General features: G+C 33.1%; 51 protein-coding genes and 1 tRNA gene (1 of these 52 only partly in view). 31 read left to right on the top strand and 21 right to left on the bottom strand.

What is annotated here, in order from left to right:
• The first annotated feature begins 427 nt into the window (after positions 1–427).
• The 8 genes from LF887_RS15085 (at position 428) to LF887_RS15050 (ending at position 5,620) form a co-directional block, all read left to right on the top strand.
• Positions 428–1,093, top strand: coding sequence for a hypothetical protein (locus LF887_RS15085; RefSeq protein ID WP_236855072.1), 666 nt, complete (start codon positions 428–430; stop codon positions 1,091–1,093).
• Between the two features lie 53 nt (positions 1,094–1,146).
• Entirely contained in the window at positions 1,147–1,434 is a 288-nt protein-coding gene (locus LF887_RS15080; RefSeq protein WP_236855071.1) for an OmpA family protein, read from the top strand.
• A 214-nt stretch (positions 1,435–1,648) separates the two neighbouring features.
• On the top strand, positions 1,649–1,879 hold the full coding sequence (locus LF887_RS15075; protein ID WP_236855070.1) for a hypothetical protein: 231 nt from the start codon (positions 1,649–1,651) through the stop codon (positions 1,877–1,879).
• Positions 1,880–1,917: 38 nt separating this feature from the next.
• Positions 1,918–2,691 (top strand): GLPGLI family protein, encoded by a 774-nt coding sequence (locus LF887_RS15070; protein WP_236855069.1) that lies wholly within the window; start codon positions 1,918–1,920, stop codon positions 2,689–2,691.
• A 24-nt stretch (positions 2,692–2,715) separates the two neighbouring features.
• Complete coding sequence (locus tag LF887_RS15065; protein WP_236855068.1) at positions 2,716–2,910, top strand: hypothetical protein; 195 nt, start codon at positions 2,716–2,718, stop codon at positions 2,908–2,910.
• A 62-nt stretch (positions 2,911–2,972) separates the two neighbouring features.
• On the top strand, positions 2,973–3,755 hold the full coding sequence (locus LF887_RS15060; RefSeq protein WP_236855067.1) for a GLPGLI family protein: 783 nt from the start codon (positions 2,973–2,975) through the stop codon (positions 3,753–3,755).
• Between the two features lie 280 nt (positions 3,756–4,035).
• The gene (locus tag LF887_RS15055; protein ID WP_236855066.1) at positions 4,036–4,422 is read left to right on the top strand and encodes a hypothetical protein; all 387 of its coding nucleotides are present in this window, start codon (positions 4,036–4,038) and stop codon (positions 4,420–4,422) included.
• Positions 4,423–4,498: 76 nt separating this feature from the next.
• On the top strand, positions 4,499–5,620 hold the full coding sequence (locus LF887_RS15050) for an aspartyl protease family protein (protein WP_236855065.1): 1,122 nt from the start codon (positions 4,499–4,501) through the stop codon (positions 5,618–5,620).
• Between the two features lie 951 nt (positions 5,621–6,571).
• On the opposite strand, the gene LF887_RS15045 is transcribed toward LF887_RS15050, so the two are convergent.
• The gene (locus LF887_RS15045) at positions 6,572–7,534 is read right to left on the bottom strand and encodes an alpha/beta fold hydrolase (RefSeq protein ID WP_236855064.1); all 963 of its coding nucleotides are present in this window, start codon (positions 7,532–7,534) and stop codon (positions 6,572–6,574) included.
• Positions 7,535–7,821: 287 nt separating this feature from the next.
• Between LF887_RS15045 and LF887_RS15040 the strand changes: the two genes are divergently transcribed.
• The 3 genes from LF887_RS15040 (at position 7,822) to LF887_RS15030 (ending at position 10,004) form a co-directional block, all read left to right on the top strand.
• Positions 7,822–7,992 (top strand): hypothetical protein, encoded by a 171-nt coding sequence (locus tag LF887_RS15040; protein WP_236855063.1) that lies wholly within the window; start codon positions 7,822–7,824, stop codon positions 7,990–7,992.
• 285 nt (positions 7,993–8,277) lie between these two features.
• A complete protein-coding gene (locus tag LF887_RS15035; RefSeq protein ID WP_236855062.1) occupies positions 8,278–8,823 on the top strand; it encodes a helix-turn-helix domain-containing protein in 546 nt (181 codons plus the stop codon).
• Positions 8,824–9,086: 263 nt separating this feature from the next.
• Positions 9,087–10,004: a hypothetical protein gene (locus LF887_RS15030; RefSeq protein ID WP_236855061.1), complete on the top strand. Its 918-nt coding sequence runs from the start codon at positions 9,087–9,089 to the stop codon at positions 10,002–10,004.
• A 227-nt stretch (positions 10,005–10,231) separates the two neighbouring features.
• On the opposite strand, the gene LF887_RS15025 is transcribed toward LF887_RS15030, so the two are convergent.
• The 5 genes from LF887_RS15025 to LF887_RS15005 all read right to left on the bottom strand — a co-directional run bounded on the left by LF887_RS15025 (position 10,232) and on the right by LF887_RS15005 (position 16,237).
• Positions 10,232–11,236, bottom strand: a complete 1,005-nt coding sequence (locus LF887_RS15025) for a transposase (protein ID WP_236855060.1) — start codon at positions 11,234–11,236, stop codon at positions 10,232–10,234.
• Positions 11,237–11,532: 296 nt separating this feature from the next.
• Positions 11,533–13,806 carry a DEAD/DEAH box helicase gene (locus LF887_RS15020; protein ID WP_236855059.1) on the bottom strand — a complete coding sequence of 758 codons (2,274 nt, stop codon included), beginning with the start codon at positions 13,804–13,806 and terminating at the stop codon, positions 11,533–11,535.
• Complete coding sequence (locus LF887_RS15015) at positions 13,803–14,741, bottom strand: DUF1837 domain-containing protein (protein WP_236855058.1); 939 nt, start codon at positions 14,739–14,741, stop codon at positions 13,803–13,805. The genes LF887_RS15020 and LF887_RS15015 overlap by 4 nt, the downstream gene beginning before the upstream one ends.
• A gap of 283 nt (positions 14,742–15,024) precedes the next feature.
• Complete coding sequence (locus LF887_RS15010) at positions 15,025–15,822, bottom strand: DUF2971 domain-containing protein (RefSeq protein ID WP_236855057.1); 798 nt, start codon at positions 15,820–15,822, stop codon at positions 15,025–15,027.
• Between the two features lie 181 nt (positions 15,823–16,003).
• On the bottom strand, positions 16,004–16,237 hold the full coding sequence (locus LF887_RS15005) for a helix-turn-helix domain-containing protein (RefSeq protein WP_236855056.1): 234 nt from the start codon (positions 16,235–16,237) through the stop codon (positions 16,004–16,006).
• A 656-nt stretch (positions 16,238–16,893) separates the two neighbouring features.
• Here LF887_RS15005 and LF887_RS15000 point away from each other — a divergent pair.
• On the top strand, positions 16,894–17,442 hold the full coding sequence (locus LF887_RS15000) for a hypothetical protein (protein WP_236855055.1): 549 nt from the start codon (positions 16,894–16,896) through the stop codon (positions 17,440–17,442).
• Between the two features lie 179 nt (positions 17,443–17,621).
• Here LF887_RS15000 and LF887_RS14995 read toward each other — a convergent pair whose 3' ends face one another.
• Both LF887_RS14995 and LF887_RS14990 read right to left on the bottom strand, forming a co-directional pair.
• On the bottom strand, positions 17,622–19,067 hold the full coding sequence (locus LF887_RS14995) for a serine hydrolase (protein WP_236855054.1): 1,446 nt from the start codon (positions 19,065–19,067) through the stop codon (positions 17,622–17,624).
• A 204-nt stretch (positions 19,068–19,271) separates the two neighbouring features.
• Entirely contained in the window at positions 19,272–20,408 is a 1,137-nt protein-coding gene (locus tag LF887_RS14990; protein WP_236855053.1) for a helix-turn-helix domain-containing protein, read from the bottom strand.
• A gap of 199 nt (positions 20,409–20,607) precedes the next feature.
• Here LF887_RS14990 and LF887_RS14985 point away from each other — a divergent pair, with 199 nt between their 5' ends.
• The 4 genes from LF887_RS14985 to LF887_RS14970 all read left to right on the top strand — a co-directional run bounded on the left by LF887_RS14985 (position 20,608) and on the right by LF887_RS14970 (position 26,319).
• Positions 20,608–21,279 (top strand): hypothetical protein, encoded by a 672-nt coding sequence (locus LF887_RS14985; RefSeq protein WP_236855052.1) that lies wholly within the window; start codon positions 20,608–20,610, stop codon positions 21,277–21,279.
• Positions 21,280–21,469: 190 nt separating this feature from the next.
• Positions 21,470–23,974 (top strand): PIG-L family deacetylase, encoded by a 2,505-nt coding sequence (locus LF887_RS14980; RefSeq protein WP_236855051.1) that lies wholly within the window; start codon positions 21,470–21,472, stop codon positions 23,972–23,974.
• 100 nt (positions 23,975–24,074) lie between these two features.
• Positions 24,075–25,766: a sodium:solute symporter gene (locus tag LF887_RS14975; protein WP_236855050.1), complete on the top strand. Its 1,692-nt coding sequence runs from the start codon at positions 24,075–24,077 to the stop codon at positions 25,764–25,766.
• A 34-nt stretch (positions 25,767–25,800) separates the two neighbouring features.
• Positions 25,801–26,319 (top strand): DUF2911 domain-containing protein, encoded by a 519-nt coding sequence (locus LF887_RS14970; RefSeq protein WP_236855049.1) that lies wholly within the window; start codon positions 25,801–25,803, stop codon positions 26,317–26,319.
• Positions 26,320–26,850: 531 nt separating this feature from the next.
• Here LF887_RS14970 and LF887_RS14965 read toward each other — a convergent pair.
• Both LF887_RS14965 and LF887_RS14960 read right to left on the bottom strand, forming a co-directional pair.
• Complete coding sequence (locus LF887_RS14965; protein WP_236855048.1) at positions 26,851–27,477, bottom strand: response regulator transcription factor; 627 nt, start codon at positions 27,475–27,477, stop codon at positions 26,851–26,853.
• Positions 27,478–27,481: 4 nt separating this feature from the next.
• Complete coding sequence (locus LF887_RS14960) at positions 27,482–29,470, bottom strand: sensor histidine kinase (RefSeq protein ID WP_236855047.1); 1,989 nt, start codon at positions 29,468–29,470, stop codon at positions 27,482–27,484.
• A gap of 133 nt (positions 29,471–29,603) precedes the next feature.
• Here LF887_RS14960 and LF887_RS14955 point away from each other — a divergent pair, with 133 nt between their 5' ends.
• A complete protein-coding gene (locus LF887_RS14955; protein WP_236855046.1) occupies positions 29,604–30,635 on the top strand; it encodes a LamG-like jellyroll fold domain-containing protein in 1,032 nt (343 codons plus the stop codon).
• A 292-nt stretch (positions 30,636–30,927) separates the two neighbouring features.
• Here LF887_RS14955 and LF887_RS14950 read toward each other — a convergent pair whose 3' ends face one another.
• The 5 genes from LF887_RS14950 to LF887_RS14935 all read right to left on the bottom strand — a co-directional run bounded on the left by LF887_RS14950 (position 30,928) and on the right by LF887_RS14935 (position 34,726).
• A complete protein-coding gene (locus tag LF887_RS14950) occupies positions 30,928–32,310 on the bottom strand; it encodes a helix-turn-helix domain-containing protein (protein ID WP_236855045.1) in 1,383 nt (460 codons plus the stop codon).
• A 332-nt stretch (positions 32,311–32,642) separates the two neighbouring features.
• Entirely contained in the window at positions 32,643–32,774 is a 132-nt protein-coding gene (locus LF887_RS24250) for a hypothetical protein (protein ID WP_262912474.1), read from the bottom strand.
• 309 nt (positions 32,775–33,083) lie between these two features.
• A complete protein-coding gene (locus tag LF887_RS14945) occupies positions 33,084–33,278 on the bottom strand; it encodes a DUF5808 domain-containing protein (protein ID WP_236855044.1) in 195 nt (64 codons plus the stop codon).
• Positions 33,265–34,155 (bottom strand): sporulation-delaying protein SdpB family protein, encoded by an 891-nt coding sequence (locus LF887_RS14940; protein ID WP_236855043.1) that lies wholly within the window; start codon positions 34,153–34,155, stop codon positions 33,265–33,267. Before LF887_RS14940 ends, LF887_RS14945 begins: the two co-directional genes overlap by 14 nt.
• A gap of 1 nt (position 34,156) precedes the next feature.
• Positions 34,157–34,726, bottom strand: a complete 570-nt coding sequence (locus LF887_RS14935; RefSeq protein WP_236855042.1) for an SdpA family antimicrobial peptide system protein — start codon at positions 34,724–34,726, stop codon at positions 34,157–34,159.
• 18 nt (positions 34,727–34,744) lie between these two features.
• Here LF887_RS14935 and LF887_RS14930 point away from each other — a divergent pair, with 18 nt between their 5' ends.
• From LF887_RS14930 to LF887_RS14885, 10 genes are all read left to right on the top strand, one after another.
• Positions 34,745–35,236 (top strand): transposase, encoded by a 492-nt coding sequence (locus LF887_RS14930; protein ID WP_236855041.1) that lies wholly within the window; start codon positions 34,745–34,747, stop codon positions 35,234–35,236.
• 701 nt (positions 35,237–35,937) lie between these two features.
• Positions 35,938–36,543 (top strand): RNA polymerase sigma factor, encoded by a 606-nt coding sequence (locus LF887_RS14925; protein ID WP_236855040.1) that lies wholly within the window; start codon positions 35,938–35,940, stop codon positions 36,541–36,543.
• Positions 36,540–36,977 (top strand): hypothetical protein, encoded by a 438-nt coding sequence (locus LF887_RS14920; RefSeq protein WP_236855039.1) that lies wholly within the window; start codon positions 36,540–36,542, stop codon positions 36,975–36,977. Before LF887_RS14925 ends, LF887_RS14920 begins: the two co-directional genes overlap by 4 nt.
• A 58-nt stretch (positions 36,978–37,035) precedes the next feature.
• Positions 37,036–37,461 (top strand): hypothetical protein, encoded by a 426-nt coding sequence (locus tag LF887_RS14915; RefSeq protein WP_236855038.1) that lies wholly within the window; start codon positions 37,036–37,038, stop codon positions 37,459–37,461.
• A gap of 263 nt (positions 37,462–37,724) precedes the next feature.
• Entirely contained in the window at positions 37,725–39,218 is a 1,494-nt protein-coding gene (locus LF887_RS14910) for a S41 family peptidase (protein WP_236855037.1), read from the top strand.
• Positions 39,219–39,638: 420 nt separating this feature from the next.
• Positions 39,639–39,908 (top strand): hypothetical protein, encoded by a 270-nt coding sequence (locus LF887_RS14905; protein ID WP_236855036.1) that lies wholly within the window; start codon positions 39,639–39,641, stop codon positions 39,906–39,908.
• 753 nt (positions 39,909–40,661) lie between these two features.
• Positions 40,662–41,744 carry a ComEC/Rec2 family competence protein gene (locus tag LF887_RS14900; protein WP_236855035.1) on the top strand — a complete coding sequence of 361 codons (1,083 nt, stop codon included), beginning with the start codon at positions 40,662–40,664 and terminating at the stop codon, positions 41,742–41,744.
• Positions 41,701–42,831, top strand: a complete 1,131-nt coding sequence (locus LF887_RS14895; RefSeq protein WP_236855034.1) for a hypothetical protein — start codon at positions 41,701–41,703, stop codon at positions 42,829–42,831. Before LF887_RS14900 ends, LF887_RS14895 begins: the two co-directional genes overlap by 44 nt.
• Positions 42,824–43,270 (top strand): hypothetical protein, encoded by a 447-nt coding sequence (locus LF887_RS14890; protein WP_236855033.1) that lies wholly within the window; start codon positions 42,824–42,826, stop codon positions 43,268–43,270. The genes LF887_RS14895 and LF887_RS14890 overlap by 8 nt, the downstream gene beginning before the upstream one ends.
• Position 43,271: 1 nt before the next feature.
• A complete protein-coding gene (locus tag LF887_RS14885) occupies positions 43,272–45,368 on the top strand; it encodes a hypothetical protein (RefSeq protein ID WP_236855032.1) in 2,097 nt (698 codons plus the stop codon).
• A gap of 61 nt (positions 45,369–45,429) precedes the next feature.
• Here the strand turns inward: LF887_RS14885 and LF887_RS14880 are convergent, their stop codons facing one another.
• The 5 genes from LF887_RS14880 to LF887_RS14860 all read right to left on the bottom strand — a co-directional run bounded on the left by LF887_RS14880 (position 45,430) and on the right by LF887_RS14860 (position 51,559).
• The gene (locus LF887_RS14880) at positions 45,430–46,359 is read right to left on the bottom strand and encodes a hypothetical protein (RefSeq protein ID WP_236855031.1); all 930 of its coding nucleotides are present in this window, start codon (positions 46,357–46,359) and stop codon (positions 45,430–45,432) included.
• Positions 46,328–48,853, bottom strand: coding sequence for a hypothetical protein (locus tag LF887_RS14875; protein WP_236855030.1), 2,526 nt, complete (start codon positions 48,851–48,853; stop codon positions 46,328–46,330). Before LF887_RS14875 ends, LF887_RS14880 begins: the two co-directional genes overlap by 32 nt.
• 83 nt (positions 48,854–48,936) lie before the next feature.
• Positions 48,937–49,509: a hypothetical protein gene (locus LF887_RS14870; protein WP_236855029.1), complete on the bottom strand. Its 573-nt coding sequence runs from the start codon at positions 49,507–49,509 to the stop codon at positions 48,937–48,939.
• The gene (locus tag LF887_RS14865) at positions 49,506–50,201 is read right to left on the bottom strand and encodes a condensin complex protein MksE (RefSeq protein ID WP_236855028.1); all 696 of its coding nucleotides are present in this window, start codon (positions 50,199–50,201) and stop codon (positions 49,506–49,508) included. The genes LF887_RS14870 and LF887_RS14865 overlap by 4 nt, the downstream gene beginning before the upstream one ends.
• Positions 50,171–51,559 (bottom strand): hypothetical protein, encoded by a 1,389-nt coding sequence (locus tag LF887_RS14860; RefSeq protein ID WP_236855027.1) that lies wholly within the window; start codon positions 51,557–51,559, stop codon positions 50,171–50,173. The genes LF887_RS14865 and LF887_RS14860 overlap by 31 nt, the downstream gene beginning before the upstream one ends.
• Positions 51,560–51,976: 417 nt before the next feature.
• Between LF887_RS14860 and LF887_RS14855 the strand changes: the two genes are divergently transcribed.
• Positions 51,977–53,545 carry a recombinase family protein gene (locus tag LF887_RS14855; RefSeq protein WP_236855026.1) on the top strand — a complete coding sequence of 523 codons (1,569 nt, stop codon included), beginning with the start codon at positions 51,977–51,979 and terminating at the stop codon, positions 53,543–53,545.
• Between the two features lie 267 nt (positions 53,546–53,812).
• Here the strand turns inward: LF887_RS14855 and LF887_RS14850 are convergent.
• A tRNA-Arg gene (locus LF887_RS14850) sits at positions 53,813–53,886 on the bottom strand.
• A gap of 260 nt (positions 53,887–54,146) precedes the next feature.
• Here LF887_RS14850 and LF887_RS14845 point away from each other — a divergent pair.
• The 3 genes in view from LF887_RS14845 to LF887_RS14835 are tightly spaced (at most 43 nt apart) and all read left to right on the top strand, a layout consistent with a single transcriptional unit that may run on beyond the window.
• Positions 54,147–54,992 (top strand): ABC transporter substrate-binding protein, encoded by an 846-nt coding sequence (locus tag LF887_RS14845; RefSeq protein ID WP_236855025.1) that lies wholly within the window; start codon positions 54,147–54,149, stop codon positions 54,990–54,992.
• A gap of 43 nt (positions 54,993–55,035) precedes the next feature.
• The gene (mtgA, locus tag LF887_RS14840) at positions 55,036–55,680 is read left to right on the top strand and encodes a monofunctional biosynthetic peptidoglycan transglycosylase (protein ID WP_236855024.1); all 645 of its coding nucleotides are present in this window, start codon (positions 55,036–55,038) and stop codon (positions 55,678–55,680) included.
• Between the two features lie 13 nt (positions 55,681–55,693).
• On the top strand, positions 55,694–57,671 hold the 5' portion of the coding sequence (locus LF887_RS14835) for a site-specific recombinase (protein ID WP_236855023.1). The gene runs 53 nt beyond the window's last position; 1,978 of the gene's 2,031 nt are visible here — the first part of the coding sequence; its start codon is at positions 55,694–55,696; the stop codon falls past the right edge of the window.

Genomic DNA, 57,671 nt, shown 5'->3' with positions numbered 1-57,671 from the left:
TATAGAGCTAGGGGAAACCTAATAGATCGTGTCTGAAATTTTTTTTAAATTAAAAAATTAGCGCAAAGTTGATGAATAATCCCGCTTTATTGTAAGTGGGCAAAGGGATGCAGCTTCGTCGCTGGTGAAGCGGTATGCTTACCCGTACGCTTCGACGAATCAACGAAGTTGATTTCAGCCTTTGCTCTCTGAAAATGCATAATGAAGCTAAAACTTTGCGCCAGAAAAACACGTCATTTGTACATTATCTTTTTAATCAAAAAATCCTTGGAGCTAAAGGATTCCATTCGCATTTTATTTGTAAGTTAGTGCCGCAAAAATAGTACAGTATAAAAATATACAGAACGATTCTGATGAAGAAAGATTTGTGTTGTTTTATCTTTCATTATTTAAAAAAATTATACACCAAAAAAATAAAACTATTAAAATGAAGAAGACACTGATTATTCTATCAATAGGCACTTTGCTTGCTGCTTGTAACAAAAAAGCTGAACAAAAAGCAAATGCTGCAAAAGATACTGTCGCCATAGAAAATACTACAGCTACAGAAAAATCTCCAGGAGGGACAGCTCAATTTGATATTAACTCTGTGCCGGTTTCCACGGCTGAGGTAGGTGATTTTCCCTTTTTCAGTTTACCCAAAGGACTGGAGTTCCAAAACAAACCGGTACAAAGAAGTTATGACATGCTTTTTGTTCCGCTTAACGGTTTAATGACGCCAATAGAAGGAAAAGTGTGGAAAACGTATGTGGAAAAAGAGAAAAGCAATAAAGAAGATTGGTCATTGCCGTATTTTTTGAAAAGCTATGATGACGCCATTACAAAATTAGGCGGTGTAAAAATATTTGATGGTAAAGTCTCTCAGCAAGAGCTTGACAGAATAAAACAGGAAGCCAAATACTTTGGCGAGGAAGGTTCTATAGATTATTGGAATGAACCCGTAAAAGTATATGTCATAAGAAGGCCAAATGGCGATGATATTTATATTCAGGTATCTGGAAATACGGGGGTTGGAGTAATACAAATTCTACAGAAAGCACCGTTTGAGCAAACGATTTCAATAGTAAAATCTGATGACATAAAAAAGAATTAGATGCAACAGGCAAGGCCGTATTGCATATTAATTTTGATACAGATAAAGCGAGTTTGAAGACAGATGGTAAAACAGCCGTAGATGAAATAACAAAAGTTCTGAAAAACGACAACAGTCTAAAACTTGCTATTAACGGATATACGGATAACAGCGGAAATGATGCCCATAATATCCAACTGTCAAAAGACCGTGCTGCAGCTGTATTGAATGCGATAACCACTTCAGGGATAGATAAATCAAGACTTTCAGCAGAAGGCTTCGGCAGCAAAAGCCCGATTGCAGATAATGGTTCTGAAGAAGGGAAGGCACAAAACCGTAGAGTAGAGCTGGTGAAAAAGTAAGATAAAACCTATAAGAACATAGGATTAGATATTCTTTTGCTTAAAAAAATCCCAACGAAAGCTGGGATTTTTTTGTTTTAATTTCTGTTGAATAGGTTGTGAGACTTTGAGCTGGTAAATAGGATTATTTCATTTAAACTTGCTCCAAAGTCAGGAGACTTCGGAGAGCAGGATTCTGTAAGGTAAAAAATAGCATGGATTTTAATTTTACTTCATGGATGAAATAGAAAAATTGATTATTAAGTATCTTCAAGAAGGTTTTTGTCAGAATGAAATATCCGAAAGATTAAAAAATGACGGTATTAAGCCAAGCAGTTTAAGCTCATTTGAAAAGCGTTTAAATAAAATTAAAGAATTTTATGAAGCTAAAACCCTTTTTCACCTTGCATGTATTCTACATAATAATAAAGTTTTAGTAAATACGAAATCCTATAATGGTGAATAAGTTTTATAGTGTATATTACATATAATAGAATTTTACAAATGAAAAGTATTTTATATTCATTTTGCTTAATACCTGGTTTTATTACGTTATCTGCTCAAAACAATAAAGCTGTGATGGAAGTTAATTATGAGACAAAAATGATATCTGATAGCCTAAGTAGAGATAAGGTAAATATTTATGCATCAACCTTATTATGCAATAATATGGAATCAGTTTATTTTAGTCGTGAGGCAAAATCATTTTATAACGGAACATCAAAAGAAACGATAAGTACAAATGCAGGTGCAATTCCTAAATACCCGAAATCAGTAGGAAGTGTTTATAAAACAAATGAAAAATTACTGGTATCTCTTCCGGTTGGAAAATATATATTTACCTATGAGGAACCCAAATTGCAATGGGAAATTTTAAAGGATACAAAGGATATAAAAGGGTTTAAAACCCGATTAGCAAAAGCAATAACAGACACAGGTGATATTTATTTTGCTTGGTTTACAAATGACATTGAAATTCCCGATGGACCATTTAGATTTAAAGGTCTTTCTGGATTGGTGCTTGAAGTCTATAATAAAAATAAGACAATAGAAATATACGCAACTGAAATTAAAAAATCTGATGAATTAATCGAACCATTAAATTATGGTAACGATGTAAAAACAAAATCTAAGCAACAGTTTTTAGAAGCGAGGAAAAATTATACCGAAAATCCGTCAATGTATAATGGAAATTTAAAAATCGTAGATTCTAACGGAAATGATAGGACAAAAATAATGTCTGATCGGTTAAAAAAAATGAATACATTTCTTGACTAAACTTTAATTTTAAATATTTCGATTATGAAAAAAACATTATTAGTAGGTGCTTTATTCATCGCTGGTATAGCAAGCGCATTTCCCTTCAGAACCTCGTGTGGTCAAATTTTAATGGTAAACGGAGCTTCTGGATCTTTGGCACATATTGAAAATATCTGTGAGTCTATTAATCTTGCAGTTTGTGGAACATTTGCCGATGTAGTTTTATATACCCATTAAACATTTAATCAATCTAAATTATAAATCCATAATTAATTTTATGGATTTATTACTCTTATATTATGAATAAACTTGCAATAGTCTTCATCCTGTTATCTGTTAAACTATTTTCACAAACAAGCTTTAATGTTATTTATGAGGCTGATTATAAATTACAGTATAAATTACTAAATATTCCGAATGCAAAAATTGAAGAAGCAGCATTTGCATTGTTAATAAATGAAAAAGAATCCTACTTTAAAAATATGAACAAATATATAGGAGATTCTTTAAGATATGAAAAAAAGCTGGACGATAATAATAGCAGTAATGGTAAATACTTTACTTTCTTTCGTGAAAATATTGGCACGACGGATGGAAAAATATATGTTACTGCTCCCATTGCAAATAAAAATTTTAAATACGAAGAAACCAATGATATAAATTGGAAATTAGTAAATGAATACAAAACAATCGGAAAGTATAAAACTCAAAAAGCTACTACAAAGAAATATGGTAGAACTTGGATAGCTTGGTTTGCTAAGGATATTCCTTTTCCATTTGGTCCATATAAATTCAACAAGTTACCTGGACTCATTTTAGAAGTATATGATGATAATAATGATTATCATTATACATTATATAAGTTTGGAAAAAGAAAGTATCTATGCAAATCAGCAAATATGAATACAGAAGGTGCAAAATTTGTTGAAAAAACTAAAATTTTTGATTATCAACGGAAAGAAATTGCTGATCAAAACCAATTCAATGACTATATTGAGGATAAAGAAACCTTGAATATGTTGAGAAAAAAATCTGCAGAAAGAGCAAAACAATATAATCCTATAGAATTGACAATTCATTAATGATAAAAGCATTCCCGCTGTGGCAAAGTCTCCCGACTTTGAGCTAGTAGTGAGAGGATTATTTCCTTTAAGTTTGCTCCAAAGTCAGGAGACTTCGGAGAGCGGGCTGTCTTCGAGACAGCCTTATTTTTTTCCTAAAAAACATCAAAAAACATCAATTAAATTTTAACACGACGAGTTCTGTCGCCATGCAAAACTATCTTTGTATCAGTAAGAAAAAGGATAAGAGCTCTTCCAATGTTAACCTAATTAATAACCAAATTAACCAAACCAAATCATTATGAAAAAATTTCCATTTACTCCGGAAGGAGTGCAGTCAAAACAAAAAGAGTTGAACGCATTATCAATCGACGAAAGATTAAAAGTTGCGGAATATGTTTCTAGCAACCCGGTTGAATTTATTTCTGAAAACTTCGAAATGTCTGAAGAGCAACAAGCTTATTTAAAAGAACTTGAACTTGTTGACATCAGAGTAACAGGATTCAGTTTGGCAATCGGATTCTTAGGACAGATTCCTGTTGAAATGCAGGATACAACGCCTCCTTCAGCTTTTGCCGCAAGAGGAAAAAAGAAAAAAGAAGTTTCAACGAATGTAAGTACAACAACGAACCCACAAACTGGTGCTACAACTGTAACAGGTTCTGTAGGAATCAAGTGGACTTGGTAATTTAATAAGAGGCTGCCTTCTTGGCAGTCTTTATTTTTTATTTCTATATTTGTTTGACATCAAAGATCAATATAAAATGAGAAATCTTCAAAAACATTTATTTTTATTTGCATCAATATTATTTCCTTTCTTTTTTAACGCAACTACAATACCTTTCGAACTGATTGATGGAAAAATTGTCGTTAGTGTAAATATTAAAAATACTCCTCATAATTTCATTTTTGATTCCGGAGCTTTTACTATTATTTCATCTGAATTAAAAGATCAATTAAATGAAAAGAAAAGCAAGACTATTTTTGAAGCAGTAGACGCCAACAATGCAAAGTCGAAGATGGAGGTTTTTTCAACGGATAAACTACAAATATCAGATTTAAATATAAAAAATTTAAATTTTTCATTTGCAGATATTAGCTGGATGAGTGGTCGCGCATGTAAGAAAATTAGTGGAATATTTGGAGCTAATATGATGAAACAAAAATTGTGGAGAATTGATTTTAAATCAAAAACTATTAATGTTTTTGAAAAATCTCAAGAGCAATCAAATATTATTGCAGCAATTCCTTTTTTAGAAGAAAATTTTACAAGTGTTCCAAAAATCAATGCTAAAATAAGAAATCAAAATATTGAGTTTATATTTGATACTGGCTCAGGAATGGGCTTTACAGTTAATCAGAAATCTTATGACAAAATAAAAGATAAAAATTTTTTAACTTTTGAAGGACTTTTGTCTCAATCTTTAAACAGTATTGTCAAAGGACAAAGACAAGTTGACCTGATGGAAGTTGAGTTCAATAACACAAAACTTGGTAATCAGATTATAGATAGCAGCTCAGATTCTCCTAATCTGATTGGTACAAGGTTTATAGAGAATTATTTAGTTGATCTTGATTTTATTAACAAAAAAATTATTCTTGCAAAAACCGAGAAAACCCCTGAATACCAAAGCTTCGGAGTAGCATTCGCTCCTATTGACAATAGTCTCATCATTGTAAACAAGCTTGAAATACCTCAATTATCTGATTTAAAATTGACGGATAAAATCGTGAAAATAAACAATACTGATGTTTCTAAAATGAATCCAGAAGATTTCTGTAAAATAAAGGAACTTCTCGAACAAAACACATCTATTACAATAGAAAATGAATCTCATAAAAAATTTACCTTAGAAAAGAAAGACATTTTAAAATATTTAAACTAGGACTAAAATCCCAATAATTATTGGGATTTTATTTTTTTATTTTTCTAAAAAACTCTTCTAAAGTAATTTCTTTCTTTCAACAAATTTTTGCTAGTGTTTTTATAGACATATTGTATTCGGTCTTTACTGTTCCTAAGGCAATATTTTTAATTTTCCTAACGGTGTTTTCTTCAATATCACATTTAGATGCAAAGTCTCCCGACTTTGTGCTAGTAAATATTACTTTTACACTTGCTCCAAAGTCAGGAGGCTTCAGAGAGCAGGGGTACTGTAGTATGGAAATCCATAATTGCACATCATATGCAATATGTACGCAATTGTGTACAATGTGTACATATTGTATAGTATCTCCCTGCACCCCGTTTCATAACCCCCTCCAGGGACTATGGTAAGGGGTGATAGCCTTTGCAGAACGGCCTGAAGCCCGTTGGGTAAGTGTCTCGAGCCCGTTATACAAGTGGTTCTAGCCCCTTAGGTAAGGGGGTATAGGCCGTTCCTTAAGGGGGTATAGCCCCTTGGGAAGACCCTCGAGGGGGTTAGGGAAGTACCTAGAGGGTCTTTGGAACGGCCTACGGCCTTTGTAGTGACGTTTTTAAGGAATTCTATGGTTCTTGTGAGAAGGTGAAATGAGTTTTAATTATTGGTTTGAAATAAAATCTCCAAAGTTGGGAGACGTCGGAGAGCGGGGTAATAAATAAAAAAGCGAACGCACAACTTCTAAAAAGAAATAAAATTTCAAAAATCTATATAAAAGCAATCTCGCTTTATAGACGAATAATTGTCAATCCAACTGAAGCAAAGTGGTTCATCAACGGTTTTACTCCAACTTATTGAAGGAAGGCTAGACTTGTTGGTGTAATAAAGCCAAACAGATTGTTTGGCCTGGTGGTTTTTCCCAACCATTGTTTCCAATCTGTCCGGCTTTGAGGACAATATCTTTTTACTTGCTTATTAATCGTTCTGTTGTTCTAACCATTTTAAAATTGTTTGGGTGGTTTCTTCCGGCTTTTCCTGTTGAATCCAATGGCCACAATCCAGACTCACAATATCCAGATCAGGAACAATATTTTTCAGGTTTTCGGATTTGGGAATCGTGTCCTGTTTACCATATATCATAAGAGTCGGCTGATGAATGATTGGGGGTATGTCTGCCATTAAGTACCAGTTTCTATCAAGGTTTCTGTACCAGTTTATACTTCCTGTAAACCCTGATGCTTCGAAAGCAGAAACAAATACAGACAATTCGCTGTCTTCCATTAAGGGTTCTCCCATTGGACTTTCTGCTCTTGCAAGATTGATCATCAGCATTCCGGGCTCCGGTGGTGCTGGAGGTACATTTTTGCGGAATAGGTTACGGAGGAACTGAGAGGTGTTTTCATTCATGATGGCATCTGCTACTCCTGGCTGTCGATTGAAGTGAACAAAATAGAAGTCTCCTCCAAATATAGCTTCCATCAACTCAATCCATGGTTGTTCTCCGCGCTCCTGATAAGGCAAAGCCAGATTTATTATTTTATTTACCCTCTTAGGATGCAGTAGTGCCAGGTTCCAAACAACATTGGCTCCCCAATCGTGACCAACAAAAGTGGCATCTTCATATCCAAAGTAATCCAGTAGTGCGACCAGGTCATCCGTCAGGTGTACAATATCATATTCAGTGACTTCGGTCGGACGGGATGAGTTGCCATACCCTCTCTGATTGGGAATGATCACGTGATACCCATTTGCAACCAATGCCTGCACCTGATGACGCCAGGAAAAAGCATGTTCCGGAAAGCCGTGGCAGAGTACAATAGGTTTTCCAGCATTCTCTTTACCTGCTTCAAAAACTTCCAGTTCTACACCATTCACTGAAATAAGAGTAGGGTTGGGAAAATGGGTTGGCTTCAATACTGAGTTAATTTCGTTTGTCATTGTTATTCTTTTAAAGATTAATTAATGATGCAAACTTACAGCAGCACCGTGACAGCAGTGTGTCAGCAGTTAAAAATAAATTAGATCTATTACCTTCTGCTGAGTGAAGTCTCCCGACTTTAAGCTAGTAAATTAGATTATTTTCTTTAAACTTGCTTCAAAGATTGGAGACTTAGAATAGCTGGTAATATATCTTCGCTGAAGTCGAGCAAGCTACCTGAAAAAGAAGTAACTTGTGATAAAGTTTACATATAATGTAAACTTTATTTTTGTATATTTGTTAAGCAATGTACGTATTAAATAAAATTACGGGTGAGAAACAGGCTGCAACAATAACTAAAATTGCTGCTGTTGAAATTTCGCAAATTAATAAAACCAAGCGATTTGATTTTAATTGGAACAAAGAAAAAAACTTTCATGTTTATAAATTAGCAGTAGAAGATAAAGAAGAACCATAGGGCTACTATCAATAGAGGAGCGGCCACAGGATTACGCTTTAGAAATCAGACTTCTGGCGGCCTCCAAAGAAAATGTTGGTAAATCGCAGAATTATAGCAGAATTGCGGGCTGTCTTATTGCATTTGTATGTAGAGAATCATTTAAAAAAGGATTTGGAGGGTATGTATGTTTAAAACCAAAAACAAAGCTTGAAAAACATTATATACAACAATATGGACTACAGTCAACCAAACTATATTTGATAACTGAAGGAGAAAATTCATTAAAATTAATTCAGGAATATTATGAAGACAAATAGAAAGGAAAGTAAGGAAACAGATTTTTCAAAGTTTACAGGTGAAGAACTTGCGGATGCTTTTGTCTTTCCGGCAGATCAAGTTTTGAATGCAAAAGAGAAAAAAGATGAGGAGGACTTTTGGGTAGCTCGACGGAACCAATTTGACAATCGCACTCACAGGCAAAAAATGTATTCAAGATTGTTACAGCTAAAGTTTCAATTGGAAGACTATATAGATAGCAGTCAATATTTGGAAGCTTTTAATTTTGGATTTTTTTTAAATGAGTATGTTAGCAGACAAGACAAAAAAGATAAGGACTTTGCTGTTGAGGTAGATGTTAAGCCAGCTGTGCTTAGCCAATATATTAATAATCATCGAAAGCCGACAGATGAGTTCATCATCAGGCTTGAATTACATTCCAACGGACTGATTCCCGCGATAAATTGGTTTAAAGTCATCCAAAAGGATAAAGAACATGAAATTATGACCAATCAGAAATTAAGAGATGAAGAAAGTAAGCATGTTAAAAACAGACTTGGATTTGCTTATTAGCTTTCATTTACTATAGCTTGTAGCTTTCAGATAAACCAAGACTCTCAGCTGTAGGCTTCGGCAGCAAAAACCCGATTACAGATAATAGTCCCGCTGGCAAAGTCTCCCGACTTTGATCTAGTAAGTAAGAGGATTATTTCCTTGAAGTTTGCTCCAAAGTCAGAAGACTTCGGAGAGCGGGGGATTTAGGAGAGCAAGTGTTTTCTTTTTATGAATCAAATATTTTTTGGGGATAAGCGTTATAACCACTAATAACCTATTTAATGATGCACATCAGATACTTTAGCCTTCTCCTGGGCCTGTTTTGTACTAACCTTTTTGGACAGACTCCTGAAAAAATCACTTTTAAAGATACTCAGAACCATTATTTGAAATTACTTCCGAAGGATAAACCTGAAGGAATACTTGTTATTTTACCGGGTGGAGGTGAAAATGGCGAAAAAGTAATGAATCAGATTAAGCTGGATGATCTGGCGTTGGAGAAGAATATTATCGTATTACTCCCAACCTGGGAAGATGGGGATTTTGGATTTCATATAGAGCAGAACTTTATAGACAGAATGGTAAAAGATACAGTGGAAAAGCATAAAATTTCCAAAGATAAAATATCAATGGGAGGACTTTCCGGCGGAGGAATGTTGGCTATTACCTATGCTGAAAGGGCAATCAGGGACAAAAACACCTATTTTATACCCAATTCTGTATTCGCTCTTGACACACCGTTAGATTACGAGAATATGTATTACAGATTGCAGAGAGAGATGGAAAGAGACTATTCTGATATTGGCACTAATGAAGCTAAATATTTAACTGCTGAAATGGTTGATGCTATGGGTACACCGGATAAAAACAGAGCCAATTACCTAAGAGAATCCATGTTTTCTTATCGTGAAAAAGATGGTGGCAATGCAAGATATCTTCTGAATATCCCTATTCTGATATATACAGAACCGGGGATTATATGGCAGATGGAAAACAGAGGAAGGGATATTTACGACCTTAATGTGGCAGATATTACAGCTATGATTAATCTATTAAGACTAAAAGGCCACAAAAACGCTGATCTTGTCATCACCAATGATCGTGGAATTCGTCCGGACGGTACAAGACATCCTCATTCCTGGAGTATTATGGATTCTAAAGAATGTTTAAACTGGATATTAAAACATATGGGGGCATAAAGTTGCCACAACTGATTGTATTTTTTACGGGTATTTACTAACGGATATACAGATAATAGTTATGAAAAAGGGAAGGCGCAAAACCGTAGAGTGGAGCCGGTTAAAAAATAATGTAAATCTTATAAGAATATAGGTTCAGATATTCTTATGCTTAAAAAATCCCAACGAATGCTTTTTAATTTCTGCTGTGCATTCTATGACAACAAGCAAATAAAAACCGTTAAAATTTATGACGCAAATTTGTAAGTGTTTATATACGGAGTTTGTCGATTAATCACTGCAAAAACCCTGCTTATAAGTTTACATCGTATATTATTTAAAATTAGCATGGAATTTTTGCCTTCTGCCTTTTTCTTATAATAGTATTCTTTTATCTGGGCATCATATTTCATCGAAGTCATAGCGCACATTTGTAACAGGGATTTCATTTTTTTGTCAGCCAGATGATTTACTTTGGTTCTTCCCTTAATACTTGAGCCGGAACTATACTCAAAAGGTGCAACGCCAGAATAGCAGGCAAACTTCCTCCAACTTGGGAAGGCTGTAAAACCTTTTGTAGCAATTATAAAATAAAGGCTTGTTTGATCACCAATTCCAGGTACTGATTTAATGAGTCTGTCCTGTTTCTGTAATTCTTCATTAGACTGAATAATCTGCTTTATTTTGCACTCTATCATCTTAATAGATTTTTTGATAGCGCAAACTAAGCTGCTATTGATCTTTGAAATCTGAGTGAGAATTTCTTTATTTACAAAATCAATATTCTCTTTAGAGGTTTGCATTATCAATAAAGATTTTAAGACCTTTTCTCTTTCAGTGTAAAGCATTTTCAACTTTAAAATATCTAGTTCCGCTAATGTGTATAATGCTAATTTATCAATATTTCTAAGACTATAGTAAGAAATATCTCTAGCATCGGTCTTATCATTTTTACCTCTGGAAATTCCTTTGGACCGCTTAATTTCCATGGCGGGAACTACCCATAGATCAAGTTTCAAATCTGTAGAGATTGTAATTAAATGATTAGTATAAATACCTGTGTTTTCGCAACAGAATAAGACATCGCAAATATCAATTTTTCGTTTTATGAGAGTCTTAATGAAAAGCTTGATGGACTTTACGTCGTTTTTCAAGACAAAGTGTTCAGATACAAGGGTTTGAATGTTTAATACATTTACATCCAATTTCAATTTTGAAACATCAATCCCAATGTGGAAGCAATAATTTTTCATAACTTTGGATTTAGGATAAACAAAATGTTGAACTTCTTTAGAGCCTTTATTAGACCTTAATGTCTATCATTCTATTTGAAGCTGTTCAACGGGGTTCAAAGAGAAGGCAGAGGACTAATGCGCAGCATGGTTCTTTACCAGCAAAGTCTAAAGTTCACCTCTGCTTTCCTTTGAATAAATTTAGTCATTTTTATAGAATTCAAAGTAAAGGCAAAGTCTCCCGACCTTAAGCTAGTAAATAGGATTGGTGCCTTTAAACTTGCTCTAAAGTCAGAGGACTTGGGAGAGCTGATTATTTATATTTCTTTTAATTTGTTCTTTTCATATTCAATAAAAGTATTGTGATCATACAATAACTTATTGTTTCTTATAATTTTTATCACTTCATCTTGTGATATATCACGTGAGATTAATTTTTCAAGCTTACGAATTGCGGAACTAGGTATTCCAAACTCTGATAAAATAGCTAAATTTTCCCTTAAAAATTCATTTTCTATTAAATTTGAATAATACGAATAATTTCCAGGTTTGAGGCCTTTTTCAGCACACACAAACTCTTGAATTGAATTTAACACAGATAGCCATTTAGGAATTTTATATTGAAACCAGTGTTTTTGAATTTGAAAATTCGTCATAATAGCCTCCTCCAAAATAGCTTGCTCAGATAATATAGAATATTTTTCTCCATAATTAAACATTTTCATGTTGATTTCTTCATTTTCAACGCTTTTATATTTTTCGTAATATTCAATTGATTTAATTATGTAGTCAATATCATTTGAAATTAATCTACCTAGGCTTTGGTGTAAACCGTAGTTAAAAGTTTTATTAACAAGTCTTTTTATACCTAATGATTTCGATTCGCCTTTTTTCATTAAGTACTTCCATCCTAAATCTAAGGAATATTTTAATTGTTCATAATCTGGCGTTCTACTCCAAGAGATTAAAGGATATTTACTAGATATATCATCTCTTATTGCGTTAAAAATGTTTAATTGACCATCAACTTGAACTCCATTTCTTTTGATAATCCCCTTTTCTTCATAAGGAATATTTTTTATTTTTTTGTATTGAGTTGAATCAATATCATTTATTTCATTTTCATCTAAATGTATCAAAATTTCATCCGAAATGGGGTTCTGTTCAAAGAATGGAATATCAATTACAACTTGTTTGTTAGGAGGAATGGGGTTGAAGTTGTAAATAGTCCCAGTATAATGAATCATTAAACGTCCAGCTCGTCCTTTTATATTTGAATAATCAAAATAATCTATTTTAGTATTTATCCCTTTTGTGCTATCAAAAAAAATAATATTTTTAGCACTAGTATTTACCCCTTCAATAATTGTAGTAGTACAGAAAAGAAAATTTATCTTTCCTTTATTAAAATAGTCAATTATTGTAGTTGTTATATGCTTTTGTAAGGCACCATCATGAATTCCAATACTGTTTTTTAATAAAGATATTAAACTCCAATTTTCAGATATATTTTGATTAATCCATTCGATTATATCCAAATCAGAATTTGTTCTCTTTATATTTTTACTAATTAGAAAATCACAAAATTTTTGAGATAAATATCTGACTCTATTGGGTGATGAACAATATATTATTGATTGTTCATCAGAATTTTCTAAAAGTAAGTCAAATAATTTTTTCTCTTTGAATAAAACTGCGTCTTTATAGCCTTCTTTATTATGGTGAGTTGTTTTATCAAATATTTCTTTATTTGCAGTATATAAATCAATCGTTTTAACATCAACAAGTGAGGATTGTGTTTTATAAAATATTGCATTATATTTTTCTTCAAAACCTTTAGAAATTCCATCGATGTTTGGTCCTAATAAATAAAATTTACTATTGAAAGTTTTTATAATATAGTGTAGTGCATTATTTAGAGAATCCGCTCTTTCATCATCCCTTTTAGAGCTTAGCTTATAAAACTCGTCAACAATAATTAATTCGATATTAATAAACTCTTTATACTCGTTTACTCTTTCTGCTGTAAAAAGGTAAATATTTCCTTTTTCTAATGATGTTTCTTGAGAAGTCCTTAAAATTAGTTTATAATATTCATCATATTTTTTCAATTTTCTACGTGTTTCATCAAGTAAAGCAAGAGTAGGCTGAATTATTACTATATTCTTAAACTTTTTTGAAGCAACAAATTCTTCAATTAATAAGCTTTTTCCAAAACTAGTAGGAGCACTAACAATGACATTTTTATCAGAATTCAAAAGAGATAATAAATGTTTTTGATCTTCATGTAAAAATTTATTCAAATTATCAGAATGATGATAGACTTGACGTATTAATGCATCAGTTGAATCTAATTTTAAATTTTCCTTTTCAAGATATGGGTAGAAGCCAACAGCTTCAATTAAATCAGTTAATATTAGATTTAAATTTGTGTCAAATTTATTTTTCTCAGCAAGAATGTTAACTACTAATTTTTGAGCAATAATTTCATCCTCAATAATTAACTCACTGCATTTTTTATAAAGATTGAATGTCTCTTCGTAATTGAAACTGTCCTTAGATTCTATTTCTGAAAGTAAATCTTCTATCATTCGCCTAATTGTTGTATTAATGAAAGTTTATTATGTAAACCTTTTACAAGTTCTACTTTATTTTGAACTGGAAATAAGACTAGTATTATGTTTAGTTTGGTTTTTAACGGGTGGTTGTTATTATCATCAAAATATTTCTTTAACAATCGCATTTCCTTGATGTATTCGTCTATAAATAATTGATTGTTCTCATCAGTGTGAGATGTAAATAAATCACAATGATATGTACATAATAGTGGAATATTAATCGTATTAAGTTGGTCAATTAATTTCTTTGATTTACTTATCAAATCTAACCAATAATCTTTATCTGGAATATTATCTATTTGCGTAAGTTTCTTTGATATAAGTAAAAATTCAGAAGTTAGATAATCACTTTTGAAATGTTCTTCAATATCTGTAATTAAAGCTTTTAAACCGGCTTTTCCACTTGTATATAATTTAGATTCTCCTAACCAAAGCGTTTTTGTAGTAGGCTCTATATGAACTGCGTCAAATCCATGTACTGCATGCCCTAAAGAATCTTTAAAATAAACTTTAGATAATAATGGAATTGTATTATGGAAATCCCTCAGTAACAAGTGTAAAATTAATTCTCCAAATTCTCCACGCCGCAAAAATTTATCTTCTACGTCATCTGTAATTGATCCATTATTTTCATAAAGGTCTTTAACTTTTTGAAATGCATCAATTTTATAAATGGATTGAGCTGCATCAATTAATTTAGAATATGTTTTTGTATTATCTGTCGAACCACCTTCATGAAAACCAAATGCAAACTCTTGAATTACATCACATAATTTTTGAATTAATGGTTTTAATCTATATTGAGAAATACCACTATCATCAATATCGAAACCGACAAGAAAAGTACTTAATCCTATTTCATTTATTTTATGTGTAATTATATTTTCTGAATTGAAAGGTGTTGCCATAATTTGGTTTAAAATGTCATATAATAGAATAACTACTGTCGTATTGTAGGCATTACAATAACTTTCCTGTTAGCAATCAAAACTAATCTAATATTTTTTCCTACAACAAATTACAAAGACTTTTTCATTATCATTTATGGTTTTCCGTAAATAACAAAAATAAAAATCATCATATAATTTCTGATCAGTATTTTTACTGAATTTATTGGGTAATTATAAAAAGTCTATTTACATTTCTAAAATAAGAATCTTAGTACTGGACTGTCTCAAAAAATATCTAATATTAAATAATACTATTATAATCAATAATTTGTACATGGTCTCCAATATTAGTGTTTACTGCATCTATAATTGCATGTCTATTTAGATCAGTTATATTTTTTCCTAATATTATACTATGAAATGCTTCTTTAGGGATTTCAATTTGCCTTTCACTTCTTGAAGCACCATTAAACCAAAACTTTTGCGTTCTATATTCCTTTTCAAACTCCCACTCTTTAAGTTTATGGTAAATCTGTTTATATCTTTGAGTATCTCTATCCATAATTGGATCAGGCATAATTATAGGCAGAGTGTCTACATATTCTACCTTTCCACCTCCGCCAAGTGATTCAAATAAGATTCGGGAATTATACCCAATGCAAAAGCCAGAATGATTATTTGCATATTTCACCCACATTTCTTCAAGTTTATTTTCTGCTGTTAGACATAGAATACCAATCCTTTTAAAATATTCTTCAAAATAAATTTTTTCATATTCTGAATTGAACTTTTTACTCTTATATTCTTTTGCTTTAACAAAATTTTTTAATTTTTTTCTTTTCTTTTGCCTGTTTAAAACTATCCCGGATTGTTCTTGTAATCTTTCATAGAAATCATATGCCTGCTTTTCGCTCATTAAATCGTATCGTATCGGAATCTTACAATCAAGCGTATCTTCAAACTGATCAGGAGAAGATAAATAAACTTCACGATTGAGTATAAATCTACGATTGTTTATGTTGTCCCAATCACGATATTTATATAAGATTTCAGGAAATTCAATATTATCTAATGTGCCTATATTAATGTTTGGTTTCATTGATTATTAATTTTTTATGATACTAAAATAATAATAATTAAGTATTTCACAATTACAAACAAATTAAGAGTTTGACTAACAAAAGGGAACTACAGAAGCGGAAGATTTTTTTTTAAAAATGTCCTGATCATTTGCTACCTAGGAATTTTGAGATAAAAAATCCCAACTTTCGTCAGGATTTCTAATCAATTTTAAAGTTCAATAAATCTTTAGGTGGTAGGTTTAGACCTCTAGCTAAATCTATTAGTGTAGTAAATGCAAAGTTCCTTTTTCCATTTTCTATATCACTTACGGTAGCTTTAGTAATTTTGGCACTATTTAGGACAACATCATCTTGAGTAAGTCCAGATTTAAGTCTTAATTCTTTGATGTGTTCCCCAAATTTTTTTAGTAATTCATCTTGCAAAACATCCATTAATGAGTATTTCTACAAAGGGCGGAAATTTTTTTACAAATTTTGTTACAAGAACTTGTAACAAAATTAAAATTTCTTATATTTGGAAAAGATTACTTATTAAAGTAATTTTGCGATACTTCAAAGAATATTAGAAGCTATTGCTTAGAACCTTGCTTTTGAAAACTGGTAATTTTTATGCACGCAAGATGATAAGCAGGAAGCTCACGACCTAGGCGTGGGTTCTCTTATCTGTGTGCAGGGTATACCAGTACCTCAAAAGCGGATATTGTAGAGTCCCATGCCGTTTTTATTTCATGCTGTTCTGCTTTTCTACAATCATATTTTCTAAGCCCGCTTTACGCCATTAAGTATCATGTATGTTACAATGGAGTGTACAATCCGTTGCGGCCTAAGGGCTTTCTGAAAAGCACAAATTCTATCATAAGTTTTTATTTTTTGTCTTGTAGGGCGGGAAGTCCGGCATTGGCAGGGCTTCCTTCCTTTTTACAACAGTAAAAATATTGTAATAGAAAACAATCATATTGAGCACAAAAGAATGACAATAAAGCTCATTCTGTATGGGGATCGTGAACTTTCATGGTGCATGAAGAACTGTGCTGAAACCAATACCATCCACGAATGTTGAACAGAAATTTATTACAAAATACAAACGCATGAAAAAGACCAGACCAGACTTTGAGTCCCCATATTGGGCAGTGCCTAAGAAGCAATCAGGATTACAGCTGATGGAAACGTTCTTTCAGTTCAATGAGCTGGATGTTTCCAAAGAAAGGCTTAGCAGCATTATGAATTATGCAGTAAAGCGGAATAGCCGGATCCATGAAGATCCTGCGGTGATCTTTCAGTTTCACCAGTCGATGCGGTCATTGATTTGGGCAGGATATCTCATTATGCTCAAGGAAAGGAAATGGACAGTCAATACACGGTCGGAAAAGATTTCCCCGTTGGTTCTTGGTTTGCTTTCGGAGAAGGAATACCGGAATCCTCTGCTGGTTTTCAAAAAGGCATTCAGGGAGTACACCCTCAAAGAATTTGATTATTTTCTGTCGGGAATCGTCTATTTCTCAATGGGCGTCTATGACAACCTACCGGAAAGGAATATCGTTATGCCTTATATTCATACGGTTAAAATGCTGGATGCCGCGCACCTTATTCTTCAAAGAAAGGGAGAAAAGAAGATGGCTGATACCAATCCGGAATAAGAAGGTTATGCGCAAATAAAAAGTAGGAGTTTTACATCAGTCTCAAAGCTTGATAAGAAATAAAAGTTTTAATTCATCTGAATAGAAAAAATGATTTTATAAATTTCAATAAGTCCAATACAGACAAATCGATCTGGAATGAAAAAAGCACCACTTTTTAAAGTAGTGCTTTTTAATTGTTATTTTTTAGAAGATAAAAGTGGGTTGATTTTCAAAATCATTTCCTTCGCATTTTGATTGGTGGGGTCCAGCTCTAATGATTTCTGATAATCGTCTTTTGATAATTGATATTCTTTTTTATTGAAATAGGCTTCACCGCGACTGTCATAAACGTTGGCTGATGTGGGAAATTCAGAAACATTAAGACTGAAAATTTTAATGGCTGAATCTACATTTCCACCTCTTAATAGTTCATATCCTAGTTTATTAAGCTCGCCTGGGTTCTCGAAGCTATATTCATTTTTAGAATTTTCTTTGAGCACAGAGTATGTTTCTATAGCCTTATTTACATTGCTGAGAGATTCCTTTCTGATCTCCTGATAAATAGATTTTTTAGGAATTTCGTACTCTTTTCCCAATAGTAAGTTGTGAATAATATGTCCCAGATCCCACACTCTATTTAGATTATTAGACACCAGAATTATTGTAATATTATTTTTAAAATCGTTTAAATAGATAGATTCAAATTTATAAGAGACTCCATTATGTCTTTGCAATTCGTCATTTTCAAAGTATCTGCCAAGTGACCCGCCTTCATCTTTTGCGTATGGGTTATTCAGCAAAGTCTGAAGAGATTCTTTGGATATCAATCGATTAGAATTCAGTGCTTCAATCCATTTGTAGAGATCATTACTATCTACCCAGAGCCATCCGCTGATAAATTTCAATTCCGGGCATCGGACATTGTCCATATCATAACACGATGTTCGGTTTTTATAATCCAATTTGGGTTCAAATACCGAATTGGTCATTTTCAATGGCTTAACTATATTTTTAATGACAAATTTCTCAAATGATATTCCGGTTACCTTTTCAATTATTCTTCTTTGTAGAAATACATTTCCATTATCATACCTGTAACTGGTTCCCGGTTCAAAGAGCAGGCTGTCATTACTTCTCAAAATATTCCACGCAGCCGCATCATTTTCAGGTTTTAATTGTTCGATTGGAGGAATACCACTCGCATAATTAATGAGATGTCTTATGGTCACTTTTTCTGACCATTTCGGTAAGCCCAAATTAAATTTAGATATTGTATCATCAAGATTAAGAAGACCACGTTCAGCTAAAATCATGATGGCAACAGCATTGAATTCCTTTGCAATGGAACCAATATTAAATATTGACTTATCATTTAAATAAGTTGTATGAGTTTCATCTGTAAAACCAAATGATTTCTGATATATGATTTTATGGTTTTTGGCGATAAGGACATTTCCATTGAATAAACCTCTTTCATAGGATTTTGCCATTAAAGAATCAATTGGGTTGATGAGGTTTTTTTTCGTTTGATCAACTGTGATATCTGTTTTTTGTTGCTTAACGAATTGAATATCTTTCTCACTTTTTTGAGAAAATACAGGTATTGAAAAAAGAAAAAGGAATGTTGTGATTATATTTTTCATTAGTTTTTTTGAATTTTATTTTATGACGTCCTTTTGATAAAATGAAGTGTGATCATTTTCCTGATGGATGCACTAGAGCTGCAGAAAACTTTTTGAGAGTAATTCATTGTACTTTTAATTTTTTTGATGCAAATATGCGTCAGAAAGTCTTCGGACGCGACCGATTAAAAAAAATCGAACTCATTTTTTGAAAATAATTTGATTTTACAAAGATTGTTTTCTGTAATCTGTTGGTGTTTTTCCTGTATATTTTTTGAAAGAGGTATTGAACGAAGATTTGGAATTAAAACCAACCCGATACAAAATTTCCAAAACCGTCAGTTCTTGTTGAGAAGAATCTTTAAGGATTTGCATTGCTTTTTCAATTCTATATTCATTAACGAAATCGAAAAAGTGTTTATCCATATACAAGTTAATCAAAGTAGATAAATCTTTAACAGGTATTTTTACCTGCTCCGATAAATCCTGAATGGTTAGTGATGAATCCAGATAAGGTTCTTTTTCAATCATAAAATCTTTTAAAAATTCGATTTCCTTATTTTTTTCTTCAACTAGTAGAAGGCTGGCTTTTTGTTTTGGAACAACTTCTGTGATAGGTTTCAGATCAGAATTTACTCCTCGAAAAAAATTTGGATTGTTTAATGCAGTAAATAGATACCAGCAGGTACAAAATAAAAACGCAAATCCATCAAGCATTACAATCCAGGCTCGGATCTCACCCAGACCAAAGATAAAAGTGACCAGCCATCTTATAAGAACTATAAAATGTAAGACATAATATAGAATTGTTATGGTGTATAGCGCGTTAAGGATGAAAATATTGGGGTTTGTATAATTTTCGAGATACACCGTTTTGGACCTTCTGATCACCAGAAATGAAGCAATAAAATACACTTGAAATAAAAATTCGAAAAGAAATTGAAAAAATTGCGTGAGAGGCATGTCATTCATGCCATTTATAAAATCTATTTTCGAGGCTTTTTCTACAAAATAAATTCCCCACATCAAATACAAATTGTAAGCAATAAACGGAATCGTATGCAGTAAATGTTTAGGTTTTAAACGAAAATTGGAGTAACAAACGGAAAGTACATAGAGATAAAAAGATGCCGGAGCGCAATAAACAATACTCCAGCGAAACGCCTCCAAATTGATATAATTCACTGGGAATTCCCGCATCAAAAACTTCAATGCATCTACAGCATTAGTAAAAAGAAAAATAGCAAGAAGCCAATTTGAAAGTCTGTGCTTAGTTTTTACGGTAATCAAAAACAGGGCAAACAAAAGTACCATGAAAATTCCAATAGAAGCAGTTGTATTCAAAAAACTGTATTTATCCATAGTTTTTAAGAAGAAATACAAATGTAATTCTTATGAAATTAAAATAGCAAACTATATATTTAAATGAACGAATCAAAAAATAATCAATCTGGTTATTGGTATGAGAAATAGAATTAACATTTTTATAATATATAATCAGTCACATCCAGACATATAATGCCATATTTTTTCTATATTTAGGAGAAGTATATTAAAGACGATGCCGATAAACCCAATACCTCCGGACGGAGGCATGTTATATAAAGAAACAGATATGGCCCAGTTTTTCCCTGAGCCATTCAATGCAATAACTGCTCTGTTATTTTTAGCCATAGCCATTTTTTGGACCCTTAAAATGAAGGGTAATTTTAAAGAATATCCTTTTTTAACCTACTGCCTGGTTTTATTATACATTGGTGCCATAGGGGGAACCGTTTACCATTCATTCAGGCAATGGCCGGTATTTATCATGATGGATTGGCTGCCCATTATGCTGCTGTGTCTGTCTGCCGGATTTTATTTTTTAGCGCAGAGCATCAGATGGTACTATGCGGTGGTAATGGTTCTCGTGTATCTGATACTCATGTTTGCTTTGAGAAACTGGATTTCGATAGATAACGCTTCTCTTTTTATCAACGTAAATTATGCAATAATGGCTTCATTTGTGCTTTTTTCGGTACTAAGTTATCTGATTTATACCCAATGGAAAGCTGGCAAATGGGTAGGTTTTGCTTTATTGTCGTTTGCTCTCGCACTGACTTTCCGCATCGTTGACAAATGGGAATGGCTGAGGTTCGGAACACACTTTTTATGGCATACATTTGGCGCGGCAGCCACATTTTGCATGTTTAATTATATCTATCTTACACGGAATACAATTAAAAAAACATAAGAATCTGTTTGCATTGTATAGGTTTTCAATTTGCGGCATCTGCGAGAATAATAGAAATCCTTGATTTTTTAAGACTTTAGTGGGTTCATAAAAAAGTTTAAACCAATTTTTTTGTGAAATTCATAGTCTGATTCTTTTAAGATTGAAAGAAAGATGATTTACTTATATTTGTCTCGCAAAGCAAATTTAAATGTTCAAAAAAGTAAGCACTGTATTTATCCTTGGATTTTATACGGTTTTTTGTTCGGCCCAGCAGGTTCGGCCTTCCAAATCATCTGAAATCTACCGTGAGCTCAAAACCCTTAAACAACTGCCTAAAGTTTTATACCTTGCGGCTCATCCCGATGATGAAAATACAGGATTACTCTCCTGGTTAATCAACGACCAAAATGTAGAAACGGGTTATTTGTCTTTAACCAGAGGTGATGGGGGTCAGAATTTACTAGGTACAGAGCAGGGGGCTGCATTGGGTTTAATCAGAACCCATGAGCTTTTAGAGGCAAGAAAATTAGATGGTGCCCAGCAGTTTTTTACCCGTGCGATTGATTTCGGGTTCTCTAAAAATACAACCGATACCTTTAAGCAATGGGATGCAGACAGTATTACTGCGGATGTCGTTTGGGTCATCCGAAAATTCCGTCCGGATGTGATCATTTGTCGTTTTCCTCCTACTGCTGCGGCAGGCCACGGACAACATGCGGCTTCGGCTGTGGTGGCGGAAAAAGCCTTTAAGCTGGCAGGCGATAAAACAGCTTTCCCGGATCAACTGAAATACGTTAATGTATGGCAGCCAAAACGCGTATTGTGGAATACTTTCAGATTTGGTGGAGTTAATACGACTGCTGAAGATCAACTGAAAGTTACCGTTGGGCAATATGATGCGCAATTGGGAATGGGCTATGGTGAACTGGCAGGATTAAGCAGAAGTCTGCATAAAAGCCAGGGGGCAGGAACCCAGTCTGTAGCCGGGATCAAAACTGAATATTTTAGCCATGTTCTTGGCGAGACCGCAAAAGCAAACCTTTTTGATGGGATAACTAAAACCTGGACTTCACAAGGAAGTGCTGATATTGACCAGTCATTAGATAAAATTATTTCCGCTTTCAATTTCAATAATCCTGACCTCAGTTTACCTGCCTTGCTCGCTTTGCGAAAAAAGGTCATGGCTCTAAAAGATGCGGACCTGAAAAAAGATAAAATCAAGTCTCTCGACAATATTATTTTAAGCTGTGCCGGCTTTATGGGCGAGGTAGTGACCAATCAGGCTGAAGCGGTCGCCGGGGATCATTACAATTTCAGATTAAACCTGATTTCAAGAGCTGCCAATCCTGTGGTTTTAGAAAATGTACAATGGTTAAGCCAGTCAGAAAGCTTCAATAGAAAACTATCAAAAGATTCTTTAATTACCATTCAGCATGACATTCAGATTCCTGCAGATGCAGCACTCACAGAACCTTACTGGTTGGCAAAATCTCCCAAAGATGCAGCCACTTTCTCTGTTCCCAATGATACTTTAATCGGCTTGCCAGAGGCAGAATCACCACTGAATGTCTTACTTGGTTTAAAAATCGGTTCTGAAAGTTTTCAGGTTAAACTTCCATTATCTTTTAAGAAATTAGACCCGGTGCGTGGTGATGTAGTCGAAGCCCTGCGTATTGTCCCTGCACTGGAACTGAAATTTACACAAGCCCTTTATTTAGTTAAAGAAAATGAAGATTTACATCTGAGTTTAAATGTTAAGGCTAATTCTAACAAACCGTACAATAACGGTATTCTAAACCTGATGTATAACGGAGAACGATTAGGCAGTGCCAATATAAGCTCGCTCAATGGAAAAGATACGACCATAGATTACGTTATTCCAAAAACTAAGCTTGCTGCAATACCTTCATCCCGCTTGCAGCTGGATGCCAATTTTGTGGCAGATGGAGTTACTTATAATAAAAAGCAAGTATTAATTCAGTACCCGCATTTACCCTCCTTACAATATTTTGCCCCTGCAACGGTAACCGTCATGAAAGGCGATATTCAGGCGAAGGTTAAAAAAGTGGGTTACATAGAAGGTGCGGGCGATTTCATTCCTGAGTTCCTACGCATCGCAGGGATTCAGGCAGATGTCCTCAAAGATGAAGATTTTTATGGCAACTTAGATGAAACTGCTGGAAATGCCAGTCAAAACAAGCTGTCGCAGTATGATGCCATCGTATTGGGTGTTCGTGCCAATAATACAGAGAAAAAACTGGGCCGCTGGATGCCTTTTTTATGGTCTTATGTGAAATCCGGAGGTAATCTGGTGATGCAGTATAACACCAATCAGGATACCACCGTTGACCAATTGGGAATGTACAATTTCAGTATTGCCAATAAGCGGGTTACTGAAGAAAATGCTGCAGTCAAATTTTTAAATCCAAATCATAAATTACTGAACTTTCCGAACAAAATTACTATGGATGATTTTAAGGGATGGGTACAGGAGCGTGGCGCCTATTTCCCCGCTCAATGGGATGCGGCGTATGAACCGCTTTTTGAAATGCATGATACAGGTGAAGAGCCTTTGCAGGGATCTACTTTATATGCCCGATACGGGAAGGGTAATTTTATTTATACCCCGTTGGCATTTTTCAGACAGCTGCCTGCGGGAAATGTGGGGGCAGCGCGTTTATTTTTTAACTTTTTATCTGCACAGAAAAACTGATGAACAATAAACTTAAAAATTGGAATACCTGGTACATACTATTAGCCATTGCATTAGTATTGCAGATCGCATTTTATTATGGGTTTACTAAATTCTGGGCATGAGTAATATAGATTGGACAGTTCTCATTGTTACACTGGTTGCAGTGGTGGTGTACGGCGTATTCATCGGTCGGGGCCAAAAAAGCAACGAATCCTACCTGAAAGCAGATAATAAAATGCCCTGGTACATTGTGCTGATAGGGATTATGGCCACCCAGGCCAGTGCCATTACATTTCTTTCGGCACCGGGTCAGGCTTATACGGACGGCATGCGTTTCGTGCAGTATTACTTTGGGTTGCCTTTGGCGATGATTGTGATCTGTATCACTTTCATTCCGATTTTTCAGCGCTTAAATGTTTATACTGCTTATGAATATCTGGAAAACCGTTTTGATAAAAAAACGAGGGTGCTCACATCACTGCTTTTCCTTTTTTCCAGGGGTCTGTCAACAGGAATCAGTATCTACGCTCCAAGTATCATCTTGTCAAGTGTTTTAAACTGGAATATTTATTTAACCAATGTTTTAACGGGTGGTATTTTATTGATTTATACCTACGTTGGCGGTGCAAAAGCGATCGCTCACACTCAAAAATTACAGTTTCTGATTATTCTGGGAACCATGGCTTTTGCGGGGTATCTGCTTATTCAGAATATGCCGAATGGCATAGGTTTTAAGGATGCGCTTTATCTGGCAGGGAAATCCGGAAAGCTCAATGTAATCACCACAGAATTCGATTGGAAAGACAAATATAATATCTGGAGTGGGCTGATTGGTGGTTTTTTTCTGGCACTTTCTTACTTCGGTACCGACCAGAGTCAGGTCGGGAGGTATATTACGGCAAAGGACAATACCAATGCAAAAATGGGCTTGCTGTTGAACGGATTGGTTAAAATTCCGATGCAATTTGCGATTCTCCTGATTGGTGCTTTGCTTTTTGCTTTCTTTTCTCTAAAACCGGCTCCCATTTATTTTAACGAGCGCTCTTATCAGTATTTAAAGGAAACACAACCCGAACAGGCTGCGGTTTTTGAAAAAGAACATCAGGATTTGCAGATAAAATTTAATGCAGAATCGAAAGAAATCCTAAAGCTAAAAGAAACTCAATCTCCCCAACTTAAAAAAACAATTCAGGATTTTAAAAACACGCAAACTCAGGTAAAAGCTCTGCACGGCAGGGTAGAGGAAGCAATCAATCATTCAAACTATAATGCCGAGAAAACGGATACCAATTACATTTTCCTGTATTTCGTAAAAAATACCCTGCCTGTAGGAATGATCGGTTTACTGTTTGCCGTCATTTTTCTGGCCAGCTGGGGTTCCATTTCCGCAGCGCTGAATTCCCTTGCCGCCTGCTCACTAAAAGATGTTCATTTGATATTTAGAAAAGATATTCCTGATGATGCAACCGAATTGAAGTATAGCCGCCTGCACACGCTAGCGTGGGGGATCTTCTCAATTGGTGTTGCCATGTTTGCCACTCAAATGGGTTCCCTTATTGAAGCGGTGAATGTATTGGGTTCTCTTTTCTATGGTCCGATATTGGGGATTTTTCTTGTTGCATTTTACTATAAAAAAGTCGACGGCGCGAATGTATTTATTGCTGCAATTTTATCAGAAATTACGGTTATTGCCGTTTATCAGTTTGATATCGTTTCTTTCCTTTGGCTTAATGTAATCGGGGCAGCAGCAGTTATTATATTTTCGACAATCATATTACTGTTTTATAAGCAGAAAGCAGTAAATTCGTAACAAATAATAACAAAAACAAACAAATAAAAATAGTATGAAAACCATCATTAAATCTGCTGCCGTACTTGTTGCGACAATGACACTCTCCCTGAATGCCTTTGCACAGGACACTAAAAAACCTGCCAGCCCTCCGGCTACTGCAACGGGAAAAATTAAAGATGCCACCATTACCATCGCCTATAGCAGCCCTTCTGTAAAAGGTCGTACCATCTGGGGCGGTCTGGAAGCTTATGATAAAGTTTGGCGTGCCGGTGCCAACGAAGCCACGACCTTCGAAACGGATAAAGACATTACCGTTCAGGGTAAAAAACTTCCTGCAGGTAAATACAGCTTTTTCTTAATCCCTAAAAAAACCGGAACCTGGACTGCAATTTTTAACAAAGAGCCCAAACAATGGGGTGCCTATAAATACGAGGAAGCTAAAGATGCTTTACGTGTTGATGTAAAAACAAAAGCTTTACCAGCAACACAGGAAAATTTAGTGTATAAAATAAACAATAATGGATTCACAATGGATTGGGATAAAGTCTCAGTGCCTGTAGAGATCAAATAAATCTGAATCTCAGAAAATTAAAATCCCGGTTAATCCGGGATTTTTTTTGTTTTAATTTCTGTTGTGCAAAGTTGTGAGGCGGTCGTTGATCACTTCAGGATATCTCATGATCCTGAAGAAAAGGAAATGGACTGTTGATAGCCATTCGGGAAAATTTTCTCCGCGGATGCTTGGCAGCCTGTCCCTTTAATAGATGTAAATTCCAGTCAAATTCACCACCCACGCTGTGAATTATAATTTACCATAAACGGATCGTAAATAATTTGATATTTAATTATTTACGTTTGTGGAAAAGAGGAGGCTAATAAATAATGGTCTCCTTAAGTGACCAGACAGGATTATCTTCAGACACTTTTATAGATGATTTGCTTTGTTTAACTCAGATTAAAGGTAAATTATAGGTTTCTAAATCTAAATAATGTACACCGAAAATCCATCCAACGCATCCATGCTTGGAACAAAAAATAATGTTCCTGTAAGGTTTATAATTTGGCGAAAAAGATCTTTCATTTTTAATAATTTTTTTTACGTCTACAATGATTTTTTATAATTTTGTATTGCCCAAATCAGTAGTGCATTTTTTTCTTTTGGGATGCCCAGTTTTTCGATAATTCGGGTACGGTGTCCTTCTACGGTTTTTTCGGACAGGAAAAGAAGTTCTGCAATTTGCTTACTGGTTTTTTGAGCTGCTATTAATTCTATTATTTTTCTTTCAGAAAGAGTTAATAGGTTGAGTTTGCCAAGGTCATCTGTATGTTCTATTGTGTAATTTTGAAGTAAAGACCCGGAATAATATTTCTTTCCCAAAGCAATTTCTTTCATACATTTTTCTAGATCAGGACACGCTTTTTCTTTTAAAATATAGCCATCTACTTCAAATTCTTTGGCTTTGTTCAGAACGCCGATTTCATTGTGCATGGTGAGGATGACAACTTTAGTACGCCATTTATTTTCGATTACTTTTTTGGCCACCTCCAAGCCATCCAACCCTGGCATGTTTAAATCTAAAACAGCTACATCCGGCAAATAAACCTGAATGTAATTAAGTGCTGCTGTTCCATTAGAGCATGCATTCACTATATTATACCCCAAATTGGTAAGGTAAGAAACAGTACCATTCAGGGTTAAAGGATGATCGTCTGCAACTAGAATTTTCATTGTATTATTTTTTTATTTGAACTACTATTTTTGTGCCTTTATCAGTTGATGTGATATAGGCTTGTCCACCAATTGCTTTGCTTCTTTCTAGTATATTGTGTAAACCAAAAGCATCTTGTGTCCCCAGAGTTTCCTGTACATTAAAACCTTTTCCATTATCAATGATTTCTAAAATAACGGTGTCCTTATTTTCAGTTAAAGTTACTTTTGCCGCGATAGCATCTGCGTATTTTATAATATTTGAAACAGCTTCCTGTACAATTCTATAGATTTGCAATTCTTTTTCAGTCGTGAGACCATCTTGATAATTGATGTCGGAGGAGACCATAAAAAGATGAGTATTCTGGATGCGTTCTATGAATTGATCTAAACTGGCTTCGAGTCCTATTTTTTCAAAAAGAACAGGATGCAAATTTCTGCTGATTGCTCTGATATCATTAATAATGCTGTCTACTTTTTCGTTTAGTTGAAGTTGGCTTACCTCAAACGAATGCTTAAGTGACAATAATTCATGGCTCACACTATCATGCAGATCAGATGCAATTCTTTTGCGCTCTTCCTCGGTTTTATCCAGAAGATTTTTGGTAAATAGCAATGATCGTTCTTTTTCTAAAGACAGTTTCTTTTGTTTTTGTTTTAAATAATAAATAATGATGGCTAATAACAATGCAATAAAAACGAGTATTAAAGCCACAATAACAGCATTTTTATTGATAATGGTTTCTTGTTGCAGTTTAATTTCCTGCTCTTTTTCTTTAGTTTCATATTTTGCGGCGAGTTCTAAATTGATCAGTTTGCTTTTTGCACTCGATAAGCTGTCCTTTGTACGATCAACTTCATTATTATAAAAAACAACCTTGTCAACATCTCTGCTTTGAACAGCTTTTTCTAATAAGACACTGTAAAACAGGTTGGCTCTTTCGTAGTTTTTATGCTCAAGCAAATTGGGTAATGAATTTTCTATATATTTTGTGTTACACGTTTTTACATCTCTGGTAATTTGATATAAAGCTAATGTGGCCTGGTAATCCTTTTGCCAATTTTGAGAAGTATTTTTTTCTGCAATAGGTTTTATTCTGTTTAAAACTATGTTGGCCTCGCTTAATTTCTTTTCTTCAATTAAAGCTTCTATTTCGTAATCGGAAATACAAAGCAGAAGGACATCATTATCATATTGGCTGGCTATATATTCTTTGTAAGTTTCGTGGATGTATTTATTTTTCAGCTGATGCTTATTAAAGAAACCATACACAGAACATTTGTTATACTTGCCCATAAAATAATCATAGGTGTTCCCGATTTCTTTAGAGATCTTTATCACTTCATCCGCACTTGCGACTGCCTTTTCATAAGAACCATTTGCTTTGTAAATATTGACGTAATTCGACTCTACAGAAGCAATACTTTCCCGATCTCTGATTCTTATGGAGTAGTTCCTTGATTTTTCATTCGCTTCTATGCTGTTTTTTAAATCCCCTAAAACAAAATAAGTATATGATAAATCATAATAGGCACGGGATATTTTGTAACAACTTTTATAATCATTTGGCTCTAAAGCTGTAATTTTTAAAAAGTAATCCTTAGCATTGTTTAGGTGGTCTCTGTCAAATTCTAAATTGCCATAATAACTATCAATGTATATTGTTTTTATGGGTGGTAATTTGCTCCTATACTTTTCATCAAATTCTTTTACAACTTTGGTAAGACGAGGGTCAAAATCATAAAAATAAACAAATTTTGTAGTCACTAAATCCAGAATTTTGGAAGCGTCCGAATAATCATTTTCAACCATTTTACTTTGATAGTAGTCCAGAAAAACTTTCAGGTAATGTTCTTTATCTGCGTTATAGTTTTCATTTTTTCTTAACCAGACTTTTGCAGGCTCTTCTTGTGGCGGAGTTACTTTTTCAAAATAAAAATTTTCCTTTTTTTCTCTACATGACAATGTGAAAAAAGTAATGAATAAGAATATGATTTTCTTAATCGCAGGCATACCTATATTTTTTTACAAATGTATCAATTTCTAATGTTGAAAATTATACAATCTTTAATTCAGGGGTTTACCCTTGTATGAATCTCCAGGAGAATGATACAATTTTGTGATGTAATTAATAAAAATTATTATTATGAAAAGTAAAATACTTTTAATGCCTTTCAAACTAAATTTTCAAAAAATTTGGATTGCCTGTTTTTTAATGATTTTCCAATTTGGATTTTCTCAGCAGGGAACGGCGCTGGATTTTGATGGCGTAAACGATTATGTAAACTGTGGAAACATTTTGCCTGTAAGTTATACCAAAGAAGCTTGGATTTATGTGAAAAGTTTAAACACCCAAAACAATATTATCTCTGGTGGTGATTCAGATGGGTTGCATGCTTTCTGGATACCCAATAATTCCGGTAAACTTTCTGCAGGGCATAACGGTGATTGGTTTGCTGTAGAAGACAGTGTGCCATTGTCTATTAATACGTGGTATCACGTTGCAGTAACTTATGATGCTGCTGCGGCTACACTGAAATTATACAAAGATGGACAACTGGTATCTACCAATACTGATGTTGACCCGGTTGAGGGGGGAAATATGGTTAGATTAGGCGCTTTTAATGATGCTGTAAATAGTTTTACAGGAACTATGGACGAAGTCAGAATATGGAATAGAGCTTTGTCTCCAGGAGAAATAACAAACCATATGAACTGTGAACTGCCGGGTCCGGAAACAGGATTAATGGCGTATTATAAATTTAATCAGGGCATCGATAATGCGAATAATGCTTCCGTAACAACTTTGCAAGACAGCAGCGGAAATAATTACAATGGAACTCTTAATGGTTTTGCTTTAAACGGAAACACTTCTAACTGGGTTGGAAATAGTGTTATAAATACCGGAATTACTTGTACTACTTATTTAAATGTATCCACAGTAGAAAAAACGAGTTTTAAATTCTTTCCTAATCCTGCTACAAACAAGTTGTTCCTGACATCCGGGCAACCCATTTTAAATGTTGAAGTGATTAACTTTCTAGGGCAAACTGTTATAACACAAAAAATAAACAGCTTTGCAGCAGAAATTAACTTGTCATCTCTTACTCCAGCCTCCTATTGGATTAGAGTAAAAACCGGAGAAGGTGTGGAGACCATAAAAATCATTAAAAAATAAAGACGGTAAAAATTCACTTTTTTTGCAGGGAATTTAGAATATAAAGGTCACTTCAATTATTCTATTTCTTGGCAATTCGATCTACTATTGTACGGGTATGACTTCCTTTGGGGTCATACCCATATCTTCCTTTAATATAAGCATCAAATGATTGGTCTTATTCAATTCGATTGAGTCACATTAAACAAGAATTGCAAAGCTCATTTTTAGCAGATAATTTTCTTAGATGCTAAATTTTTTGCACTATAATTTAGGCATTTGAAACAATCGGAGTTGGTATATTGGGCCTATTTTAAACTGAAACTTTAAGCTGTTCTAAAAAATAGGAAGGAGTGAAACCCGTTTCTTTTTTAAAGGCAGTTACAAAAACCTGTGGAGTGGTGTAGCCGCATTCTTCAGCAAGATAATTGATTTTATACTCACGGTAGATAGGGTTCTCGTACAGTTTTTTAGTGATATAGCCGATCCGAAGTCCGTTAATATAGGTGGTGAAATTTTTATCCCTATAGGTTTTTATAATTTCTGAAAGATATTTGGTATTGGTGTTAAAGTGATTGGCCATCCAGGTCAGGCTGATGTCTTTTCTGAGGTATTTTTCAGAGAGTTCAAATTTTTCAAGTCTGGCAAGCAGTACTTTGGTTGTTTCATCGGTAATGCTGACCAAGGTTTTGGCTTCTGTATGGTCCTCGGTTTTTAAAGATTTTACCTGAAGTTCTTTCTGTTCAATGCTTATTTTAGCGATCAGTTCCTCATATTTTTTGTGAACCATTTTATTTTTTCTTTTCCAGTAAAGCCAGATGAACAAAGCTAAAAGAATAATAAAACATCCGGCAATTAAAAGTAAAATTCTGACGTTAGAGATATACTCTTTATCTTTTTTTGCCTCAGTTGCTGTTACAAGTCGGTCAAATTGTTTACCGACTTCTTTTTTAGCGGCATTGTTCAGACTATCCTTCAGTTTTGCATACAAAAGAGTATACTTGGCCTGCTCCGATGGATTTTTTGATTCTTCATTGGAATCAGCAAGCAGCATATAGGCAAATAGTCTGTAATTCGGATTATTCTTATATTTTTCCCGCCTTAAAACCTCATTGCCGAGCTCAATCGACTTTTTATAATCATGTTTCTCCATATAAAACCTGCCAGTACCGCATAAAATAGGCATATCCATTTTTTCAAAAATATCAGGTTGCGTTGTTTTATAGTTATAGATTTTTAAGTAATAAGGTTCTGCCAAATCCAGACGTTGAGGTTTAGCAACACCCAAGTAAAAATTACCAATATTGAGATTATTAAGTGCAATTTTTTCATATTTTTTGGATTTTATTTTTGCATCTTTCTCAATTATTTGTTGAAGCTCGACAAGTTCTTTTTTTAAATAATAAATAAGTGAATCAGGCTTTTTATAATCATAAAAAACTGAAAATCTATTATAAAAATTGGATGTTAATAAATGTCTTTCATTCGTATCTTCTATTCTTTTTGCATATTTTAAGCCATCCTTTATATTTTGAAACTCTTCTTTTTCTATACCCATGTCTTTATTTACGAATGATTTATAGATATAAAGAGATGCAATTATCAGGTTATTATTTAAATCCAGTTCTTCAGTATTTTTAATCAGCTCCAGTATCTTTTTGGAGTCAGAACGATGATAATAAATATAAATCAGCATGATATTTCCTCTTCCGATTCCATCTTTATAATTAGCTTTTTTTGCGAGCTCTATAATCTTCTCAATCTCACTTATTTCTTTGTCTGTAGTGGTGTCGTCTACTGCATTGTATAGGTTATTGATTTGTTGCTTTGTAGGGGATCAGTCTCAAAAGTTGGGGGGAATGTTTAGTGGTGGTATCTTTGTCTTATGCTAAGCGATTACAACCTTCTTAAATTTTTACTTCCAGAATTTCTAGTTGAACACTTTGATATCCTCAAAGCAGAAGAACATTCTGCTGAACTTCATATTTATTTTGAAGAAAGACCATAATGCACCATTACAGAGATATTCTAAATTATTTTGATAAAAGAAGCACATTTCAAAGGGAAGCTTCCGTCATTATCTGGGAAACTTCTATTGTAGGAATTTGCCAAATCTACCAATAATAGGGTAAGACTTTCTTTATTGTTCAGGGCTTTCATAAACACACCGTTTTTAATGGCATCTAAATGAATAAACCCTAATGCCGATAGCCAAACATCGATTGGAAAAATACCACTTGTAAGCTCTGTATTGAACCAACCGATAGACTTAATATTATGCTTGATTTATACGTGGTTCGGTGCTAACGCCAGATTTGCATCTGGGATATATTGGTATGAAAGTAAAATATAATTTGTGATAAATTGGCTTCAAACCAAAAATAGAATAATTTTTACTATTTTTGGTTTGAAGCCATCATGATCTATAAAGATAGTTTTCATAAATCTGTAAAAGTCATTTAAAAAAAATTACATTTTTTTTAAAGTTTCCGCCACTAATATTACCAATGCAATTGCAAGAATCATTGCTAAAATAGAATAAGGATTAGCAAAATTAACAGTCCAACCTAAAAATTTATTCCTTTTAGGAGGAAAGAGCCTTTTATCATCTTTATTATAATAAAAGATTCCAAATTTCCAGTTATCTTCATTATCTTCGTTCATAATATAATGTTTTTAAATAATTAAATACATAGTTATTTTTATCTAAATATAGTATTAATGCTCCTATCATTGGAAACATAAAAGAAATAAGACCATGTAATATAAATATACTAAAATGAAATAAAATTCCTAGAAAAAAGAAAAGCATTAATATTCTTTTATTTGTAGCTAATATATATGCAAATAATCCTAATTCTAAAAAAATTATAGACCATGAAATAATTGGAGCAAATGAACTTAAAGTAAGTAAATTTACAAATTTTAAAATAAAATCTGGAGCTCCAAAAATATTATTATTAAGCCAATAATAAAGACATGTCCCATCTCTCCAATCTTCTTTGTATAATTTACCTACTCCAGAATGAAGATATATAACAGCAACCTGTAATCTTATTAAGAAATAATATACTCCAAAAAAAACATTTCTGTTTTTTAAATAAAGAGAGGGATTAAGTTTCTCTTTATTCCATTGATTAATTCTTGCGTCAAATAAACAAACTGGTATTAACAATAATGAAAGATTTGAAGCAATCTGATCTCCCCCTTCAACAATTACAAATGAATTGCAAATACTTAAATGTACCCAAGCTTGTAAAAAACAAGATAGTTGAGGTAGATAACCTGTAAAAACAAATAATAAAATAAAGATGCATATTGTTTTAGCAATAGGAGGAGAAAAGAAAGAAAAAATACTAAAATTTAAAGAAAAATTATTTTCTATCCTATCAGCTAATAATCCTATATCTATATTAGAAAGCTCATATGAATCATTAAAAAAAAGTATAAGGAGAGCTCCAAATGCTAGAAAGCATCTAGCTAAAATTATTTTTTGATTAAATATCAAATTATTTTCCAAATAATTAATAACTTCTCTCATTTTAATTCTTTACTACTTGAATTGGATATATTTTAAATTTAGCTTTATAATTAGAAGTTTTACTAAGTAAAGCCCAAGGAAGCGGCTCCTCGATAACTATTAAATATTTTCCATTATTTATATCGGGTATATACTTCTTATCAATATAAACTTTAGTGAAATTATTATTTCTATTTATAACATTTTTCTTTAATTCATTAATTCCTAAAAATTCTTCAGATCTATATTCTATCGAGTCAGTAATAATTTTATTAACTATCTTTTGAAGTTCTACATTTATTATCCTACTTTTTCTAGAAGCTCCTAAAAAAGTATTTAGAGAAAAATTTTTATCAATAACATTATCAAATTTATTATTTGAAAAAGAGAACAAGTAAATTAAGGGATCTCTTGGTTCTTTTGTAAAAAAAGCCCATCCCTGTGGAAAAAATGAAATATATTTCTTTTTTGTTTCTTTACTTTTATTTAAAGGACTGTTACCAAAATAGACAGACGATATCTTAAAAATAAATATACACACAAAAAAGAAACCTTTTTGCTTAGCCCCCAACTTTTGCATCTGATCCAACATCGTTAGGAAGCCCTTGAAATGGAAAATAAGACTCTTGAAGAAGCCTCTGAAGAGCAAATTTTAAAGACGGAAGTATTTGAAAATGGAGATTCCCGCAAACAGCTTCTGGCAAGAAGCAGGTATCTGCTTTACAAGAGCCGGGAAAAATGGACGCTGTCCCAGAGGCAAAGAGCTTCCATCCTTTTTGCTCAATATCCTGATCTGGAAAAAGCGTATGGATTAACCGATGGCCTTAGAAAGATCTATAATCAGCCTATTACAAAATCTGTGGCTATGACTAAACTTGCGCATTGGTTTAGAAAGGTTGAAGAAGCAGGTTTTACCTCTTTTTCCACCTTAAGAAAGACCATAATGCACCATTACAGAGATATTCTAAATTATTTTGATAAAAGAAGCACTAACGCAGCGGCTGAATCTTTCAATGCTAAAATCAAAAACTTTAGGATGCAGCTCAGAGGGGTGAAGGACAGATCATTTTTTTTATTCAGATTAACCAAACTTTTTGCGTAGCCCCCAACTTTTGCACCTGATCCACCTTAATGGGATTTCAAACTACGCTTCAATACCGATGAAATCTCTGATATAGCACTTTTAGACTGTCTGTTTCAGATGGGCTAGGGATTTTACATCAAAAAATTCAAACCATAAAATATCAGGCTGTAAAAGTTTGATATAGAGATTTTTATGCATAAAAAAAGAGAGACAACTATCAAATAGTTGTCTCCTTAAGTGACCTTGACGAGCGTCTATTCAAACTCTTTTGTCGATGATTTAATTCGTTTGAGCCAAATTAAACAGGAATTAGCAATTCCTAATTTAGAATTTAATTTTTTATAGTTACGATTTCTTTGCAAGATGATTTTAAATATTTGAAACAATCGAAATTGGAATCGTTTGACTTTATTTTACTTCGATTAGTTTTTCTCTTTTTAAGATGATTTTAATAATAATATTTAATTTGTATGTAGTTAATAGGATTTATGTAAAAATGAAACTTGGTACATTAAAATATATTGTTATCATAATTTATTTGTTGCAGAAGATTCAGAATTTCCGATGTTTGAAAAGCTATTGCTTTTACAAGATTTAAGCAATTTATATTTAGAAAAAAAATGTAAATTAGAAAATATAATTACTATTTGTAAAATTTTAAAAAATAATCTGCAACAATTTTATGTATTGTCTGTCTAATTACTTGTATAAAGAATTATATGGATCATAATAATGGAAGTAAAACCAGCGACAGATATCTGCTTGAAAAAGTATTGGATGGTGATCATTCTGCGTTTTCCATAATTATAAGAAATACGGAAAGGTTGGTAGCACAAATCGTTTTCAAAATGATTTCCAATACTGAGGACAGAAAAGATATTTCTCAGGATATTTATTTAAAAACATTTAAGAATCTGAAACAGTTTAAATTTCAATCAAAACTTTCTACATGGATTGGCCAAATAGCTTATAATACATGCCTAAACTATCTGGAGAAGAAAAAGATGATATTGTTGGATTATAATTTTTCGGATGAAACGCAGGAGGAAGTTTTGGAAAAGTTAGCTCAGCAGATCAATTCGGATAACGAAACCGAAAAACAAATTTTTCAAAAAGAACTTTCAGAAATTTTGACGACAGAAATAGAAAAGCTTCCCCCCATTTACAAAGTTCTCCTTAATCTTTATCATCAGGAAGAATTAAGTTACAGTGAAATATCACAGATTACACAACTTCCGGAAGGAACAGTCAAGAATTATTTGTTTAGAGCTAGAAAAACATTGAAAATAAGTCTGTTATTAACTAGAAAAAGAGAAGAGTTATGAAGAATATGCACTTAAGTGAAATCGAAATTCAACAATATGTCTTGAACAAAGCTGACTGCGATAATGTGATTACTAAGCATATTCTTCAATGTCAAAAATGTCAAAGTGAAGTCGAGTTTTATCAATTATTATTTACTGAAATAAAGGAGATACCAAATCCTGTGTTTGACTTTGATGTTGCAGATCTTGTTATTAAGCAATTACCCCAGAGGAAATATTTGTCGTTAGACAAATATTTTATCGCTTTATTGTCCTGCATTTCAATGATACTCTTGTGTACTTTGATTTTTGTGATCAATCACTATTTTCCAACTGTTTTTGGAGCAATTTCTATCTTGAATTTTTTACTGATTTTAATACCTACTGTTTTTATAATCAGTTTTTTATATATGGATATGAAAAGAAATTTTGACCGGCAGATGAAATTTTCTTGATTTGTTGCAACATTATAAGAATTGACCGGTCTAATGTACTACAACTAAAATTACTAAAATGAAAATATTGTTATTAACCAGCATATATAACCTCTCAGAATCGGGGAGTATTTCCTCCAATAATGTTGCCCAGGCAATAGATAAAGACATTTTGGTCATGATAGGACTACTCATTGGGATTGCTTTAATTTCCTTTACTATTTTAAGCCTCATCAAATTTTGGATGGATTACAGGCTGAAAAATAAACTAATTACGAGTGGTCTTTCTGAAACCATCATCAATTCTATTTTACAAAAGAGTGAAAAAGGGAGCAGGAAAAGTACTATAAAATGGGTAGCCATTTTTGCCGGATTAGGCTTTGCATTTACCATTATAAATTATACACTTCCGTTAGGTATGCATTCCGTAGCTATTTTGGCATTTTGTTTAGCCGTGAGTTTTATTTCCTATTTTTTCTTTTTAAAGATGACGGATCAATCCTAGTATTGTAATAGATTCTATTGTTTAGCAATACTATTCAATCTATCATCGTTCTAATTTAATTTTTTGCCTTCCCCATATTTCAATTCAATCGATTTACTGTATTGAAGAGGCTTGTTATTGGCAAAAAAAATTAAAACAGAACATCATAAATACACAAACATAGAATTTCACCCTGCTTTTTGCGAAACATTTCTGTGAAATGCAGAATTTGACATAATATAAAAACGCCTTCCTCCACTAATTAAAAATTAAGTATAAAAAATATGAACACTATCTTAAAATCAATACGATTAAAAAATATACTGACAATAGGGTTGATAATATTAAGTATGTATTCCTTTGGACAAACCAAAGAAAGAGAAACGATGATTGCTCCTGAAAAACTGAAACAGGATTTTAAAGTACTGAGAGCTGCTCTTGAAGAGGGATATCCGGGAATGAACAGATATCATCCAAAAAGATATACGTATTCTTTATTTGATTCATCCGAAAAAAAGCTTCAGAAGAAAATATCTGAAAGGAAATTTTTCCTGTTCATCAGTAAAATCGTAATGCAGTTGCAGGACGGACATATGGATGTTTATCCCACAGAAAAGACACAAGACCTCCTGAAAAAAAGCGACTGTACCATACCTTTTCAAGCTTTTATTTCAAAAGGTAAAATGTATGTTCAAAAAAATTATTCTACTCTAAACGATAAGGAATTATTGGGAGCAGAAGTCATTTCGATCAACAATCAACCCGTTTCCTCTTTTATCGGAGACGTCTTAAAGATCTGCACTTCGGATGGCAACAACCAGACCAATAAATACAAGCGTCTGGAAAGTACGGGTTTATTGACTCAATATTTATACAATATTCAAGGGTATAGAAATACTTATAAAATAAAATATATTCCGTTTCAAGGGAAGAAAACAAAAATTACCACTTTAAAAGGAATAGAGTATCAAAATCTTCTAAAAATTCGTAAAGACAAATATCCTGGTATTGAGCAGTTACCAGCAAAATTCAACGTTCTTAATTCTTCCACTGCTTATCTGAAAATCGCAAGTTTTAATAAAGCAGATTACAGGAAGAATAATATGGATTTTGTTGAGTTGATGAAATCTTCTTTTGAAACTATTAAGTCTAAAGACATTAAAAACCTAATTCTTGATCTGAGGGGTAACTTGGGAGGTACAGATGCATATGGCAAAATACTGTATTCATATTTTACAGATCATGATTTTCTGTACTACAGTGCTTTAACTATCAATAAACCTGAATTTGATTTTACCAAATATACAGATGAACCGGATCTGAAAATTCCTGAGGAAGCCATCAAAATGAATGAAGCAGGAACTTATGATGTGATCGACCATCCCAACGTGGGAATGCAGAAAAATAGTTTACCCTATTTCTCAGGCCAATTGTATATCCTTATTGATGGCGACTGTTTTTCCACTACTGCTGAATGCCTTTCAATGCTGCATAGCTATACTTCTGCCGTTTTCATCGGAGAGGAAAGTGGTGGTGGTTATTATGGTAATTTTTCCGGTTCGGTACCTAACTTAACGCTGCCAAATTCAAAATTGCAAATTGGTATTCCACTGATGAAATATATGATGGCTGTAAAAGATTATAAATTCAAAGACCGCGGAGTAATCCCAAATTACTATATAACTCCCACTATAAAGGACAGGATAGAATCTCGTGACCCGGAACTTGAATTTACAAAGAAACTTCTTGATAATGATTCGCTTCACATTAATCCCTGACCATTGTAGAGATGAAGAAATAGGATACGGCGGAGCCAGCGGGAATTTTGCTTACAGTTGATGTGATATTGTTATTACTGATTATGTTGGGATGCATTCCACTTCAAGATGGTGATGCTATCATCATTTCTAATAACGGATGAAGGTGGCGAAGACTGGTAATATCAAGATGTGTTCTTATTATTATAGTCAGCATTATGCCGATGACAAAAAATATAAAGAGCCTATAAAATCTACATTCACAGACTTACAAAAAGAAGAATATGAAAACCGAGTCATTAGACTGTGTAATGCAGGTGTCAAAAATCCGTCCACTTGGGCCTTCAGCAAAGTCACAGAAGGGATACCACAGTTTTTGCTAGATTTCTCATACTTAGGTCTCTATTCAACATCGCAAAATCTGCAGACGACAATATCGCAATGGCCACTGACTTTGATGATGAAGTAGAGGAAAAATATAATACGTTAAAAGACATCGTTGGAGAGGAAGAATTATTAAGTTTTCTAACGTCTTACCCTAAAGGTATTATTTACAATGTCGTTGGACTGTTAGATGAAGGAACCCAGGAAGCTGAACGAGATAAAGTAAGCTGGATACTGATGAAGATCGATGAAAATTTTGAATCCACAGGACAGATGATCCAAGGTCTTCATGAAGATTTTTTAGAATTTGAAGATGAGGTAAAATAAAAAAAATCCTATACGTACCTAATAACGACACATTGATCAAAAACTAAAATCCAATCTTGTTTTCAATACTGAATTACTTTGAAAATGGCTTATCTGATGTGGAGTGAGGTTCTGGAGAAAAGTAAACATTATTCAAAGAAATTAGAATTGCTGTAGAAAGACTTTGAAAAATTGAATAATCTCAAAAAGATTATAAAAAAATGACGCCAACTGTCTTCAGTTGGCGTCATTTGACTATTTGTGAACTACATGGTTGGATCAACGAACCAATTTTTAAAAGATCTCGAATGTATTTTAGATATATGTGCTTGATAATTATGGTTTTATAAAGTATTTGTCTTGGTTTGAATTCTGTTGAGTTTAAATCGGTTAGGAATTTTTAGTCTTTGAATTAAATTAGAAAGTATTAGGTATTTAAGCAAAGCTTCGTGAGATAGCTGATTATATCCTAAACTTTCCTACTAACATAAGTAAAAATACTATTTAACTTAGATGCGTCTGAAAAAAACTTCATAAGCTTTGGGTTATTAATAATGTTTCTTTGAAAACCATTTTATGGTTTCCCATATTTTTATATGAAATATAGGATTTATTTTAGCTGCTATTTATAAAAACTCTTGAAGAGTAATATCGAAAGCAAGAGTTTATCTTGATTAGATTATTTCTTGTTATGTTTTAAATGTTTTTTGTAAATTAACGCAAAACTTATAGCCTAATGATTAAATTAACCTTTGAAGGCAAAAATACCTATTTATGCTTATTCTGAGATGTTTCAAAGCAGGGAAAGGAGATAGTTTTCTTTTAACCTGGAAAAAAGATGAGCTACATCGTTTGCTAATAGACTCGGGAATCGAGGGTACCTACCGATTTATTGGCCCTCTCGTAAGAGATTTTGGTAAAAATGATTACGTGATAATGACGCATGTAGATTATGACCATATTGGCGGATTAATGAAGTGGCTTTCTGATGAACAACAGCCTTTTAACATTGAAACTTTACTATATATAAATACTCCTCAGCTTTTAATTACAACAGATTCAACAGATCAAGTTGCTGTCGAGCATGGGGTTGACCTCGAAAAGCTCCTTAAAAGCAGAGGAATTGTTCCCAATCCTTTATTTATGCAAATAGATGGTGACAATGTTTTGGATTTAGGTGGGTTGGAATTACAGATTCTTTCTCCATCTCGTGAAATAATAATGAAACTGTTAAAAGAATGGACAGCTAATAAGGTATATCAAGAATATATTAAGACTCAACTTGAGCAAGATGAAAAGGTCAGTACTGGAAGAGATCAAAATTGGAAGTCTAAAGAAGAGATTTTAAAGAAATTACCAAAACCACATGATTGGGAAAAAGATTTATTAAACTCATCTTCTATTGCATTTATTATGACAATAAATAAAGCTAAGTTACTTTTTATGGGAGATGCAAATCCTGATCTGATAGCAGATGAGCTTTCAAGGTGCGGATGGTCTGAAGAGAATAAATTACCATTAAAACTATTCAAGATCAGCCATCATGGCTCTAAACATAATACTACAAAACGTCTTTTGGAAATGGTTGAATGCTCAGAATATTTGATATCGACAGATAGTAGTGGCCCATATTATCATCCATCACGGGAAACGCTAATATTACTTTCTGAATATGGACGTAAAGATAGTATGAGACAAATAATTATATATTCTAATTATCCATTGCCAGTTGATAAACTTCTAACTGAAGAAGAGAGAATAAATATAACTTTTGAAGAGATTGACGAACTAAAAATTAGTATAAATGATCAGCATGGAACATTTGAACAAGACTACGGGGCTATTGACGAAGAATAATAGTTTTATAGGAAGTTCGGTAGTATTTCCTTACGAGGGAGAATTTTTATGTTTAACAGCAGGTCACAATTTGTATGGGAAAAAATTTGATCAAATTCCCGATCTCACAGAATGGCGTGTTTCTGATTATAAAGGAGTTTTACATAAAGTTTCTCAATGCATAGGTGATGTTAATTTTGCGAGAGAAAATGATATTGTAATTCTGAAATTGGAATGTAATTCGAATCTGGAATTATTTCATTGCCCTCAATTTTATACTGTTTCAAAAAATCCTGCACATTCATTTTTTTTTCGTGGCAAGTATGAAACGAGTAAATTGCCTGTAACGCATACCAACTTGCAGTTCATAAACTTTTGTCAAAATAATATTCATAAATTTTATTGTAAGATTGAAAAAGCCCTTTTGATGAATAATATTTATCAATCGGGTAGTGATTGGCTTGGAGGATGGTCTGGGTCTGGATTATTCCTAGCTAATCATGACAAACTTATCTGTTTCGGTGTAATGATTGAAATTCCAAATAAAGGTAACGACGGGCAATTAAAGTTTACAAGTATTTCAGCTATTGATAAACTTGATGTTAAATTGAACATTATTGAATCAAGTGCACTTGATTTTGATAATAAACTCCTTGCGAGTTCTGTTAACTCTATTTTTGAGCAGACGGATGATAAGGCGATCTCGTTGTGGGAAAATGACGAGGGAAATAAACCTCAATTAGATTATATAGTTGATAAACTGACAAAGGTATATAGTGATGATCGTTTAGAGATAATGAAAAGAAATGCGATTAGACGACTTTTGGTTGGAAAAGCATTTTTGTATTCAGAGCTTCGCAAGCATGAAATCATTTACGATCAATATAATAAGGCTTATTATGCATATGATTTAGATGACTTAGAAGTAAATGCAAACACTAGAACAGAGGCAAATAGTGGATTAAAGCAAATAAAAAAGGAGTATGAGGATTATTTAATATCGTGTCTTGGAGATGTACTAGGTTTAGATGATATTAAAATTTTATCCAATTATGGTATTAGCGAATGGATTTCAAACTGCAGTTTAAGTTTTATAAAAGATGAATGAGAAGTTAAAAATTAAGGGAAATAAAGTTAAGGTGTTTGATGGGTTTTGGGAAAATGACAAAATTGCTGTTATCATGATTCTACTTATACTATATTATTCAATTGGTGGAAATACACGCTCAGTAGAGTTAAGAAAAATTGCCTTTATTTTAGATGCAATAAAAAAAGAAGCTAAAATTTCAAAGTTATCTACTCTTCTTTCATCCCCATGGGAGATATCAGAGGGTTTAAGAAAAAGAGTGATTTTGGCACATGAGACGGGACTTCTTTATATCCAAGATAATAAGGGAAATATCAGTTTTACTCTAACATCAGATGGTATTAACTTCGTTCAACAAATTGAGAATGATAAGATTTTACCAGACTTAACTGCTAGTATTAAGTTATGGGCAAAGGCTGTTAGTGTTAAACAATTAAAAAATCAACAATTAATCTGGTAATATGATTAATATTCATAGTATTAAGGGGATAGTGCTCGATAAAGAGAACAGGAAGTTTGGTTTCCACTTTAGTTTTCAATCTGGATTAAATATTTTATCGGGAGATAATTCCAGTGGAAAATCGACGGTTTTGGCATGTATATATTATTGCTTGGGAATGGAACAGCTAGCAAGCTACGGAAATACTGATGGTCTGAAAGAATGTTTAAAAAGTAGTTTTAAATATAATGATGAAAGTATTCTCGTGAATGAATCTTATGCAGAACTTAATCTGAGCAATGATAGGGGAGGTACTGCTACAATTAAACGTTCTATAAAGTCAAATTATGGTGAAGATCCAAATGTTCTTATTGTTCAGACGAATGATGGAGACCCCGAAGATAAGTTCATTCATGCTAAGGGAGATAGTGATCATGATAGAGGGTTTTATCGTTGGTTGTCAGATTTTTCAGGTATAGCAATACCTGTATTTAAAAGTTATAATGGTGTTCAGAAGATTCTTTATTTACAACAGATATTTGCAAGTTCTTTTGTAGAACAAACCAAAGGCTGGTCAGATTTTTTTGCACAAGTACCAATTTTTAATACAAAAAAAGCCAAGCAAAAGATTGTTGAGTATACTTTAGGACTTAGTGGGTTAGTTGAAGAATTTGAACTTGATAAATTGAAGGAAGAAGAGAAAGCAGAAAAAGGTAACTGGGGGAATTCAGTGGATAATTTTCAGTCCTTGGTGGCATTCAATAACTTTACAACACCCAATTTATCAACGACTTTTACAACGGAATTAAAGCCAAAGAAGATAGAAGCTTTGACATTGCAGACAAGAGGTCTGGACGGACAGTATTTAAGTATTGATGATTCTATTACAAATTTAAACAGTTTGCGTAGAAGCTTGAAGCAAAAAAATGAAATATCTGTTGATGATAGACAAAAAAACAATAATTTGTTGAAAAGACAGGCAGAGTTTCGTCAAAAGCTTAAATTCCTTATAGAGGAGCATACGAGCATCCAAAAAGAAAAAATTAACGAAGAAATTAAAATTCAGAGATATCAATCGACATTAGAACAATTGAAAAGAGAGATTGAAGTTTTGGAGGGGCTTAATAAATTGAACCAACTCCAGTCGTTTCATATTGGAGCTGTTGAAAATTGTCCGGTTTGTAATTCATCGTTGCTGGCGAATCCAGATGTGGTATTACAAAATGTAGATCGTATAAACGCTTTGGGATCATTACCTTTTTATAAATCAGAGAGAAGCCTTTATGAATCTTATATTAAAAGCTCTAAAAATCTATTGGAACGTTTCGAAAAGACCTTACTCTACTATAAAGAGCAAATAAATGATTTGCAATTTGCCCTTGTAACAATCGATAAAGAGATAGTTGATGATTCGAGAATTCCATCCAGAACGGATATAAATGATGAAATTCAGATTCGATTTGAGTTAGGTAAGATGGAGAAGATCAAGATTCAATTTGAAAGATTCAAGTTACATCTGACAGAATTATCAAATAATCTTATTAGAATCAAAGAAAGAAGAGATATACTCCAATCTCATAAAAAAGATGATGAAGAACAGATCTTTTCTTTCCAAAAAGTTTTTATTCAATATTTGGAATCTTTTGGATATTCAAAAGAGATTATTGGGCGTATCTATATTTCAAATGAGGACAACAACAAGTTATTTCCAGTTGTAAAAACTCCAGGGTTTCTTTCACAACCAATTAGATTAATGTCCTCCGCAAGTGATTTTATACGTGCACAATGGGCTTTCTATTTATCACTTTTAGTCAAAGCGAAATTTCATTTAGGTATTTTGGTACTTGATGAACCTGGACAGCACGCTATGGCATCAGGTGATTTGAAAATGCTTTTGAAAGAAGCCGCTAAAATAAAAAACAGGCAGGTTATAATTGCAATATCTAAAGAAGACAGGGATAAACTAGGTACATCAAATGACGGTACTATCATATTAGAAAAAGAAATCGATTTGATTTCGATATTATCAGAAACTGGATTGATTGAAGATAGAGATTATAAATTGAATATGATTGATGGAAATGGAAGAAAAGATAAATGTATTCAGCCCTTAAATTGAGATCATTAAAGGTTTTTGTTTTAATCAAAAAGCTATAGTAAATTTTTGATTTAAAAGATAATCAACCTATTGTTTCTACCATTTCTATCAAATCATTTGTTTCTTCCATTATCCATTCGTTATCGGAAATGAGATTTTGGATAAGGAATTTTTCTTGATCATTAAAAAAGGTAGGATCTAATCCGGATAGTGAATCATCATGTCCTTTTGGTTTCCAAAAACTTTTATGTTCTGTTTCAATAATAGATTTGCTAGCTCCGTTTGGAAAAAGGAGGCGGATCTGTGGTAATATTTTTTTTACAATTTGGTAGATATGTAATCCGTCATAATCCCAGTCACAGGAATAATAAATTGGAAGTGTGATTTCTCCTGAAAATTTTAGTTTTGCAATATTTTTCCCCCCGGCATACCAAAGTTCGATATTGTGCTTACGTGGTCTTGAGGGGCGTTTTAAAAAGTCAAGATTTTCACATAATACGATTTTTTCGGGTTTTTCACATTGCAAGACATACTTGTATTGTTGATCTTTATCATTTGCCAGAGAATCAATATTTAAAATTGTTTTTACAGCTGAGGTAAGACTTTCTGACTTTTCTAGATATTTTTCGTTTTTGAAAAACATTTGTGACACACCTCTGACAGTTTCTTCTGCTATTATTATTTCATCTCGAACAGGAAGTAAATCACCTGAATCCATACCATTTTTTAATTCCATTAAAATCTTAATGTCGGATTCTTGAAAGCGTATTTGAGGGGTAAGTAGTTCATTAGCTCCTAGAAAAGATAGATAAGAATTAAAATTTTTTAAGTGATTCTTTGTATAAAATTCCTTGAAGCCTGGACCTTCATTAATCCGATTTATTCCAAGTTTTAATTCTCCTGTTTGATCTAAGAGAAATTGGATATCAATGTCGCTTAAAAGAGTTGACCTCATCACTGTAAACCCATTATTGTAGATCTCATTCAGAGCCTTTAATACTATCCAGTTCATCGTTATTCTTCTTTTGGTTCTTTAAATATGTTAAAAGATTTTGTTTAGTAAGATTGGTTTTAAAATAGCTTGAAGGAATTGGGTAATTAATTTCTGATATTTCTTTTCCGGGTAAAAGATGATGGAGGTACCATCCCTGATCTGAATCTGCTCCAAATGGTTTAGGAGTCATCGTTATTATTTGATAACCAAATTCATCAGCAATTTCTGGGAAATTATTGAAGTTGGTCTTATCAAGATTCGCAGTTTCTTCAAGTATAATAAATCTTACACCTGTACGATTCTGTGATTGAATTTTTGATAATCTTCCGATTCCTAGAAGAACCTTTGCAGTATATGTTTCGCCGGTACTTCCAGAAACTTCATTACCTTTTTCATCTAAAAGCCCAGCATCCAAGGTGAAATAAGTACGTGGATCAAGAAGTTCTCGGAACCCCATTTTCTTTTTATAATTAGCCGCTTTCTTGAAAAAATCTTCTACAAAATTTTCAACAGAATTACCCATTGGAAGCTCACCTGGTTTAAAGGCTTGTTGAGATTGGCTTTGAAGTTCTGTAATCCAATTGATTGGAATGTCATTGCTGGGTTGGAATTCTACCTGAAAATAGTACTTTTTACTAATTTTTCGTCCTTTGAAAAAAAGATTTAAATCCCGGATTTGTCTTTCATAAGCATCATATTTATTCTTAGTTTTGGCAAAAATCTTTAACATAGTCTCGTGAATTGAATCAATAAGGTTATGGCGGGATCTATTTGCCGTTCTAAGCTCCTCAGCAATCTGATCCTTAAAACGTATTTTTCCTAAAAAAATTCTTTCTAGAAGTTCAAAATTGAAATTACCGTTTTCCATTTCGATGGTAAGTTCTATATTGTTTTTATTTTTTGTTTCGTCGAAATTTTCGCAAGTCTGGCGATATAATGATTCATAATTTGCTTTGTCATAAGTAAATCTGCCTTTTGCTTCCCACATTTGACTTTCAGTAAATTCTAAGATCTCAGCTCCAAAAAGGTCATTGTAAGTCTGTTCTATATTTTTCTTTTTCTCTACATAATTAATATATGCTGTTTGTTCTTGATCTTTTTTTTCTTCCAAATCTCCTTTCAGTGTAGGAATTGTTGTGTTTTTTAATGTAATTAATGTAGCATCATCGCTGGTATGTCTCTGCTTAAATTCATCATATTTTTTTTCACGTTTTTGTACAAGGCTATGCTCTCTATTTTCTATTGAGGCAAAATCAGTAATATCATCAATATTTGCTGATTTGATAAGTTCAGAATATTCTTCTTTAATTATATTTACTTCATCATTCAGTTTCTTTCTTTTGTCATTCAACTGCAATGCCAGTTGGATAGTTAAGTTTATATCTTTTTGGACGGCATAGTTTTTTAATCTCTTATCGAGTGATGCTAGAATAGGGGCAGATTCAATATCATAAACATTCCCCAGTTCAAAAGCTTTTATATTTTCATTTTCAGATTCTAATTTTTTTAGGGCAGAATTATTATTATTAACCATTTCTGATATAGCTTTTTCACGTAGATTTACATCGTGTAATATTGGCTCGTGTGCTAATGGTTTGATGTATATGTTGAAATCTTGAAAACGCAGCCAGTAACCAGAAGAAGTCTCATCTTGGATTATATTCTCTTCTGCTAAAAAATCAAAACCGTCAGCAAAAAAATCGACAATTTCAGTATTGGGTTTCTGCCATTTGGTTGAAATGAAATGAAAAAGAACAGCTTCCTGAGAAATGCTTATTTTTAAATTAGATTTTAGAACTTGGGCAATTAACGAATTTTCATCTGATTGGGCGAAAAGTGTATTTACTGTCTCCAAATATTTTATCTGAGCGTTTATTTCAGCTTTTCTACAGTTGATTGCTTTCATTTGTACTTCTAGCCGATCTTCTATAGTGGAGAGACTTTTATAATCACTATAAATAGGAAGGAATTCTTTACAATACTTAATTATTTCGTAGTCTTGATAATCATCTATTTGAAATAAACCTGTCAATGATTCCTCAATAATTGGCAAATCTATTATATCAAACTCTGCAATTCTAGTTTGTAAGTCTTCGATTTTTGAAGCTAATTGTTTAGCCTGCTGAACTGATTCGAGTCTCTTTTTACTTAATTCATACATTTCTTTGTAGGCAAGAAACAGTAATTTTATTCGAGGTAATTGAATTTCCAGTTTGTGAGCAGTATTCAAAAAGATTGAATATTCATTTTCTGTCCTATCTAAACTTGCTTTTATTTTATTCCAATTAGCAAAATAATATCCCGCTTCTTTAAACAAATATTCTTTATTGCTTTCCTTATATTTATCTTCAGAAGTTTTAAGTTCATTAAGGACTTCTTGTTTACTTTCAAGATCGTTAATGAATTTTTGTAATTGCTCAAAGTCCAGTAAAAGCTTGTCTATTTGGTTTTTATGTGCGTCAAAAGATTCTTCCAATTCTTTTTCATTGCCGTCAAAAAGGAATTCTTTCAACGCATCCGATTTATCACCTTCACTTCTAGCTCTCGAGAAAGACTGGATGATTTTGGCAAATGCTTTAAGACTACTAGGTACACTTAAATTAATAGGGAGAATATCCCTGTCGAAGAGATTCGCATAATGCTCCTCTTTCTTGTCATGAGTACTAAAAGATTCAAAATAAAGACCATAATTATCTCTGAATTTTTACTTAATTCTTCAACGAGGCATATTTGCCCTGATTCTTTTATGAAATTAGCTGAAGATGGAATTTTATCTATAGTGAAAGCTCTATCCTTAAAATCTTTAGTATTATTAGGATCTGCTGTAATTAAGAATGGTCTTAATGGTCTATTGGTTGTGTTTGGAATACAGACTCCTAAACATATAAATTTGCCATCTTCAATCTCAATTGTTAAAAATGCATAAGCATCCCTGCACTTGTAGGCAAGCTTGTGAATTTGTCGAACTTCTTTTTTATATCCTTCTGTCCCGAATTGAAAAAGATGACGATCATTTATAAATATTAGTTGAATGAGGTCAGCAATGATTGATTTTCCAACCCCGTTGGAACCGGTGAAGTCAGTTCGTTGTGGATGGATAAGATAATCTTGGTTATAATGTTTTAAAATCCCAACAGTAGATAAAGAATAAATTATTGGGTTCTTCATTTCTTGTTCTTCTTTTGCATTATTTGTTCTACGAAAGTATCAAAATGACTAATCTCATAGTGATAGAGATTGGCAAATCTATTTATGCTTTCTCTGATGATAAATAGAATATCTCCATCGCCTTCCCCGGCAGGTAAAAGCTTGACCCATCCAAGTTGATCTAGTGTTCGGAGAGCTCTTTTATAATGATCCATTGCGGTTTTCCACTCGGGATCACTATAAAAATCTCTTATAATGTTATTGAAAAATACTTTTTTATATGAAGGGGCTAGATCACTGTTCATAATTTCGTTTTCTAAAATCGGTCTATTGATTGTTTTTGTATGATCAAACAAACGGTCATAATACATATTGAGTAACATGAGTGCAATGAGAGAATCCCACGCTGACATTTCTCTATGGCGATCACTTGAATATAGTTTACCTTTACCTTCTTCTGGAAAATCTAAATAGTAATATTCTATATTTTCTGATTTTTCTCGTTTTAAATCTAGTCCATATAATGATCTGTAGTAAAATGTAAATTCAGAAACATAATTATTTACTAGTGTAAAGATATAACCTTCACCGGTTTGAACGTGTCTTCCGCGTAATAACGAAATGTTGAGGTCAGCAAAATGTGCTTGAACATCAGTGAAATTTAAAAAGCTAAAATCATGATTTACTTCTCTGTCTTTATAGTCGTAGTCCATGTTATGATCGGTTTATTATAATATTGAGTATTTACTTTACAATCGATAAGTAATTCATGCATTTTATTATCATGTGCATATTGAATAATCTCATGAACAACCTGAATTGCTGTTTCTTCATCATTTTCATGCTCTAGGATATTGTAAAATTCTTTCGTCAAATCAGTAATTTCATTATTTTTCAAAGTCTCCTTTAGATTATTGACAAGTGTTGCTGTCCTTTGCTGACGCGTTAATTCAGCTTCAATCAATAATAGTTCGGATTGATGATATTCCCTATCTTCTGGAATCTGTATCACTAAGTTACTTTGTGATGGGTTTTTATAGAGATCTGGCATAGCACTTAATTTGAATTTTTCGTGAACTATAAATTTTTTAGAAAATTCTTCAGGAAAAATTAACATAGATTTTTCTACAGTGCTATGTTCCATTATATATTCAAATAGTCTTCGTAAATTATTTCTAAATTGGCTTTGGTATCTTAGAAATTCCTGCAGTTCGTTGAGCTTGGTGCTCGCATACTGAATTTGTTCTCTGAGTTGCCCGAGTTTATTGTCTACAATATTAAAGAAAGATAGTACTTCTTCTTTGATATCTGATGCACGTGAAAATGCATAATGCAATTCGTTGAATTCTTCTTTTTGAACCTCCGTAATAGGTGTTCCGTATTCCTGTGTTTTTTCATAAAAGTAAGAAACTACCAAATCTATTTCATACTGCAGACTATTTCCCAAACGTAAAGTGTCTCGTATCTCATCGGCTTTTTCTGCAAGATCCGAAAATACTGCAGAAAAGTCTGACACAATTGACTTAGGGTCAATATCTACAGAATATAATAACTTATTAAGTCTTGTTATAGCATCTTTCACTTGATTTTTCAACTCTTCGAGATGGTCAAAAACATTTTCTCTTGTTGTTGCTTGAAACCCTTGATTGAACCAGCTTTCAAATTGATTAATTTGCTTTATTTCAGTCGCAGAGAAATTTGTATATCTTTTGAAGCTTTCTCTTAATGGGAATTGTCGAAAGGGGTTGTTCAGTTTGTGTTCTAATAACAATACGAATTTTCGAGAGTACTCTGTTAGTGTATATAAGTTTTTTTGCTCGATTGGCCTTTCAATAAAGTAAGTAAGGAGGTTTTTTAATAATCTTTCTTTATTTGGGACATTTGAATAGGGAGGTAAAAGAGAAACAGTCTCTTCAATTGTCCTCTGTATATCTTTATTAGAAAAATTTGGATCGATTTCTCCTGTCTTAATTTTCTCATACAAGGATATTATCAACAAACCTTCTTCCATTGAGGGGATTAGTTGATGATAAGATTCGGCTATTTGGCTAGTAATATTTTGTTTTAGCATTGATTTACCTAGCTTCAGTTTATAATTATGGCTATTAGTAGTTATTGAAATCTTATTTCACAACACTTGTTAACAAGTTACAAATTTTTATTAAAAAATGAAATGTAAGAATCTGGATAGATTTAAATTATTGAATTTGGGTTATGATATGTTTAAATGTGTCAACTAAACTAAAGATGTCTGTGTAGTGACATACTGCATCAATAGAATTTAAAATTTAATTTACTTATATCAAAAGTTTTGGTTCTTCAAAATCGTAATTAGGAATTATTGTAGTAGTATATTGAAGTATTGTGCGTTGCTTAATTTGTTGTATTTAAAGTTTGTTAAAACTTAATTTAAAACCGTATTGTTTTTCAATAAATACATAAATTCCACGTTTTAATTGTATAGCATTTTTCAACAAAACACCACCTGATGCCTGCCGTTTATCTTTATATACGAGTTAGTACAGATGAGCAGGCTGTAAAAGGATATTCCCAGCGCAGCCAGTTGGAGCGTCTTGTGCATTATTGTAAATATAATAACCTGATTATTACAGAAACTATTTTCGAGGATTATTCAGCTAAAACATTTAATCGTCCATCATGGAATAAATTGATGTTTAAAGTTAAATCTCTTAAAAATCGTCCAGCTATTATACTCTTTACTTACTGGGATAGATTTAGTCGTAATATTACAGATGCTTATTTAATGCTTGAGAAGCTTGGAAGTATGGGAGTTTCTCTTCAGGCTATTGATCAACCAATAGATTTTTCTATACCGGAAAGTAAGATTATACTTGCAGTATATCTGGCTACATCTGAAGTCGAAAATGATAAAAGAAGCCGGAATGTGAGTTTGGGTATGCAAAAGGCAAGGCTAGAAGGTCGATGGATAAATAAAGCTCCTTTAGGATATCGGAATAAAGTAACAGCGGATGGAAGAAAATATATTGCTCCCTATGCTCCTGAAGCTTTTATAATTCGTGAAGCCTTTGAAGAGATAATAAAAGAAAAAAGAGTTACAGTATCAGAAATATACAAGAATGCTATCTCTAAAGGCTTAAAATGTAGTATGAGTGCTTTCTATAGATTAATAAGAAATCCTATTTATTGTGGACAAATTAAGGTTCCTGAATCCGAAAATGAAAAAAGCAAGATTATTAATGGGTTACACACAGGAATTGTATCTGTAATGCTATTTGAGCAAGTTCAAAAAGTATTACGAGACTTAAATAACTTAAAGTTCGTCAAAAATAAAAAAGTACTTAATGAAAATTTTATATTAAGAGGAGTTCTTTTATGCCCCATCTGTGGAAAAACATTGACAGCAAGTTCATCGCAAGGGAGATGTAAGAAATACTATTATTACCATTGTGCGGGAGAATGCAAGTATCGTATTAGGGCGGATTATCTTAATACAGGTTTTCTAACTTTTCTTAAGGAAGCTCAGATTGATATTTCTTTTTTAAAGATAGCCAATGATTTCTTGAAAGAAATTAATAAAGGAAAACAGGAAGCTTACCAAAGTAAAAAACGAGAGATTGGAAGGGCGATGGATAAATCAATTGATAGAAGTTTAAATGCACATCAGCTTTTTTCAATGGGGAAAATTGATTATGATGATTATTTCCTTATTAAGAACAGTTGTAAAGTGTATTTGAAAAATTGTGCTTCTGAATTACGTGAGCAAGCCTTAAAGGCCGGGGTAAGAATGTATGGAAAGAAAGAAGGGAATAATATATTTTGTCATTTAGGAGACATTTATGAGGTATCTGATATATTAACTAAACAAAGAATAGCAAGATTATTCTTTCCTGAGAAAGTAATAACCAATGAAAATATTCTGAATATGTTACCGGAATTTATAAAAGAGATATTTGGAATAAAATTAGCAAAACCTGAATCCAAAGTAGCTAAAAATTTAGGTAATGATGAGAAGATAAACCATTTTCTAAAAGAAATTTCATTGTTTGCTTTTGAGCAACAATTGAAAACAATTTAGAGAAATATATTTATGATTTTATCTAAATTTTTGGTGTTCGATTCCTGTTAGGTCATCGAATGCTAAATTTTCAAATCTCTACCGGTTTTCGATTTTAATTGATTGGTTTTAAGCGTGTTATTGTTTTGTGTTGGTATTGGTCGAAATATTTTTTTGTAATGAGTCTTGTAATTAAAACCTTAATTTGATTAAAGTTAACTGCTTGATTATTAGTAATATAAAATAAATATGCGCAAATTGTCCTAAATATGCGCAAATTGTCGTTTGTGACCTCGACAGGATTCAAACCTGTAACCTTCTGAGCCGTAATCAGATGCGCTATTCAGTTGCGCCACGAGGCCTTGTGTTATCTTGTTGTTTAACGGTTGCAAATATACCACTTTTTTCCGTTCTTTGGAAGATGAAACAGAAAATTTTACTTTTATTCACGGTATTTTTGCTAATTGCCTGTAAAAGAGAACCAAAAATTTCGTCCTCAGATTGGACTAACATATCAAGTCGTACCCAGTTTAAGGAACATGATGGAGTTCTCGAGCTAAAATCGGGAAATTTCACCTATAATTTCGAAAAAAATCAGACGCCATTCAGAAAAATAATTCTTTTGAATGCAAGTATGGCAGGATATATTTCTGAACTTGGAGCCGAAAATCTGATCATAGGAGTGTCAAGTCCGGAATATATGTATTCGGATAAAATTCAGAATCTTCTGAAAGAAGGAAAAATTGAGAATGTAGGAAGTGACCAGAAGTATGATGTAGAAAAAATAATTTCTATGAAACCGGATGCTATCTTTACCAATTATATTGCAAGCTTTGAGAATACTTACCAGCTGTTGAAGAATAACGGGATTCAGGTCGTATTCCTGGATGAGTATATGGAGCAGAAGCCAATGGAAAAAACGGCTTACATAAAACTTTTTGGTGAATTTTTAGGGAAAGAAAAAGAATCTGAAGCTAAATATCAGGAAGTTGAAAAAAATTATAATGATCTGAAAAAATTAGCTTCAACCGCAAAAGACAGACCGGTTGTATTGGCTAACGAAATGTATGGTGATGTTTGGTATCTTCCAGGAGGAAATACCTCTGTAGCCCATTATATTTCAGATGCCAATGCGAATTACATCATGAAAGACAATAAGGATGAAAAAGCACTGACAATGAGTTTTGAAGAAGTGTATGCAAAAGCTGGTGGTGTTCAGTACTGGGTGAATGCCGGAAGCCATACCTCTAAAAAAGAAATGCTGGGAATGAACCCTTTCTATGGAAAGCTGGATGTTTTCAATAAAGGGAAAATATATACCATTGCAGGAAGAGAAAAACTGAAAGCTAATGACTTCTTTGAAAGTGGAGTGGTAAGGGCTGATTTGATCCTTAAAGATTACATAAAGATCTTTCACCCTGAGCTTTTGCCGGAATATCAGCTTACCTATATGAAAGAGTTGCAGTAACTCGGACTATTTGCTTATTTTTGCCTTTCCTTTTTATAAAGTTATGTGGAAAAAAATTAAACAGCTTATCTTTATCATTCTTGTTCTGAATGTAGTTTTTATTATCTGGGGTAGATTTTTTAATCCACCCATTACCATTACCCAGATAGGAGGGCTTTTTGAATACGGAAAACTGCACAGAGATTATATTTCCTACGATGAAATGGGAAATAATGTGAAAAAAGCAGTAATAGCCTCTGAAGATCAGAAGTTCTTTGATCATGACGGTTTCGATTATACAGCCATTGAAAAAGCCATGAAATATAATGAGAAAGGAAAAAAAGTCAGAGGAGGAAGCACCATTTCACAGCAAACTGCAAAGAATGTCTTTCTATGGCAGGGAAGAAGCTGGGTAAGAAAAGGATTGGAAGCGGTCTATACCTTTATTATCGAAAAAGTATGGGGTAAAGATGTTATCCTTGAAAGATACTTGAATTCCATTGAAATGGGGCAGGGCGTATTTGGTGTAGAAGCGGCAGCCCAATATTATTTTGGAAAATCATCTAAAGAGCTAAGTGCTTCAGATGCAGCCTGGATTGCCGCTGTATTGCCCAATCCTAAGAAGTATGATCCCAAAAATCCTTCCCCTTATCTGAGAAAGAAGCACAATTGGATTATGAGACAGATGAGGAATGTGAGTTTGAAATAGTATCTTTGTACTAATGAAATTCTTTAATTCCAGCACAAATTTTGAGTCAGTTCTTAAAAAATACTTTTCTTTTAAGAACGAAACTCTTTCTTTAGAACCGTTTGCCGAGTTTTTAGAAAGCATCAAAAAGGCAGACTTTACAGATGTACTCAATTTTCTCAGAAGTAATCCGAATTTTGCTGAAAACTTTAAGCATTATATTCACAATATTTTTAAAGGAAGACCTTTTAATCTTTCTTTAACGGAAGCTAATATTCTTTCGGAAAATGCCTTCTTTCCGGAACTTAAAAAGAGAATCCTGAACAAAGTTCTTCCTCCTGTAGAGAATGAGAAGACGATATGGTACATGATTGATAATGTCAGCATGAGGCCAAAGAAGGATTTAAAATATTTACATAATCTTCCGGAGAATGAAATAAATGAGTTTCTGAATATCCTGGGTGCCTCAGATTTTATTATCAGACCCAATGTGAAAAAGGAGCTTATTTTCTCTATGAATATCCTTTCCTGGAGGGTTACGGGCATGGCAATGGAAGTGGAAGTTGTGAGAATGGCTCCCCAATACAGGAATCTTGATAATCCTTTTCTGGCGTTGCAAAATGAGCTGGAAACATTAGCTGATGACCTTGTAAAAGATCCTGATGTACAGCTGCATTCCAAAGACAGCCGTTATAAACAGATTAAAATCTATACGGAGCAGTGCCTTGAGTTTGTTAATATTGCTTTTAAAAACTCAGCTAAATATGGTATTTCAGGAAAGATTAACCAATCGTTGCTGAAGATCCGCCAGCAGACTGAAAGAATTTTTGATATTGTACAGCTCCTGGTCATTGATAATGATGAAGATGTTCTTGTTAAATCCAAGCAGTTGGTCTTTAATATTCTGAATTATAAATCTCATAAAAATAATATTGCAGACCTTATCAACGATAGTACGAGGCTGATTTCTCATCTTATTACCAATCATACCGCAGAAGCTGGCACCCATTATATTACCTCCACCAGAAAGGAATATATGACTATGTTTTACAAAGCAAGTGGTGGTGGGATTATTGTAGGGGCACTCTGCGTACTGAAAATGCTGTACGGATATATTCCGGGAAGTGACTTTTCACACGCATTTTTGTACTCAATGAACTATGCAATGGGATTTGTCATGATTTACCTTATGGGATTCACATTGGCCACAAAACAGCCGGCAATGACGGCTGCTACCATGACTAAGGTGCTTTCTGAAGAAGGAAATGGCCAAAGAAACAATACTGAATTTGCCCATCTGGTATCAAAATTATTCAGAAGTCAGTTTATTGCATTTGTGGGAAATGTATTGCTTGCCTTTCCCATCGCACTTGCTATTATCTATGGACTGGATGTGTTTTTCTCTCAGAACCTGGCCGTTGAGCGGTCTGATAAATTATTAAAAGATCTTGACCCTTTTAAATCCAAAGCTATTTTGCATGCCAGTATCGCTGGTTTCTATCTGTTTATTTCCGGGATTATTTCCGGAAACATCGGGAATAATTCCGTGTTCTACCAGATTCCGGAAAGAATTGCCAAAAACCTTTCGATCAGAAATTTCTTTGGAAAAAAGTTTGCCAAAGGATTATCAAAATATTATGCTAAAAACTGGCCGGGAATCGTTTCCAATTTCTGGTTTGGAGTTTTTCTGGGGGCTACCGCTCCGGTAGGAATGTTCTTTGGGCTTGATCTCGATATCAGACACATTACTTTTGCCGCAGGAAACTTTGCATTGGGGCTTTACGGAAAAGACTTTTCAGTAGATTCCTATACTTTCTGGATCTCCTTTGTAACTGTATTTCTGATTGGATTCTTTAACTTCCTGATTAGTTTCAGTCTGTCAATGTTTCTGGCATTCAGATCTAGAAAAATGAATTTCGGGCAGGTAAGTGAAATCTATAAAGAGATTTTCAGGTATTTTATAAAACACCCTTTGAAGTTCTTCATACCGCTAAGTTCCGGACTGGATAAAA

Source organism: Chryseobacterium sp. MEBOG06 (assembly GCF_021869765.1).
Classification (GTDB): domain Bacteria; phylum Bacteroidota; class Bacteroidia; order Flavobacteriales; family Weeksellaceae; genus Chryseobacterium.
Note: the sequence above shows the minus strand (reverse complement) of the source record. Positions and strands in the feature narration are given on the sequence as shown.

What these genes read in the sequence shown, in the direction of transcription:
- LF887_RS15085 (WP_236855072.1), top strand. Translation starts at nt 428, where the DNA reads ATGAAGAAGACACTGATTATTCTATCAATAGGCACTTTGCTTGCTGCT.
- LF887_RS15075 (WP_236855070.1), top strand. Translation starts at nt 1,649, where the DNA reads ATGGATGAAATAGAAAAATTGATTATTAAGTATCTTCAAGAAGGTTTT.
- LF887_RS15070 (WP_236855069.1), top strand. Translation starts at nt 1,918, where the DNA reads ATGAAAAGTATTTTATATTCATTTTGCTTAATACCTGGTTTTATTACG.
- LF887_RS15065 (WP_236855068.1), top strand. Translation starts at nt 2,716, where the DNA reads ATGAAAAAAACATTATTAGTAGGTGCTTTATTCATCGCTGGTATAGCA.
- LF887_RS15060 (WP_236855067.1), top strand. Translation starts at nt 2,973, where the DNA reads ATGAATAAACTTGCAATAGTCTTCATCCTGTTATCTGTTAAACTATTT.
- LF887_RS15055 (WP_236855066.1), top strand. Translation starts at nt 4,036, where the DNA reads ATGAAAAAATTTCCATTTACTCCGGAAGGAGTGCAGTCAAAACAAAAA.
- LF887_RS15050 (WP_236855065.1), top strand. Translation starts at nt 4,499, where the DNA reads ATGAGAAATCTTCAAAAACATTTATTTTTATTTGCATCAATATTATTT.
- LF887_RS15045 (WP_236855064.1), bottom strand. Translation starts at nt 7,534, where the DNA reads ATGACAAACGAAATTAACTCAGTATTGAAGCCAACCCATTTTCCCAAC.
- LF887_RS15040 (WP_236855063.1), top strand. Translation starts at nt 7,822, where the DNA reads ATGTACGTATTAAATAAAATTACGGGTGAGAAACAGGCTGCAACAATA.
- LF887_RS15035 (WP_236855062.1), top strand. Translation starts at nt 8,278, where the DNA reads ATGAAGACAAATAGAAAGGAAAGTAAGGAAACAGATTTTTCAAAGTTT.
- LF887_RS15030 (WP_236855061.1), top strand. Translation starts at nt 9,087, where the DNA reads ATGATGCACATCAGATACTTTAGCCTTCTCCTGGGCCTGTTTTGTACT.
- LF887_RS15025 (WP_236855060.1), bottom strand. Translation starts at nt 11,236, where the DNA reads ATGAAAAATTATTGCTTCCACATTGGGATTGATGTTTCAAAATTGAAA.
- LF887_RS15020 (WP_236855059.1), bottom strand. Translation starts at nt 13,806, where the DNA reads ATGATAGAAGATTTACTTTCAGAAATAGAATCTAAGGACAGTTTCAAT.
- LF887_RS15015 (WP_236855058.1), bottom strand. Translation starts at nt 14,741, where the DNA reads ATGGCAACACCTTTCAATTCAGAAAATATAATTACACATAAAATAAAT.
- LF887_RS15010 (WP_236855057.1), bottom strand. Translation starts at nt 15,822, where the DNA reads ATGAAACCAAACATTAATATAGGCACATTAGATAATATTGAATTTCCT.
- LF887_RS15005 (WP_236855056.1), bottom strand. Translation starts at nt 16,237, where the DNA reads ATGGATGTTTTGCAAGATGAATTACTAAAAAAATTTGGGGAACACATC.
- LF887_RS15000 (WP_236855055.1), top strand. Translation starts at nt 16,894, where the DNA reads ATGAAAAAGACCAGACCAGACTTTGAGTCCCCATATTGGGCAGTGCCT.
- LF887_RS14995 (WP_236855054.1), bottom strand. Translation starts at nt 19,067, where the DNA reads ATGAAAAATATAATCACAACATTCCTTTTTCTTTTTTCAATACCTGTA.
- LF887_RS14990 (WP_236855053.1), bottom strand. Translation starts at nt 20,408, where the DNA reads ATGGATAAATACAGTTTTTTGAATACAACTGCTTCTATTGGAATTTTC.
- LF887_RS14985 (WP_236855052.1), top strand. Translation starts at nt 20,608, where the DNA reads ATGCCGATAAACCCAATACCTCCGGACGGAGGCATGTTATATAAAGAA.
- LF887_RS14980 (WP_236855051.1), top strand. Translation starts at nt 21,470, where the DNA reads ATGTTCAAAAAAGTAAGCACTGTATTTATCCTTGGATTTTATACGGTT.
- LF887_RS14975 (WP_236855050.1), top strand. Translation starts at nt 24,075, where the DNA reads ATGAGTAATATAGATTGGACAGTTCTCATTGTTACACTGGTTGCAGTG.
- LF887_RS14970 (WP_236855049.1), top strand. Translation starts at nt 25,801, where the DNA reads ATGAAAACCATCATTAAATCTGCTGCCGTACTTGTTGCGACAATGACA.
- LF887_RS14965 (WP_236855048.1), bottom strand. Translation starts at nt 27,477, where the DNA reads ATGAAAATTCTAGTTGCAGACGATCATCCTTTAACCCTGAATGGTACT.
- LF887_RS14960 (WP_236855047.1), bottom strand. Translation starts at nt 29,470, where the DNA reads ATGCCTGCGATTAAGAAAATCATATTCTTATTCATTACTTTTTTCACA.
- LF887_RS14955 (WP_236855046.1), top strand. Translation starts at nt 29,604, where the DNA reads ATGAAAAGTAAAATACTTTTAATGCCTTTCAAACTAAATTTTCAAAAA.
- LF887_RS14950 (WP_236855045.1), bottom strand. Translation starts at nt 32,310, where the DNA reads ATGCTGATTTATATTTATTATCATCGTTCTGACTCCAAAAAGATACTG.
- LF887_RS24250 (WP_262912474.1), bottom strand. Translation starts at nt 32,774, where the DNA reads ATGAAAGCCCTGAACAATAAAGAAAGTCTTACCCTATTATTGGTAGAT.
- LF887_RS14945 (WP_236855044.1), bottom strand. Translation starts at nt 33,278, where the DNA reads ATGAACGAAGATAATGAAGATAACTGGAAATTTGGAATCTTTTATTAT.
- LF887_RS14940 (WP_236855043.1), bottom strand. Translation starts at nt 34,155, where the DNA reads ATGAGAGAAGTTATTAATTATTTGGAAAATAATTTGATATTTAATCAA.
- LF887_RS14935 (WP_236855042.1), bottom strand. Translation starts at nt 34,726, where the DNA reads ATGTTGGATCAGATGCAAAAGTTGGGGGCTAAGCAAAAAGGTTTCTTT.
- LF887_RS14930 (WP_236855041.1), top strand. Translation starts at nt 34,745, where the DNA reads ATGGAAAATAAGACTCTTGAAGAAGCCTCTGAAGAGCAAATTTTAAAG.
- LF887_RS14925 (WP_236855040.1), top strand. Translation starts at nt 35,938, where the DNA reads ATGGATCATAATAATGGAAGTAAAACCAGCGACAGATATCTGCTTGAA.
- LF887_RS14920 (WP_236855039.1), top strand. Translation starts at nt 36,540, where the DNA reads ATGAAGAATATGCACTTAAGTGAAATCGAAATTCAACAATATGTCTTG.
- LF887_RS14915 (WP_236855038.1), top strand. Translation starts at nt 37,036, where the DNA reads ATGAAAATATTGTTATTAACCAGCATATATAACCTCTCAGAATCGGGG.
- LF887_RS14910 (WP_236855037.1), top strand. Translation starts at nt 37,725, where the DNA reads ATGAACACTATCTTAAAATCAATACGATTAAAAAATATACTGACAATA.
- LF887_RS14905 (WP_236855036.1), top strand. Translation starts at nt 39,639, where the DNA reads ATGGCCACTGACTTTGATGATGAAGTAGAGGAAAAATATAATACGTTA.
- LF887_RS14900 (WP_236855035.1), top strand. Translation starts at nt 40,662, where the DNA reads ATGCTTATTCTGAGATGTTTCAAAGCAGGGAAAGGAGATAGTTTTCTT.
- LF887_RS14895 (WP_236855034.1), top strand. Translation starts at nt 41,701, where the DNA reads ATGGAACATTTGAACAAGACTACGGGGCTATTGACGAAGAATAATAGT.
- LF887_RS14890 (WP_236855033.1), top strand. Translation starts at nt 42,824, where the DNA reads ATGAATGAGAAGTTAAAAATTAAGGGAAATAAAGTTAAGGTGTTTGAT.
- LF887_RS14885 (WP_236855032.1), top strand. Translation starts at nt 43,272, where the DNA reads ATGATTAATATTCATAGTATTAAGGGGATAGTGCTCGATAAAGAGAAC.
- LF887_RS14880 (WP_236855031.1), bottom strand. Translation starts at nt 46,359, where the DNA reads ATGAACTGGATAGTATTAAAGGCTCTGAATGAGATCTACAATAATGGG.
- LF887_RS14870 (WP_236855029.1), bottom strand. Translation starts at nt 49,509, where the DNA reads ATGAAGAACCCAATAATTTATTCTTTATCTACTGTTGGGATTTTAAAA.
- LF887_RS14865 (WP_236855028.1), bottom strand. Translation starts at nt 50,201, where the DNA reads ATGGACTACGACTATAAAGACAGAGAAGTAAATCATGATTTTAGCTTT.
- LF887_RS14860 (WP_236855027.1), bottom strand. Translation starts at nt 51,559, where the DNA reads ATGCTAAAACAAAATATTACTAGCCAAATAGCCGAATCTTATCATCAA.
- LF887_RS14855 (WP_236855026.1), top strand. Translation starts at nt 51,977, where the DNA reads ATGCCTGCCGTTTATCTTTATATACGAGTTAGTACAGATGAGCAGGCT.
- mtgA (WP_236855024.1), top strand. Translation starts at nt 55,036, where the DNA reads ATGTGGAAAAAAATTAAACAGCTTATCTTTATCATTCTTGTTCTGAAT.